Annotated in this window: 61 protein-coding genes, 4 tRNA genes and 2 pseudogenes; 44 read left to right on the top strand and 23 right to left on the bottom strand. The window is 68.1% G+C overall.

Annotation, left to right across the window (positions count from 1 at the left end; translation table 11 throughout):
- Positions 1-275 precede the first annotated feature (275 nt).
- Both ACFVJ3_RS12955 and ACFVJ3_RS12950 read left to right on the top strand, forming a co-directional pair.
- Positions 276-458, top strand: a complete 183-nt coding sequence (locus ACFVJ3_RS12955) for a hypothetical protein (protein WP_378452411.1) — start codon at positions 276-278, stop codon at positions 456-458.
- A 28-nt stretch (positions 459-486) separates the two neighbouring features.
- Positions 487-822, top strand: coding sequence for a DUF3099 domain-containing protein (locus ACFVJ3_RS12950; protein WP_378452410.1), 336 nt, complete (start codon positions 487-489; stop codon positions 820-822).
- Positions 823-864: 42 nt separating this feature from the next.
- On the opposite strand, the gene ACFVJ3_RS12945 is transcribed toward ACFVJ3_RS12950, so the two are convergent.
- The gene (locus tag ACFVJ3_RS12945; RefSeq protein WP_378452409.1) at positions 865-1368 is read right to left on the bottom strand and encodes a DUF427 domain-containing protein; all 504 of its coding nucleotides are present in this window, start codon (positions 1366-1368) and stop codon (positions 865-867) included.
- 82 nt (positions 1369-1450) lie between these two features.
- Positions 1451-2317, bottom strand: a complete 867-nt coding sequence (locus ACFVJ3_RS12940; protein WP_378452408.1) for an alpha/beta fold hydrolase — start codon at positions 2315-2317, stop codon at positions 1451-1453.
- A gap of 76 nt (positions 2318-2393) precedes the next feature.
- On the opposite strand from ACFVJ3_RS12940, the gene ACFVJ3_RS12935 reads away from it, so the two are divergent.
- Positions 2394-2852: a MarR family winged helix-turn-helix transcriptional regulator gene (locus ACFVJ3_RS12935; protein WP_378452407.1), complete on the top strand. Its 459-nt coding sequence runs from the start codon at positions 2394-2396 to the stop codon at positions 2850-2852.
- Here the strand turns inward: ACFVJ3_RS12935 and ACFVJ3_RS12930 are convergent.
- Positions 2812-3327: an Lrp/AsnC family transcriptional regulator gene (locus ACFVJ3_RS12930; protein WP_378452406.1), complete on the bottom strand. Its 516-nt coding sequence runs from the start codon at positions 3325-3327 to the stop codon at positions 2812-2814. The two genes, ACFVJ3_RS12935 and ACFVJ3_RS12930, sit on opposite strands and share 41 nt — an antisense overlap.
- 115 nt (positions 3328-3442) lie before the next feature.
- Here ACFVJ3_RS12930 and hppD point away from each other — a divergent pair, with 115 nt between their 5' ends.
- The 10 genes and pseudogenes from hppD to ACFVJ3_RS12880 all read left to right on the top strand — a co-directional run bounded on the left by hppD (position 3443) and on the right by ACFVJ3_RS12880 (position 13522).
- Positions 3443-4651, top strand: coding sequence for a 4-hydroxyphenylpyruvate dioxygenase (gene hppD, locus ACFVJ3_RS12925; protein WP_378452405.1), 1209 nt, complete (start codon positions 3443-3445; stop codon positions 4649-4651).
- Between the two features lie 33 nt (positions 4652-4684).
- Positions 4685-5449, top strand: coding sequence for an SDR family NAD(P)-dependent oxidoreductase (locus ACFVJ3_RS12920; RefSeq protein ID WP_378452404.1), 765 nt, complete (start codon positions 4685-4687; stop codon positions 5447-5449).
- The gene (locus ACFVJ3_RS12915; protein ID WP_378452403.1) at positions 5446-5958 is read left to right on the top strand and encodes a VOC family protein; all 513 of its coding nucleotides are present in this window, start codon (positions 5446-5448) and stop codon (positions 5956-5958) included. The genes ACFVJ3_RS12920 and ACFVJ3_RS12915 overlap by 4 nt, the downstream gene beginning before the upstream one ends.
- Positions 5959-6019: 61 nt before the next feature.
- A complete protein-coding gene (gene hemL / locus ACFVJ3_RS12910) occupies positions 6020-7345 on the top strand; it encodes a glutamate-1-semialdehyde 2,1-aminomutase (protein ID WP_378452402.1) in 1326 nt (441 codons plus the stop codon).
- 79 nt (positions 7346-7424) lie between these two features.
- Positions 7425-8084 carry a histidine phosphatase family protein gene (locus ACFVJ3_RS12905; protein WP_378452439.1) on the top strand — a complete coding sequence of 220 codons (660 nt, stop codon included), beginning with the start codon at positions 7425-7427 and terminating at the stop codon, positions 8082-8084.
- Complete coding sequence (locus tag ACFVJ3_RS12900) at positions 8081-8680, top strand: TlpA disulfide reductase family protein (RefSeq protein ID WP_378452401.1); 600 nt, start codon at positions 8081-8083, stop codon at positions 8678-8680. The genes ACFVJ3_RS12905 and ACFVJ3_RS12900 overlap by 4 nt, the downstream gene beginning before the upstream one ends.
- Positions 8677-9507, top strand: coding sequence for a cytochrome c biogenesis CcdA family protein (locus ACFVJ3_RS12895; protein WP_378452400.1), 831 nt, complete (start codon positions 8677-8679; stop codon positions 9505-9507). Before ACFVJ3_RS12900 ends, ACFVJ3_RS12895 begins: the two co-directional genes overlap by 4 nt.
- Positions 9504-11168 (top strand): cytochrome c biogenesis protein ResB, encoded by a 1665-nt coding sequence (locus ACFVJ3_RS12890; protein WP_378452399.1) that lies wholly within the window; start codon positions 9504-9506, stop codon positions 11166-11168. Before ACFVJ3_RS12895 ends, ACFVJ3_RS12890 begins: the two co-directional genes overlap by 4 nt.
- On the top strand, positions 11165-12142 hold the full coding sequence (ccsB, locus tag ACFVJ3_RS12885) for a c-type cytochrome biogenesis protein CcsB (protein WP_378452398.1): 978 nt from the start codon (positions 11165-11167) through the stop codon (positions 12140-12142). Before ACFVJ3_RS12890 ends, ccsB begins: the two co-directional genes overlap by 4 nt.
- A gap of 94 nt (positions 12143-12236) precedes the next feature.
- Positions 12237-13522: pseudogene (locus tag ACFVJ3_RS12880) on the top strand (MinD/ParA family protein).
- A gap of 47 nt (positions 13523-13569) precedes the next feature.
- On the opposite strand, the gene ACFVJ3_RS12875 reads toward ACFVJ3_RS12880, so the two are convergent.
- The gene (locus ACFVJ3_RS12875) at positions 13570-13773 is read right to left on the bottom strand and encodes a hypothetical protein (RefSeq protein ID WP_005252018.1); all 204 of its coding nucleotides are present in this window, start codon (positions 13771-13773) and stop codon (positions 13570-13572) included.
- 209 nt (positions 13774-13982) lie between these two features.
- A complete protein-coding gene (locus ACFVJ3_RS12870) occupies positions 13983-14210 on the bottom strand; it encodes a BldC family transcriptional regulator (RefSeq protein ID WP_005252019.1) in 228 nt (75 codons plus the stop codon).
- A gap of 188 nt (positions 14211-14398) precedes the next feature.
- Here ACFVJ3_RS12870 and ACFVJ3_RS12865 point away from each other — a divergent pair, with 188 nt between their 5' ends.
- On the top strand, positions 14399-14776 hold the full coding sequence (locus ACFVJ3_RS12865) for a DUF4229 domain-containing protein (protein WP_378452397.1): 378 nt from the start codon (positions 14399-14401) through the stop codon (positions 14774-14776).
- A complete protein-coding gene (locus ACFVJ3_RS12860) occupies positions 14773-15882 on the top strand; it encodes a PLP-dependent cysteine synthase family protein (protein ID WP_378452396.1) in 1110 nt (369 codons plus the stop codon). Before ACFVJ3_RS12865 ends, ACFVJ3_RS12860 begins: the two co-directional genes overlap by 4 nt.
- Here the strand turns inward: ACFVJ3_RS12860 and ACFVJ3_RS12855 are convergent.
- Positions 15870-16406, bottom strand: a complete 537-nt coding sequence (locus ACFVJ3_RS12855) for a GNAT family N-acetyltransferase (protein ID WP_378452395.1) — start codon at positions 16404-16406, stop codon at positions 15870-15872. The genes ACFVJ3_RS12860 and ACFVJ3_RS12855 overlap by 13 nt on opposite strands.
- A 127-nt stretch (positions 16407-16533) precedes the next feature.
- On the opposite strand from ACFVJ3_RS12855, the gene ACFVJ3_RS12850 reads away from it, so the two are divergent.
- From ACFVJ3_RS12850 to ACFVJ3_RS12835, 4 genes are all read left to right on the top strand, one after another.
- Positions 16534-17286 carry a lysophospholipid acyltransferase family protein gene (locus ACFVJ3_RS12850; protein ID WP_378452394.1) on the top strand — a complete coding sequence of 251 codons (753 nt, stop codon included), beginning with the start codon at positions 16534-16536 and terminating at the stop codon, positions 17284-17286.
- 64 nt (positions 17287-17350) lie between these two features.
- Complete coding sequence (locus ACFVJ3_RS12845; protein WP_005258323.1) at positions 17351-17566, top strand: hypothetical protein; 216 nt, start codon at positions 17351-17353, stop codon at positions 17564-17566.
- Between the two features lie 6 nt (positions 17567-17572).
- Positions 17573-18139: a Clp protease N-terminal domain-containing protein gene (locus tag ACFVJ3_RS12840; RefSeq protein ID WP_378452393.1), complete on the top strand. Its 567-nt coding sequence runs from the start codon at positions 17573-17575 to the stop codon at positions 18137-18139.
- A gap of 60 nt (positions 18140-18199) precedes the next feature.
- On the top strand, positions 18200-18580 hold the full coding sequence (locus ACFVJ3_RS12835; RefSeq protein ID WP_378452392.1) for a phage holin family protein: 381 nt from the start codon (positions 18200-18202) through the stop codon (positions 18578-18580).
- Between the two features lie 13 nt (positions 18581-18593).
- Here the strand turns inward: ACFVJ3_RS12835 and ACFVJ3_RS12830 are convergent, their stop codons facing one another.
- Positions 18594-19463, bottom strand: coding sequence for a 1,4-dihydroxy-2-naphthoate polyprenyltransferase (locus ACFVJ3_RS12830; RefSeq protein ID WP_378452391.1), 870 nt, complete (start codon positions 19461-19463; stop codon positions 18594-18596).
- Positions 19464-19539: 76 nt separating this feature from the next.
- Between ACFVJ3_RS12830 and ACFVJ3_RS12825 the strand changes: the two genes are divergently transcribed.
- Positions 19540-22791 carry a BTAD domain-containing putative transcriptional regulator gene (locus ACFVJ3_RS12825; protein ID WP_378452390.1) on the top strand — a complete coding sequence of 1084 codons (3252 nt, stop codon included), beginning with the start codon at positions 19540-19542 and terminating at the stop codon, positions 22789-22791.
- A gap of 10 nt (positions 22792-22801) precedes the next feature.
- Here the strand turns inward: ACFVJ3_RS12825 and ACFVJ3_RS12820 are convergent, their stop codons facing one another.
- Positions 22802-23545: an IclR family transcriptional regulator gene (locus ACFVJ3_RS12820; protein WP_378452389.1), complete on the bottom strand. Its 744-nt coding sequence runs from the start codon at positions 23543-23545 to the stop codon at positions 22802-22804.
- Complete coding sequence (locus ACFVJ3_RS12815) at positions 23545-25059, bottom strand: APC family permease (RefSeq protein ID WP_378452388.1); 1515 nt, start codon at positions 25057-25059, stop codon at positions 23545-23547. Before ACFVJ3_RS12815 ends, ACFVJ3_RS12820 begins: the two co-directional genes overlap by 1 nt.
- A 226-nt stretch (positions 25060-25285) precedes the next feature.
- Here ACFVJ3_RS12815 and ACFVJ3_RS12810 point away from each other — a divergent pair, with 226 nt between their 5' ends.
- Genes ACFVJ3_RS12810 through tatA form a run of 3 tightly spaced genes read left to right on the top strand, consistent with a single transcriptional unit; the run spans position 25286 to position 27737 of the window.
- On the top strand, positions 25286-26866 hold the full coding sequence (locus ACFVJ3_RS12810) for a flavin monoamine oxidase family protein (protein WP_378452438.1): 1581 nt from the start codon (positions 25286-25288) through the stop codon (positions 26864-26866).
- Between the two features lie 29 nt (positions 26867-26895).
- A complete protein-coding gene (locus ACFVJ3_RS12805; protein ID WP_072939958.1) occupies positions 26896-27570 on the top strand; it encodes a Rid family hydrolase in 675 nt (224 codons plus the stop codon).
- Complete coding sequence (gene tatA / locus ACFVJ3_RS12800; protein WP_005252050.1) at positions 27570-27737, top strand: Sec-independent protein translocase subunit TatA; 168 nt, start codon at positions 27570-27572, stop codon at positions 27735-27737. Before ACFVJ3_RS12805 ends, tatA begins: the two co-directional genes overlap by 1 nt.
- A 53-nt stretch (positions 27738-27790) precedes the next feature.
- On the opposite strand, the gene ACFVJ3_RS12795 is transcribed toward tatA, so the two are convergent.
- Positions 27791-28621 (bottom strand): ABC transporter permease, encoded by an 831-nt coding sequence (locus ACFVJ3_RS12795; protein WP_378452387.1) that lies wholly within the window; start codon positions 28619-28621, stop codon positions 27791-27793.
- Complete coding sequence (locus tag ACFVJ3_RS12790; protein ID WP_378452386.1) at positions 28618-29604, bottom strand: ATP-binding cassette domain-containing protein; 987 nt, start codon at positions 29602-29604, stop codon at positions 28618-28620. Before ACFVJ3_RS12790 ends, ACFVJ3_RS12795 begins: the two co-directional genes overlap by 4 nt.
- A gap of 237 nt (positions 29605-29841) precedes the next feature.
- Here ACFVJ3_RS12790 and ACFVJ3_RS12785 point away from each other — a divergent pair, with 237 nt between their 5' ends.
- Positions 29842-30756: a hypothetical protein gene (locus ACFVJ3_RS12785; RefSeq protein ID WP_378452385.1), complete on the top strand. Its 915-nt coding sequence runs from the start codon at positions 29842-29844 to the stop codon at positions 30754-30756.
- Positions 30757-30845: 89 nt separating this feature from the next.
- Here the strand turns inward: ACFVJ3_RS12785 and menE are convergent, their stop codons facing one another.
- The 7 genes from menE to ACFVJ3_RS12750 form a co-directional block, all read right to left on the bottom strand.
- The gene (menE, locus tag ACFVJ3_RS12780) at positions 30846-31991 is read right to left on the bottom strand and encodes an o-succinylbenzoate--CoA ligase (protein WP_378452384.1); all 1146 of its coding nucleotides are present in this window, start codon (positions 31989-31991) and stop codon (positions 30846-30848) included.
- A 28-nt stretch (positions 31992-32019) separates the two neighbouring features.
- Complete coding sequence (locus tag ACFVJ3_RS12775; protein ID WP_005252058.1) at positions 32020-32319, bottom strand: DUF3349 domain-containing protein; 300 nt, start codon at positions 32317-32319, stop codon at positions 32020-32022.
- Between the two features lie 2 nt (positions 32320-32321).
- Positions 32322-32675: a DUF3349 domain-containing protein gene (locus ACFVJ3_RS12770; RefSeq protein ID WP_378452383.1), complete on the bottom strand. Its 354-nt coding sequence runs from the start codon at positions 32673-32675 to the stop codon at positions 32322-32324.
- A 45-nt stretch (positions 32676-32720) separates the two neighbouring features.
- Entirely contained in the window at positions 32721-32987 is a 267-nt protein-coding gene (locus ACFVJ3_RS12765; protein WP_378452382.1) for a hypothetical protein, read from the bottom strand.
- A 10-nt stretch (positions 32988-32997) separates the two neighbouring features.
- Positions 32998-34206, bottom strand: a complete 1209-nt coding sequence (locus ACFVJ3_RS12760; protein WP_378452381.1) for an anion permease — start codon at positions 34204-34206, stop codon at positions 32998-33000.
- 79 nt (positions 34207-34285) lie between these two features.
- Entirely contained in the window at positions 34286-34681 is a 396-nt protein-coding gene (locus ACFVJ3_RS12755) for a VOC family protein (RefSeq protein WP_378452380.1), read from the bottom strand.
- A gap of 3 nt (positions 34682-34684) precedes the next feature.
- Positions 34685-35134 (bottom strand): hypothetical protein, encoded by a 450-nt coding sequence (locus tag ACFVJ3_RS12750; RefSeq protein WP_037233459.1) that lies wholly within the window; start codon positions 35132-35134, stop codon positions 34685-34687.
- Positions 35135-35227: 93 nt separating this feature from the next.
- Here ACFVJ3_RS12750 and ACFVJ3_RS12745 point away from each other — a divergent pair, with 93 nt between their 5' ends.
- Positions 35228-37615 (top strand): arylsulfatase, encoded by a 2388-nt coding sequence (locus tag ACFVJ3_RS12745; protein ID WP_378452379.1) that lies wholly within the window; start codon positions 35228-35230, stop codon positions 37613-37615.
- A gap of 31 nt (positions 37616-37646) precedes the next feature.
- On the opposite strand, the gene ACFVJ3_RS12740 is transcribed toward ACFVJ3_RS12745, so the two are convergent.
- Complete coding sequence (locus ACFVJ3_RS12740; RefSeq protein ID WP_378452378.1) at positions 37647-38564, bottom strand: 1,4-dihydroxy-2-naphthoyl-CoA synthase; 918 nt, start codon at positions 38562-38564, stop codon at positions 37647-37649.
- Between the two features lie 73 nt (positions 38565-38637).
- On the opposite strand from ACFVJ3_RS12740, the gene ACFVJ3_RS12735 reads away from it, so the two are divergent.
- The 3 genes from ACFVJ3_RS12735 to ACFVJ3_RS12725 are packed head-to-tail and all read left to right on the top strand — an operon-like array spanning position 38638 to position 40789.
- Positions 38638-39291: a PaaI family thioesterase gene (locus tag ACFVJ3_RS12735; protein ID WP_378452377.1), complete on the top strand. Its 654-nt coding sequence runs from the start codon at positions 38638-38640 to the stop codon at positions 39289-39291.
- 4 nt (positions 39292-39295) lie between these two features.
- On the top strand, positions 39296-40297 hold the full coding sequence (locus ACFVJ3_RS12730; protein WP_378452376.1) for an o-succinylbenzoate synthase: 1002 nt from the start codon (positions 39296-39298) through the stop codon (positions 40295-40297).
- Between the two features lie 45 nt (positions 40298-40342).
- Positions 40343-40789: a DUF6918 family protein gene (locus tag ACFVJ3_RS12725; RefSeq protein WP_378452375.1), complete on the top strand. Its 447-nt coding sequence runs from the start codon at positions 40343-40345 to the stop codon at positions 40787-40789.
- Positions 40790-40843: 54 nt separating this feature from the next.
- Here ACFVJ3_RS12725 and ACFVJ3_RS12720 read toward each other — a convergent pair whose 3' ends face one another.
- Positions 40844-41671: a siderophore-interacting protein gene (locus ACFVJ3_RS12720; RefSeq protein ID WP_378452374.1), complete on the bottom strand. Its 828-nt coding sequence runs from the start codon at positions 41669-41671 to the stop codon at positions 40844-40846.
- Between the two features lie 64 nt (positions 41672-41735).
- Positions 41736-42332 (bottom strand): flavin reductase family protein, encoded by a 597-nt coding sequence (locus ACFVJ3_RS12715; protein WP_378452373.1) that lies wholly within the window; start codon positions 42330-42332, stop codon positions 41736-41738.
- Between the two features lie 93 nt (positions 42333-42425).
- On the opposite strand from ACFVJ3_RS12715, the gene menD reads away from it, so the two are divergent.
- The 5 genes from menD (at position 42426) to ACFVJ3_RS12690 (ending at position 47900) form a co-directional block, all read left to right on the top strand.
- Entirely contained in the window at positions 42426-44051 is a 1626-nt protein-coding gene (gene menD / locus ACFVJ3_RS12710) for a 2-succinyl-5-enolpyruvyl-6-hydroxy-3-cyclohexene-1-carboxylic-acid synthase (protein WP_378452372.1), read from the top strand.
- Complete coding sequence (locus ACFVJ3_RS12705; protein ID WP_378452371.1) at positions 44048-44488, top strand: DUF3592 domain-containing protein; 441 nt, start codon at positions 44048-44050, stop codon at positions 44486-44488. Before menD ends, ACFVJ3_RS12705 begins: the two co-directional genes overlap by 4 nt.
- 72 nt (positions 44489-44560) lie before the next feature.
- Positions 44561-45706 (top strand): glycosyltransferase family 4 protein, encoded by a 1146-nt coding sequence (locus tag ACFVJ3_RS12700; RefSeq protein ID WP_378452370.1) that lies wholly within the window; start codon positions 44561-44563, stop codon positions 45704-45706.
- Between the two features lie 56 nt (positions 45707-45762).
- Positions 45763-47139 carry an NAD-dependent succinate-semialdehyde dehydrogenase gene (locus tag ACFVJ3_RS12695; protein ID WP_378452369.1) on the top strand — a complete coding sequence of 459 codons (1377 nt, stop codon included), beginning with the start codon at positions 45763-45765 and terminating at the stop codon, positions 47137-47139.
- Positions 47140-47201: 62 nt separating this feature from the next.
- Positions 47202-47900, top strand: coding sequence for a demethylmenaquinone methyltransferase (locus ACFVJ3_RS12690; RefSeq protein ID WP_378452368.1), 699 nt, complete (start codon positions 47202-47204; stop codon positions 47898-47900).
- 3 nt (positions 47901-47903) lie between these two features.
- Here ACFVJ3_RS12690 and ACFVJ3_RS12685 read toward each other — a convergent pair whose 3' ends face one another.
- Positions 47904-49166, bottom strand: coding sequence for a geranylgeranyl reductase family protein (locus ACFVJ3_RS12685; RefSeq protein WP_378452367.1), 1263 nt, complete (start codon positions 49164-49166; stop codon positions 47904-47906).
- 129 nt (positions 49167-49295) lie between these two features.
- Here ACFVJ3_RS12685 and ACFVJ3_RS12680 point away from each other — a divergent pair, with 129 nt between their 5' ends.
- Both ACFVJ3_RS12680 and htpX read left to right on the top strand, forming a co-directional pair.
- Entirely contained in the window at positions 49296-50351 is a 1056-nt protein-coding gene (locus ACFVJ3_RS12680) for a polyprenyl synthetase family protein (protein WP_378452366.1), read from the top strand.
- A gap of 142 nt (positions 50352-50493) precedes the next feature.
- On the top strand, positions 50494-51354 hold the full coding sequence (gene htpX, locus ACFVJ3_RS12675) for a zinc metalloprotease HtpX (RefSeq protein ID WP_378452365.1): 861 nt from the start codon (positions 50494-50496) through the stop codon (positions 51352-51354).
- A 68-nt stretch (positions 51355-51422) separates the two neighbouring features.
- On the opposite strand, the gene ACFVJ3_RS12670 is transcribed toward htpX, so the two are convergent.
- Positions 51423-51914, bottom strand: a complete 492-nt coding sequence (locus ACFVJ3_RS12670; protein ID WP_005252088.1) for a YajQ family cyclic di-GMP-binding protein — start codon at positions 51912-51914, stop codon at positions 51423-51425.
- A gap of 198 nt (positions 51915-52112) precedes the next feature.
- Between ACFVJ3_RS12670 and ACFVJ3_RS12665 the strand changes: the two genes are divergently transcribed.
- From ACFVJ3_RS12665 to ACFVJ3_RS12625, 9 genes and pseudogenes are all read left to right on the top strand, one after another.
- Positions 52113-52195 (top strand) — tRNA-Tyr (locus ACFVJ3_RS12665).
- A 215-nt stretch (positions 52196-52410) separates the two neighbouring features.
- Positions 52411-52483, top strand: a tRNA-Thr gene (locus ACFVJ3_RS12660).
- 45 nt (positions 52484-52528) lie between these two features.
- Positions 52529-52601, top strand: a tRNA-Met gene (locus ACFVJ3_RS12655).
- Between the two features lie 61 nt (positions 52602-52662).
- Positions 52663-52830, top strand: a complete 168-nt coding sequence (rpmG, locus tag ACFVJ3_RS12650; protein ID WP_005252089.1) for a 50S ribosomal protein L33 — start codon at positions 52663-52665, stop codon at positions 52828-52830.
- A gap of 89 nt (positions 52831-52919) precedes the next feature.
- Entirely contained in the window at positions 52920-53483 is a 564-nt protein-coding gene (gene hadA, locus ACFVJ3_RS12645; RefSeq protein WP_009474668.1) for a (3R)-hydroxyacyl-ACP dehydratase subunit HadA, read from the top strand.
- On the top strand, positions 53470-53895 hold the full coding sequence (hadB, locus tag ACFVJ3_RS12640) for a (3R)-hydroxyacyl-ACP dehydratase subunit HadB (RefSeq protein ID WP_378452364.1): 426 nt from the start codon (positions 53470-53472) through the stop codon (positions 53893-53895). The genes hadA and hadB overlap by 14 nt, the downstream gene beginning before the upstream one ends.
- A gap of 184 nt (positions 53896-54079) precedes the next feature.
- Positions 54080-54152, top strand: a tRNA-Trp gene (locus tag ACFVJ3_RS12635).
- 31 nt (positions 54153-54183) lie between these two features.
- On the top strand, positions 54184-54633 hold the full coding sequence (gene secE, locus ACFVJ3_RS12630) for a preprotein translocase subunit SecE (RefSeq protein ID WP_378452363.1): 450 nt from the start codon (positions 54184-54186) through the stop codon (positions 54631-54633).
- A gap of 58 nt (positions 54634-54691) precedes the next feature.
- Positions 54692-54872 (top strand): annotated as a pseudogene (locus tag ACFVJ3_RS12625) (transcription termination/antitermination protein NusG); the annotation flags it as partial.

The following is a 54872-nucleotide window of genomic DNA, read 5'->3' as shown; positions in this document are numbered from 1 at the left end:
GCGCCGGTGATCACAGCGACCTCGGGGCGAGGCGAGTCGGTCGAGCCGACGGGAATCGTGGCCGCGCCACTCGCTCCGGTGTACCGCCGAGAAGCATTCTTGCTCTACGCATCTGCGGTCACCTCCCTCCGGCCGACCGGAACATCGGACGTGCGAGATCTGTCGGCAGATTGCGACAAGTGTTGTCGGTACAGCCGTGTACTGTGCTCGTATGCGCAGCAGCCCGCACCAAGGCTAGCCCCGGTCCGGGGCCGCCCCGATTCAGGAGAAACCTGATGCGTGCTGCTGTCTGCAATGCCCTGTTCGCCGTGTTCGACCACCAGATCTGCTGTGGCCGGATCCCGGAATGGACCGCCCATGTCGGCCAGGAGTGGGACACCTACGATGTCGCACCCTTCAATCTGTACAACGTGATCTGGCGGATCCAGCACTGGATTCGCAGCGGCATCCGCGACTGACCGGGTCGGTATCGGGTACTCCCGTGCGGTGAGCTTTTCCCACGCACTACGGTCCGCCGTCACAGGTGCAGGCACTTGGTGGGCCTCCGCGCCGAGTGGCACCGCACGCCACCCGATCAGCATCACCACGGCGTCGGTGTCACTCGAGGAACAGCATCGGCGACGGGTGCGGAAATACGTGATCGTGGCGTCCGGCAGGACTCTCGCGTTCCTGCTGTCGGCGGTGGTCTACGGAGTCACCGGCAACCCGTGGGCGGCTGTGGCGATCATCGGTGTGTCGCTTCCGCTGCCGTGGTTCGTCGGCCTGATCGTCCACGATCTACCGCCGTGGCAGAACGAAGAGCCCCGCAGTGGTGGTGGGTGAGCCGCACGATCGGGGCGATCATTGGAAGCGCGGTCGCGTCGATCACCAGAAGAGAGTGCCGGGCCCGCCCTTGAACGGGCCGACCACCCGATCGGTGATCCACCCGCCGTAGAAACCCCCGGTCTGTGGCCGCACCCGCTCGCCCTCGACGAAACATCCGTCCATCGGTCCCGGCATCACCGCCACGTACCCGACGAGGGATTCGTACCCGGCAACCGGTCGGGGATAGTGCCACGCCGCACGCGCGGCGACGTGTCCGCCCGCGACGACGTCGAAATAGTCGGCCCGCCCCTTCCACTCGCACACGGTGCTCCCGGCAATCGGACGCAGGACCCCCTCGGCGAAGCACCTGCGCGGCAGGTAGTACGTCGGCGGGTGGCTCGTCTCGAGCAGTCGCAGCGGGTTGCGTGTGCGTGCGACGAGTTGCCCGCCGAACCACACCTCCACCAGTTCGTCGCTCCCTCGGACCGCGGGAGGGCGCGGGTAGTCCCACACCGATTCCTGCCCCGGACCGACGGGGTCCGGCACGGGGTGGCCGCTCGTCACGGAAGGTCCGCCGACGTTGTCAGAACGGCAATCCCATGAACAGTCCGCCCACGACTACCTCCCGCAGTGCGTTCGATCATGTTCAGCGGACCCTCTCGGTTCCGTCGGTGATCGTGGCGAGGTATCCCACCGGGTCGTGCCAGAAGGCGGTGAACAGGTCGGCGAGTACGGCAGGGTCGGCGATCAGTGGTGTGATGTGGCCGGCGCCGTCCACCGTGGTGGCCGCGGCGTGCGGCATCGTCGCCGCGGCGGCCCGTGCCCGCTCGATGGAGATCATCGTGTCTGCGCGGGGGACGACCATCAGCGTCGGCGCCCCGATCCGGGGGATGAGAGGGTCAAGCCCCTTGCGGTGCAGCATGATCGACTGCATCGCCTCGTGCATGCCCCGTCGCGGAGCCTGCCGGAAGGTGCGTGAGACGGCTAGGAACTGTTGCGAGTGCGTTCGTGAAAGCTCCTTGCCGAGAAGGACGTTCATCACCGCGGTTGTGAGCGGTGGAATCGGCCCGGCGATGCGGTAGGCCCACACCATCGGCACGATCCTGGCGCGCTCCCGGCGGGTGAGGGCTTCGATCGGTGTTCCGATGGTGACCACGGTGCGGCACCGGTCGGGAGTGTGGGCGGCCGCGACGAGTCCGACGTGTCCACCCCAGGCGTTGCCCACCCAGTCGACGGGCTCGGTGACGTCGAGTGCGTCGAGGACGGCGATGGCCGCCGCCGCACACTCCTCCATCGTGAACCGCCGCTGCACCGCGGTACTCGCTCCATGGCCGGGTCCGTCGATCGATATCAACTGCCGGTGCGCGACCAGATGGCTGCGCAGGGGCGCCCAGGTCGTCGAGTCGACGAACAGGCTGTGCCACAGCACGGTCGGCGGTCCGCTGCCGGTGACGTGGACGGCGAGGTTCCCGACGCTCGTCGGGATGGCCCGGGTGATCGATTGTGTGTCCATGGGATGCCCCGGGTGCGTGATGTCGAGTATTGCTTCGGAAACCGAAACTTCGGTAACCGTAGTATTCTCCTGTGTCATGGAGCCGTCAAGAGGTTTGCCGTCCGATCGGCCGGCGGTAGGACAGCTGCTGGTTCGTTTGCTTCACGAGTTCCGCCGGGAGTTGAGCGAGCCCATGGCAGAGCGCGGTTACGGCGACATCCGCCCGCCGCATCTGCAGATCTTCGGCAACATCGGCTGGGACGGGCGGCGGTTGACGGAGATCGCCTCACGCGCCGAATTGAGCCTGTCCGCCGCATCCGAACTGATCAACGATCTCGAGGACCTCGGGTATGTCGAGCGGGTTCCGGACACGCGGGACCGGCGGGCGAAACTGGTCGTCCCGACCGCGCGGGGACGGCAGGCGCTGCAGGACGCCGCGGTGCGGGTCGCCGAGATCGAGCACCACTGGGGCGGCATCGTCGGCCACGACCGGTTCGACGACGCCTGCTACCTGCTCAGTTCACTGCTGGACGAGCTGAGTCCCGAGGACCGTTGACAGTTGGCGGCGGGACCGCGGCGCGGACGAGTTGCTCGTGACGCAGGGCGATCTGGGTCTGCGTCGCGATGACCGTCGACGAGCGAAGGACGTTGTGCCCGTCGACGATCGAGTTGATCACCCGCTGCAGGTCGGCGTGGGTGCGCGCCACCACGCGGACCAGGACGTCGCCGGCTCCGGTGATCGTGTGTGCCTCGAGTACTTCGGGGATAGCGGTGAGGTGCTCGACGACCGCGGAGTGCCCGTTGCCCTGGGCTATCTCGAGGGTGGCGAACGCGACCACCGGAAACCCCAGAGCCTCCGCGTCGAGGGTCGGCGCCGAACTGGCGATCACGCCGGTGCGTTCGAGTCGATCGAGCCGGGCCTGAACGGTGCCGCGCGCCACCCCCAGGCGTCTCGACGCCTCGAGCACCCCGACCTTCGGCTCGGCATGCAGCAGGTCGAGCAGTGCGGCGTCGAGCTGATCGATACTCATGGCGTCCCTGGTCAATATGTAGGGTCGATCCGTATTTGTATCCAGCATTCTGTACAGATTGAACAGCGTCAAGAAGCACCGTTGCGCAGTGATGTGTGCTGGATCACAGTGAGGTATGACTACCGCCGACATTCGCCTGACGCCCCGCGAGGTGGCCGCACACCTGGAGACCGACGAGCTCCGGCAGTTGGTCGGGCTCGTCGAACACGACGACGCGTCGGACCCGTTTCCCGTGGTCGCGATGGATGCCGTGGTCTTCGTGTGCGGCAACGCGACGCAGAGCGTGCAGTACTTCGTCTCCACGTGGGGCATGACCCTCGTCGCCTACGCCGGGCCGGAAACCGGTCAGCGCTCGCACAAGTCGTTCGTCCTCGAGTCCGGTTCGGCACGGTTCGTGCTGCACGGCGCCGTGGATCCGAAGAGCCCGCTCGCGGACCATCACCGGGCCCACGGCGACGGCGTGGTGGACCTGGCGATGGAAGTTCTCGACGTCGACCGCTGCATCGCGCACGCACGCTCGCAGGGGGCCACCATTCTCGAGGAGCCGCGCGACGCCACCGATCAGTTCGGCACCGTGCGGCTCGCGGCGATCGCCACGTATGGCAGCACCCGGCACACCATCGTCGACCGCAGCCGGTACGACGGCCCCTACCTACCCGGATTTGTTCCGCGCACCAGCGGTTTCGCGGCGCGACCGGGTAAACCCACGCGGTTGTTCCAGGCGCTCGACCACGCCGTCGGCAATGTCGAGATGGGCCGGATGGATCACTGGGTCCGGTTCTACAACCGGGTCATGGGGTTCACGAACATGGCCGAATTCGTCGGCGACGACATCGCCACGGAGTACTCGGCACTCATGTCGAAGGTCGTGGCGAACGGCAACCACCGGGTGAAGTTCCCGCTCAACGAACCCGCGGTGGGCAAGAAGAAGTCGCAGATCGACGAATATCTCGAGTTCTACGGTGAGCCGGGCTGCCAGCATCTGGCCCTCGCGACCGGAGACATCCTCGCGACGGTGGACGCGCTGCGGGCCGAGGGCGTCGAGTTCCTGAACACACCCGATGCGTATTACGAGGACCCGCAGTTGCGTGCCCGGATCGGGAAGGTGCGGGTGCCGGTGGAGGAACTGCAGAAGCGCGGAATCCTCGTCGACCGCGACGAGGACGGATACCTCCTGCAGATCTTCACCAAACCGCTCGGCGACCGGCCGACCGTGTTCTTCGAGCTGATCGAACGGCACGGTTCGCTCGGGTTCGGGGCGGGCAACTTCCAGGCCCTGTTCGAATCCATCGAGCGCGAGCAGGCGGCGCGGGGCAATCTGTGAACCTCCGATCGGCACGCAGTGCATCATCGACTGATGGATGACACGGATCGGGGAACGTTCGCAGGGAAAGTCGCTCTCGTCACCGGGGCCTCCTCGGGGCTCGGGCGGGCCGTCGCCCGGCTCCTCACCGACCGCGGAGCGCGGGTCTTCGGGGTCGCGCGGGACGGGGATGCGCTGCGGCAGACCATGATCGAGATCGCCGGACCGGAGGCCGCGGGGCACTGTGCGCCCGCGGACGTGGCGTCGCCGGAAGCATGCGGCGCGGCCGTGGCAGCCTGCGTCTCCGGGCTCGGCGGGCTCGACGTCCTGATCAACGTCGCCGGTTCGCACACCCTCCGGCACACCGCGGACGTCACGGACGAAGACTGGGCACGCGATCTCGCCGTGAACCTGAACGGGCCGTTCTACCTGTCGCGGGCAGCGCTGCCGCATCTGCTCGAACGCGGAGGCAACATCGTCAACGTCGCGTCCGTCGCCGGACTGGAGGGGCAGGCGTACTCGGCCGGCTACTGCGCCGCCAAGCACGGACTGGTGGGTCTCACCCGCGCGATGGCACTCGAGTTCACCGGCACGCCGCTGCGGATCAACGCCGTCTGCCCGGGCGGGATGATGACGCCCCAGGTCACCAATTTCGCGTTCCCCGACGGTGTCGATTTCGAGCTCGTCATGAAGTCGGCCTCCCCGAGAGGGCTGATGGAACCCGAGGACGTGGCGAAGACGGTGGCCTTCCTCGCGTCCGGCGACGCGTCCGCCATTCACGGAGCCGTGTACTCGGTGGACAACGGGAAAATGGCATGAGCCTCGTCGAAGGCCCGATCTTCCAGATCTGCTGGGTCGTCGACGACATCGAGTCGGCGGAGCGGTACTTCACGGAACAGCTGGGCGTCGCGCGATGGTTGCGGCTCCCGGACGTGCACTTCGGCCCCGAGCACTGCACATACCGCGGGCGGCCCGCCGACTACGTGGTCCACGTGTCGCTCGGATACGCCGGCGGACAGCAGCTCGAGCTGATCCAGCCGGTGTCGGGACGCAACCTCTACACAGAACAGCTGGAGACCAGCGGTCCCGGCGTCCATCACGTGGCCTGGGTTCCCGAAGACTTCGAGGCCACCCTCGGCGAAGCCGGGCGCCGGGGACTGCCGGTGGTGCAGCGGGGCCGGTTCGAGGGCGTCGGGATGGAGTTCGCCTACCTCGAGGGCGGCCCACTCGGCGGCTACGTGGAACTGATGAAAATGTCCGAGGAGATGCGGGCGATGTTCGCCTCGCTCGTCCCGGAATCATCCGGCACGACGGATCGGGCAGAGTGATCCTGGCCACCCACTACACCCTGTCGTTGGCAAATTCGACAGAACTGGGACACTGGAGGCCGTGACTGTTTCCTCCGGTGACCCCGACGTGCACGCATCCCGCTCCGCTCAGCTCTTCGAGAGGGCTGATCTGGTCATCCCCGGCGGCGTCAACTCCCCGGTGCGGGCCTTCCACTCGGTCGGCGGCACCCCGCGGTTCATCAAGGAAGCGTCCGGCTACACCCTCACCGACGTCGACGGCAACGACTACGTCGACCTCATCTGTTCCTGGGGACCGATGATCCTCGGGCACGCGCACCCCGCCGTCGTCGAGGCTGTCCAGAAGGCGGCCGCCACCGGACTGTCGTTCGGGGCGCCCACCGAGGGCGAGATCGAACTGGCCGAGGAGATCGTCGGCCGTGTCGCGCCGGTGGAGAAGGTGCGCCTGGTCAACTCCGGCACCGAAGCCACCATGAGCGCAGTCCGCCTCGCCCGCGGATTCACCGGCCGAACCAAGATCCTCAAGTTCTCCGGCTGCTACCACGGACACGTCGACGCGCTGCTGGCCGACGCCGGCTCGGGGCTCGCCACGTTCGGCCTCCCGACGTCGCCCGGCGTGACGGGTGCGCAGGCCGAGGACACCATCGTCGTTCCCTACAACGATCTCGACGCCGTCGCCCAGGCCTTCGCCGCGAACGAGGGCCGGATCGCGTGCGTCATCACCGAGGCCGCCGCGGGCAACATGGGCGCGGTGGCGCCGCAGCCCGGATTCAACAAGGGCCTGCGGAAGCTGACCAGCGACAACGGCGCGCTGCTCATCATGGACGAGGTGATGACCGGATTCCGCGTCAGCTCCGCCGGCTGGTTCGGACTCGACGGCGTCGCCGGTGACCTGTACACGTTCGGCAAGGTGATGAGCGGTGGTCTGCCCGCCGCCGCATTCGGTGGCCGCGCCGACGTCATGGCGCATCTCGCCCCGGCCGGACCCGTCTACCAGGCGGGCACCCTGTCCGGGAACCCCGTCGCCGTCGCCGCCGGGCTCGCCAGCCTGCGGGCCGCGGATCAGGGCGTGTACGACGCACTCGAGCGCAACAGTGCCACCCTGCGGACCCTGCTGTCCGACGCGCTGGCCGCCGAGAGCGTGCCGCACCGGGTGCAGACCGCAGGCACGATGCTCAGCGTGTTCTTCAGTGAGGACCCGGTGACCAATTACGCCGAGGCCAAGGCCGCTCAGACCTGGCGTTTCCCGGCGTTCTTCCACGGGCTGCTCTCGCGCGGGGTGTACCCGCCGCCGAGCGCGTTCGAGGCGTGGTTCGTCTCCGCCGCCATGGACGACAGAGCCTTCTCGATCATCGCCGACGCCCTGCCGCACGCCGCGAAGGCCGCCGCCGCGGCCGTCCAGCCCTGACGTGACGTCCCCCCTCGCGGCCGGCACCCCGGCCGCCGACACCCACCCGCCCTCCCGTCCCGACCCGAGGAACCGCAACGTGACCGAAGCCGATCATCCCGACCACACACAGACCCGCACCATCGTGCACGTGCTCCGGCACGGCGAGGTGCACAACCCGCGCGGAATCCTCTACGGCAGGCTCCCCGGGTTCCGGCTGTCGGTGACGGGTGAGGCGCAGGCCCGCGCGGTGGCGTCGGTACTGGCCAAGCACGACATCACGCACGTTGTGTCCTCACCGCTGCAGCGGGCGCAGGAGACGGCGGTTCCGATCGCCGACGCGCACGGCGTCGACATCGCGACCGACGAGAACCTCATCGAGGCGGGCAACGAATTCGAGGGCCTCAAGGTGTCCGTCGGCGACGGCGCGCTGTCCCGTCCCCGGCACTGGTGGAAACTGCGCGACCCGTTCACGCCCTCGTGGGGCGAGCCGTACCTGCAGATCGCGCACCGCATGCTGGCCGCCGTCAACAGCGCCCGCGTCTCTGCGGTGGGCCACGAGGCCGTCGTCGTCAGCCACCAGCTCCCCGTCTGGACCCTCCGCCGGTTCCTGCAGGGGGAGCGGCTGTGGCACGACCCTCGGCACCGTCAGTGCGGTCTCGCGTCGCTGACGTCCCTCGTCTACGAGGGCGACACCCTCATCGACATCGTGTACTCGGAGCCCGCGGGCGCGTCGGATCCGAGGGTGACCGGGGCATGAGTCGGGGGCGCTTCGCCGGGCTTCTCGCGGTGATCTGTACGGCCGCGGTGTCGCTGTCGGCGTGTGCGTCCGGCGACGACGCCGTGGCCCAGGGCGGCACGTTCGACTTCGTGTCGCCGGGCGGGCAGACGGAGATCTTCTACGACCCGCCTGCCGACCGCGGCACCATCGGCACGGTGTCCGGACCCGATCTGATGACCGACGGGAAGACCACCTCGCTCGACGATTTCGAGGGGCAGGTCGTGGTCCTCAACGTGTGGGGGCAGTGGTGCGGCCCGTGCCGGGGTGAGGCGAACGACCTCGAGCAGGTGTACGAGGAGACCAAGGATCAGGGAGTGTCGTTCCTCGGGATCAACGTGCGGGACAACCAGCAGGACAAGGCGCAGGACTTCGTGATCGACAACAAGGTGTCGTACCCGTCGATCTACGACCCCGCCATGCGGACGATGATCGCGCTGGGGCAGAACTACCCCACGAGCGTCATCCCCACCACGATCGTGCTCGACCGGGAACACCGCGTGGCCGCCGTGTTCCTGAAGGAACTGCTCGCCGAGGACCTGAAGCCGGTGGTCGAACGGGTGGCGCAGGAATCGTGAGCACTAGCACTACCCTTCTCGCCGGCGGCGTCGGCGACGCCTTCCAGTCCACCGCGGCATCCGGGCCGCTGCTGCTCGCGCTCGGCGCGTGCGTCCTCGCCGGCCTGGTGTCGTTCGCGTCACCGTGCGTCGTGCCCCTCGTTCCCGGATACCTGTCCTACCTCGCGGGTGTGGTCGGCGCCGACTCCCCGGCCGTCACCGCGGAGGAGGCGGCCACCCGCACGAAGACGGTCGCCGACGGACGGCTGCGGGTCGCGGGCGCCGCAGCCCTGTTCGTCGCCGGTTTCACCGTGGTGTTCGTGCTGGCCACCGCGTCCGTGTTCGGCGCCATCTCGGCGCTCGCGATCAACCGCGACATCCTGATGCGGGTCGGCGGGGTGGTCACCATCGCCATGGGCCTGGTGTTCATCGGCCTGATCCCGGCCCTGCAGCGCGACACGAGGCTCGAGCCGCGCCGCATCTCCAGCCTGGCCGGGGCCCCGCTGCTCGGTGCCGTGTTCGCGCTGGGCTGGACCCCGTGCCTCGGCCCCACCCTGGCGGGTGTCATCTCCCTGGCCGCAGGCACCGACGGTGCCACTGCCGCCCGCGGAGTGGCCCTCATCGTCGCGTACTGCCTCGGCCTCGGGTTGCCGTTCGTGATCCTGGCGCTCGGCTCGTCCCGCGCGCTGCGCGGTGTCGGCTGGCTGCGCCGCAACGCGCGCGCGATTCAAATCTTCGGCGGAATCATGCTGGTGGCCGTGGGCATCGCCCTCGTCACCGGCGCGTGGGACCAGTTCGTCGGCTGGGTTCGCGACGCCTTTATCTCGGAAGTGACCCTCCCTATATGAGCGACACCCAGACTCCCGAGGCCCCGGAAGCCGCACCCGTGCCCCGTCAATCGCTCCCGGGCCGCGCGTTCGCGGTCGTCCGCAACACCTGGCGTGGCCTCACATCCATGCGCACTGCGCTGGTGCTGCTGTTCCTGCTGGCCCTCGCGGCCATCCCCGGCGCCCTGCTCCCGCAGCGCAGCCTCAACGCGGGCAAGGTCGACGAGTACATCTCGAACCGGCCGACCCTCGGTCCGTGGATGGACAAACTCGAGCTGTTCGACGTGTTCGGCAGCTTCTGGTTCACCGCGATCTACGTCCTGCTCTTCATCTCCCTCGTCGGCTGCATCCTGCCGCGCTGCGTCGACCACGCCAAGGCGCTGCGCACCCGTCCGGTGCCTGCCCCGCGGAATCTCGCGCGACTGCCGCACCACCACGAGGACCGGGTCGACGAGACACCGGAGGAACTCGCCACCCGCATCCGCACTCACCTGAAGGGGTGGCGGGTCGAGACCCGAGAGGGCGGGGAACGCGCCGCACACGACGGCGAGATCACCATCTCCGCGGAGAAGGGCTACTTCCGCGAGCTCGGCAACCTCGTCTTCCACCTGTCGCTCGTGGCGTTGCTCGTCGCGATTGCCGTCGGCAAGCTGTTCGGCTACGAGGGCAACGTCATCGTGGTCGCCAACAACGGTCCCGGCTTCTGCACCACGTCGCCCGCGGTCTTCGATTCCTTCAAGGCCGGCAACACGCAGGACGGCACCGGTATGACGCCGCTGTGCGTCAAGGTCAAGGACTTCGCGGCCGACTACCTCGACAGCGGTCAGGCCGAGATGTTCACGTCCAACATCGCCTACCAGGCCGGCGACGACCTCGAGACGAACACGTGGCGGGACGGCCAGTTGCAGGTCAACCACCCGCTCCGCGTCGAGGGTGACCGCGTCTATCTGCAGGGGCACGGGTACGCGCCGACGTTCACCGTCACGTTCCCGAACGGGGAAACCCGCACCGAGACGCTGCAGTGGCGGCCGGCCGACGCGACGACGTTCCTCAGCAGCGGTGCGATGCGGTTCGACCCGCCCGGCGGCATGTACACCGACACCGACGAGCGCCGGAAGAACCAGATCGCGATCGAGGGACTGTTCGCCCCGACCGCGCTGTTCCACGGCAATCTGCTGGCGTCGAGCTACCCGGCGATGAACGACCCGGCCGTCGCCATCGACATCTACAAGGGCGACACCGGTCTCGATACGGGCAACCCGCAGTCGCTGTTCTCGCTGAACACCGAATTGATCAACCAGGGCCGGCTCGTGAAGCAGGACCGGGTGAATCTGAAACCGGGGGAGAGTTCGACGCTGGCCGACGGCACCCAGGTGCGGTTCGACGGTGCCGTGGACTTCGTGAACCTGCAGGTGTCGCACGACCCGGCGCAGCAGTGGGTGCTGGTGTCGGCGCTGACGATGATGGCCGGACTGCTCGTCTCGCTGCTGGTCAAGCGCCGCCGCGTGTGGGCCCGCATCTACCCCGCGGACGCTTCCGATCTTGACCCACGACGTACTGTAGTAGAGCTTGGTGGACTCGCCCGGACCGATCAGGCCGGCTGGGGCGACGAGTTCGGCCGACTCTGCACCCGTCTGCTCACGGACGACACGAAGCCTGACGCGCAGGAGAGCCAACGATGACGACCAACGAGACACTGGCGCAGTACAGCGACTGGGCCTTCCGATCAGCCTTCACCGTGCTGGTGCTGGCACTCGTGCTGCTCATCGTGCAGTACGCGTCCACCCGGGCGCAGGCCGTGCAGGATCGGGAACTCGTGTCGGCAGGCTCCGGCGCTCGCCCGGCCGAAGCGCCCTCGGTTCCCGGCCGACTGGTCGAGCAGCCGAAGAAGCCCATGTCCGAGCGCTTCGGCGGCATGGGCGCGGCCGTGCTCGTCGTCGGCACGGTGCTGATCTTCGCGTCGATCGTGCTGCGCGGATTCGCCACCGAGCGATTCCCGCTCGGCAACATGTACGAGTTCGTGACCATGGCCTGCGCGGCCGCACTCGTTGTCGGTCTCGCTCTCCTGTCGAAGCCGGCGTACCGGTCGATGTGGGTGTTCCTGCTCGTCCCCGTCCTGATCCTGATGTTCCTCGCCGCCACCGTGCTGTACGCGGACGCGGCGCCCGTGGTGCCCGCGCTGCGGTCGTACTGGCTGCCCATCCACGTCACCATCGTGAGCGTCGGTTCCGGCGTGTTCCTGGTGTCGGGCATCGCGAGCCTGCTGTTCCTGCTGCGCATGCGGTACCCGCGCGGCGAGGAGGGAACGGGCGTGTTCGCGCGGATAGCGGAGCGACTGCCCGACGCGCAGACTCTGGACCGGCTGGCGTACAAGACCACCATCATCGGGTTCCCGCTGTTCGGCGCGGGAGTCATCCTCGGCGCCATCTGGGCCGAGGCCGCCTGGGGCCGATTCTGGGGCTGGGACCCCAAGGAGACGGTGTCGTTCATCGCCTGGGTGATCTACGCCGCCTACCTCCACGCCCGCGCGACGTCGGGATGGCGCGACACCAAGGCCGCATGGATCAACGTGGCGGGCTTCGTCGCGATGCTGTTCAACCTGTTCATCATCAACATGGTGGTGTCGGGATTGCACTCGTACGCGGGCCTCAACTGACGGTAGTCACCGACTGATATCCTTCCGCCGCGACGTCTCCGACCGGTGTGATCCGGTGGGGACGATGGAGACTTCACGAGGGGGATGTTCAGCCATGTCCGAAAACAACGCCGGCATGTGGGAGCCGGTACGGCCTGCATCGAATCCGCCCGGGGACGACCACGCATCGGCCGCCGCATGGAACGCCGCGCGGCAGGCCCCGTACGTTCAGCCGCAGGGTCCCAACCCGTTCGCGCAGCCCGGTGTCCAGGCCCCCTCCGCCGCACCCGCCCCGCAGCAGGCCCCCGCCCCGCAGCAGGCTTCCGGGCAGGGAACGTTCACGCCGCCGCAGCAGGCGCCGCCCGTGCAGCACGCACCCCAGCCGCAACCCGGCGCGTTCGCGCCCAGCAACCCGCCGGTCGCCCGCACGACACGACTGCCGATCAGCAGTACGCGGTGTCGGCGCGCGACCTGTCGACGTCGCTGCTCCTCAAGCAGGTCAAGCCGGCCCCCACCACGGGGTGGCGCAAGGCGCTGTACCAACTGTCCGGCCGCTACGTCAACGTCGGCAACAGCCCGAAAGAACAGCGTCGGATCGAGCTGACCAAGCAGGTCAACCATCCGCTGCAGGGTTGCTACAAGATCGCGCTGCTGAGCCTCAAAGGCGGTGTGGGCAAGACCACCACCACCGCGACCCTCGGCTCCACGTTCGCGTCGCTGCGCGGCGACCGCGTCATCGCCGTCGACGCCAACCCCGACCGGGGCACGCTCAGTCAGAAGATTCCCCTCGAGACCCCGGCCACGGTGCGCAACCTGCTGCGCGACGAGCAGAGCATCGAAAAATACAGCGACGTCCGCAGTTACACGTCGCAAAGCAGGCACCGGCTCGAGGTGCTCGCGTCCGACAGCGACCCGGCGGTCTCGGAGGCGTTCAGCGCGGACGACTACTCGCGGACCGTCACGATGCTCGAGAAGTTCTACAGCATCGTCCTCACCGACTGCGGCACCGGACTGATGCATTCCGCCATGCAGACCATCCTCGAAGAGGCCGACGCGCTCGTGGTGGTCAGCTCGGGCTCCGTCGACGGTGCCCGCAGCGCCTCCGCGACACTCGACTGGCTCGACGCCCACGGATACCGCGAACTGGTGTCCCGGTCGGTGGCCGTCGTCAACGCGGTGCGCCCGCGGTCGGGCAAGGTGGACCTGCCGAAGGTCGTCGAGCATTTCGAGCAGCGGTGCCGGCTGGTTCGGCTGATTCCGTTCGATCCGCACCTCGAAGAGGGCGCCGAGATCGAACTCGAGCGGCTGCGTCCCAAGACGCGCAACGCTCTTCTCGAACTGGCCGCCGCGGTGGCGTCGGACTTCCCGGCGTCCAGTTTCGCGCTACAGGATCGTCGCTGAGGCAACGACAGCGAGGGTGCCGGATCGACCGGCACCCCGGCTTCGGCTCACCCGGCGGGATCCGCCGGACCGGCGTCGGGTTCGTCGGACTTCTTCCGACGGGTCTCCCGATCGACCTTCCACAGGAAATCCGGATCGTCGTCGGGTCCCTGCACCCGGTTGCTGAGCACGGGCCTCGTGTTCGGACCGAACGCCTTCCAGAGCAGGACCGCCACTGTCACGAGCCCGATGAGTGCCAACAGATAGATCACCGCGCACCTCCTTACACCGCTCGAGGGTAGCCGGTATCCCTGAGCGTAGCCGCGTCGGCGGCAGAGGGCACCCACCCGGCCGCAAGGCGTCCGGGCAGTGCGGTCGCGGTCAGAGCCCTACGGTCGGCCCGCCTCCGAATCTACGGTCGGCCCGCCTCCGAATCTACGGTCGGCCCGCCTCCGAATCTACGGTCGGCCCGCCTCCGAATCTACGGTCGGCCCGCCTCCGTCGTCAGGGAGCGGAGCAACTGCATGACCTCGGCCTCGCGGAAGCGGCGATGCCCGCCGGGGGTGCGCAGCGATCCGAGCCGGCCCGCGTGCGCCCATCGCGTCACGGTCTTCGGGTCGACATGGAACAGGGCAGCCACCTGGCCCGGGGTCATGAGGGCTTCGTTGGATCCGCTGAATCCGGGTCCGTTGTAGGTGGGTGCGCTCATCGACGGTCCTCCACTGCTTTCGACTGGTCTGTGCTGAAGCCGGCCGCTGTTGCGACTGATCTCGGGTCATCGTGGCATCTGGCACCCCGGGTACTCGAACGATCTAATGTTGGTAAAGGGGAGGTAATAGACAAATCGGATAAGTCGGACGTGTGAGGAGCGGCCTCGGCGATGGGTAACCTGGGAGCGTGAGTGAGTCATCCGAGAAGCCAGAAGACCAGGTCGAGCGCCCCGGTGCAGCCGATTCGAGCGCACCGGCCAAGCAGGGCGGGCGGGTGACCAAGGGGCAGCTGGCGCGCGACGTCGCGATCTATTCGATCGCCCGGCTGCTGCTGGTCGTCGTGATCGGCGCCATCATCCTCGGGGTGGCCGCACTCGTCGGAGTCGCCGTGCCGCTGCTCGTCGCGGCCATCTTCGCGGTCCTCATCGCACTCCCGCTGTCGCTGCTGCTGTTCGCGAAACTCCGCCGGCGGGTCAACGAGGGGATCGCCGCGTTCGACGCGCAGCGTCGCGCCGACCAGGCCGATCTGCGTGCCAGGCTCCGCGGTGAGGGCACGTCCCGGTGACGGACGGCGATTGCGTCGTCATCGACCGGAGTTTTCCGCGTGACTGGGTGGACAACGCCGTCCGCCTCATCGACGCCGACGCGCAGCGCAGCGCGGACACGCATCTGCTGCGCTACCCGCTGCCCGTCGAATGGGGTGTGCAGCTCTATCTGAAGGACGAGTCGACCCACATCACGGGCAGCCTCAAACATCGGCTGGCCCGGTCGCTGTTCCTTTACGCGATCTGCAACGGATGGGTCACCGAGGGGACGACGGTGATCGAGGCGTCCTCGGGATCCACGGCCGTCAGCGAGGCGTACTTCGCGAAGATGCTCGGCCTCGACTTCGTCGCAGTCATGCCGCGCAGCACGAGCGGCGCGAAGATTGCCCTCATCGAGGCGCAGGGCGGTCGCTGCCACTTCATCGACCGGCCGCCGGAGATCTACAGCGAGGCCCGGCGGCTCGCCGCGGAGACGAACGGTCACTTCATGGACCAGTTCACGCACGCGGAGCGGGCCACCGACTGGCGGGGCAACAACAACATCGCCGAGTCGATCTACCACCAGATGATTCGTGAAGAACACCCCGTGCCGGAGTGGCTCGTCATGAGCGCCGGCACCGGCGGCACCAGCGCGACGCTGGGCCGGTACATCCGCTACCGCAGGCACGCGACCCGTCTGCTCGTGGTGGATCCGGAGAACTCGGCGTTCTTCGGCGGCTACGACACCAACTCCTGCGACTTCGCGACAGGGATGCCCTCGCGCATCGAGGGCATCGGCAGGCCGCGGGTGGAGCCGTCGTTCGTCGGGCAGGTCATCGACCGGATGATGCGGGTGCCCGACGCCGCGTCCATCGCGACGGCTCGGCACGCCAGTTCGGTGCTGGGTCGCCGGGTCGGCGGCTCCACGGGCACGAACCTGTGGGGTGCGTTCACGGTCGTCGCGGAGATGCTCGCGGCCGGACGGTCCGGCAGTGTGGTCACGATCCTGTGCGACGGCGGCGAACGCTACGCGGACACCTACTTCGACGACGACTGGGTGGCCGGGGAGGGCATCGACCTCACGGGTTCGGCGGCGGTGCTCGATCGCTTCGCGGCGACCGGGGAGTGGCCCGTTCAGCCCGGCTGAGGCGCGGTACGCACCGGCGCCGTCACCGGGCGGGACATCGTGACCCGCGGCCACGCGGCGAGGCCGTGCCGGGCCTCGTCGGCGCGGATGCGGGACAGGCCCGGGGTCAGGGCGTCTTCCAGTAGCGGGCGGAAACCCAGCCGCTCGTAGTAGGGGGCGTTCCACGGGACGTCGACGAACGTGGTGAGGGTGAGGGCGGGCAGTCCGCGGACGGCCGCCCACGACGAGATCTCGTCGAGGAGCAGGGCGCCGAGCCCCTGGCGGGCGTGGCCGGGGTGGACCGACACCTGCTCGATGTGCGCGCCCCCGTCGACCATGGCGACGAGCGCATAGGCGACCGGGGCATCGTCTGGGTCGACCGCGACCCAAATGCACTCCAGCTGGAGGTATTCGGTCAGCTCGTCGAGTGTGAACGGGGGATCGTCGGCTACGGCGTCCATTCCGATGTCACGGAACGGCGCACCCGCCGCGATTTCGATGTCTTGCAGAGCGGGCAGGTCGGTGGAAATGGCCGTGCGGATCACAGGTCTTTTGTACCCGAAATCGTGCTGTTCGCACAGTCTCCCTGCACTTTCCCAAAACTTACTCCACCGTAGGCTACGCAACCGTAGGTTGGTAGCCTGGCGTTAGGACGACGGAGCGGGGACGAGCATGGAGAAGCCCGAGGTAACTCTCGAGAACTACGAAGCGGTGTACGCGTACTACCGCGACCATCAGCAGAATCGGGTGCTCGCCAAGCTGGCGTACGCGTCGCTGTATGCCAAGTACCGGCCGCGGGTCGTGTACGCGGACGACGCGAAGGCGCAGCTGGCCGGGCTGGTGAAGTCCGGCAGGGTGTTGATCGTCGCCGCCAATCACATCACCCACAGCGATCAGTACACGCTTGCGGCCACGGCCTGGAAGACGCCGCTGCGCCGCGCGATCGGACGCACCCGGGTGCTCGCGAAGGACGAACTGTTCGTCGACCCCGACCTGCACAAGAAGGTCGACATGATGGGCGGTATCCCGGTGTTCCGCAGCAAGAACTACGGTCTCCGGGCGGTCGCCGACGCGGGCCGGCTCATGATGGACATCTCCGCCGAACGCCTGTGCCGCGGTGACAACCTGGCGATCTTCCCCGAGGGCACGTGCAACGAGGACGACCCGACCCGTCTGCAGCACATCAACAGCGGCGTCGGTCACATCGCGAAACGTGCGGCAGATCGCGGAGTCTCACCCGTGCTGCTGTCCATCGGCATCAGTTACGGACCGGACGCCGACGGGCCCGATACCGAGAACGTGAAGTCGGCCAGCGTCTTCGTCGGAGAGCCGTTGTTCGACCTCCCGGCGAAACCGATGGATATCGCCCACGTCGTGCAGAAGGATCTGCAGATCGCCGTCGACGGGGCGGTGGCGGCGTACTGACGGCCGCTCCGAGATTTGTCAAGAAGGGTTGACACCTGGGTCGGTGTCAACCTAAATTGACAACATGACCGAAGCAACCACGCTCGCCGCAGCAGCGGGCAGCCCCGACCCCGCCGAGGGGTTGCGGGCCGTGCGTGCGCTGCGGCGTCTCCTCGAACGGCTCGAGGCCATCCAGGTCGCCAACGCCCGCGCGCAGGGCTGGTCCTGGCAGGCGATCGCCGACTCCCTCGAGGTGAGCAGGCAGGCCGTCCATCAGAAGCACAATCGGAGAGGGAGGTAACGGCGGATGTTCGAACGATTCTCGACGGACGCTCGGGCTGTGGTGATCGGCGCGCAACAGGAAGCGCGCGCACTGAAGTCGCCACAGATCGGGCCCGAACACCTCGTGCTCGCGCTGCTGTCCGTGCAAACCGAACCCGTCCACGGCATCCTCGCCGACGCCGGTATCGAGGAGGAGAAGTCGCGATCGACCGTCGCGACGCACGGCACGGCCTTGAGCGACGCCGACGCGGAAGCGCTCGAATCGATCGGGATCGACCTCGACGCGGTGCGCCAGAGCCTCGAGCAGAACTTCGGCAAGGGCGTCCTCGATCCCGAGGAGCCGTCGGAGAAGCGCGGCTGGTTCGGCCGGAAGTCGGGGCACATCGGGTTCACCCGCGACGCCAAGAAGGCAATCGAACTGTCACTGCGGGAGGCGCTGGCGCGCAAGGACGATCACATCGGCGCCGAGCACATCTTCCTCGGAGTGCTGCGGGTGGCCGACGGCACGACGCGGGAGATCCTCGAGGTCCAGGTCGGTGTCGGCGAACTCCGCCGTCGCGTACACGCGGCCCTCGACGACCGCGCCGCCTGACCCTGCGGGTCCCGGGTTATCCGGTTCCCGTTTGTCCGAACGATGTGCCAGCATGCACCCATGACCTTCTTGGTACGCCTCGTCATCAACGCGTTCGCGATCTGGCTGGCGGCAGCTTGGGTGTCGGGCATCGACATCTCCAGTTCGGGCAACGGAACCGGATGGGACATCGTGGTGCTGCTCGGCATCGCGCTGGTGTTCACCGTCGTCAACATCTTCGTCAAACCACTGGTGAAGCTGCTGTCGCTGCCGTTGCTGATCCTGACGCTCGGCCTGTTCACCCTGGTGATCAATGCCCTGATGCTGCTGCTCACCGCATGGCTGAGCTCCCAGACCGATTACGGCCTGACCGTCGACGGCTTCTGGACCGCACTGTGGGGAGGCCTGATCATCTCGATCGTCAACTTCCTCCTCGGCATCCTTCTCCCGGACGGCGACTGACGCGGCGGGCCGCTCAGGCGGCCGACAGGGCCACGGCGGTGGCGGCGCCCCAGATCAGCATCGCCAGCCCCGAATCCCGAAGCGCGGGAATCAGTGCGAGGCCCAGGCCGCCGGAGCGGACCGGCGCGTTCGCCCGGACCGCGAGAGGTAGCGCGAGCAGTCCGACGAGCGCCCAGGGGGTGCGCAGCACCAGGACGAGAGTCACCACGAACGGGACCGTCAGCGTGACGAGATGCAGAATGCGGGTCCGCGAGTCGCCGAGCCGGACGGCGAGCGTGCGCTTGCCGGATTCGGTGTCGGTGGGAATGTCCCGCAGATTGTTGGCGACGAGAACCGCGCTCGAGAACGAACCGACGGCGATCGCGGACACGAGACCGGCCCAATCCACCGTCTCGGCCTGCACGTACTGGGTGCCCAGCACGGCGACGAGACCGAAGAACACGAAGACGGCGACCTCGCCGAAGCCGCTGTAGCCGTACGGCTTCTTGCCGCCCGTGTAGAACCAGGCGCCCACGATGCACAGGGCGCCGATCAGTACGAGCCACCAGGCGGTGGTCGCGGCGAGGACCAGGCCGGCCACCGCGGCGACGCCGAAGCAGGCGATGGCCGCAGCCTTCACCGCCGACGGTGTCACCAGCTTCGACCCGACGAGCCGTAGCGGCCCCACCCGCTCGTCGTCGGTGCCGCGGATCCCGTCCGAGTAGTCGTTGGCGAAATTGACGCCCACGATCAACGCGAGAGAGACCACCAGTGCCAGCACTGCCTTCCACCAGACCGCGCCGCCGAGCGACGCCGCGGCGCCGGTGCCAACGAGCACCGGGGCGATCGCGTTCGGGAGGGTGCGCGGACGAGCGCCTTCGATCCATTGAGCAGCCGTTGCCATGTACCGATCTTTGCACCGAGCGAGAAGACGCCCGCACCCACGCCGTGCAATACCATCGAACGCGGTGGACCAGCACATGAGCGTGGACGAGAGGGTGGCACCGGCAAGCACACCGATTCAGGTCGCCTTGTTGGGTGAGGTATCGACGTGGCGATCGGGCGTGCTCGCACCGCTGCCGGGCACCCGCGCGCGCAGCCTGCTGGTTGCTCTCGCCCGCGATCCCGGCCGGAGCCGGTCGGCGCAGGCGCTCATCGACGAGGTGTGGGGCGAGGATCCACCGCGGTCCCCGATGAATGCGCTGCACACGCAGGTCTCCCGTCTGCGCGCGGCGTTGCCGGACGGGGCGCTGGAGATCGGCCCGGCCGGTTACCGGCTGGCGGTACCCAGGGACGCCGTCGATCTGACGCGCGCGGAGGACGTGGCACGCCGGCTGAGGGGCCGGGGGAACGGACGCAGCGTCGGGCCGGACGAGATCCGCGACGCCCTCGCGTTGTGGCGGGGAGACCCGGGCGCCGACCTTCCCGGCGGTGCCACCGCAACGGAACTCGCCGCCGACGCCGCCGTGATCCGGAGGCAGCTCGAGGCCGCGGAACTGGCGGCGCTGGTTGCGGTCGAAGACTGGGACGGCGTCCTCCCGAAGGCGCTGGGCCACGTCGCCGCCGAACCTCTGGACGAGCAGGCGCACGCGCACCTGATGCGGGCGCTCGCCGGGCTCGGGCGGGACAACGAGGCGCTGGACGTGTTCGCGACCTTCCGCAAGCGGATGGTGTCCCGGCTGGGGGCCGATCCGTCGCCGGCGCTCGTCGCCCTGCACACCGAGATCCTGCGCGGCGGACGTCCCGATGAGGTGGCGGCTCCGCACCTCGCGTCGCCGGATCGGACGGCGATCGGGCTCCGCGCGGCACCCAATGCCCTCCTGGGGCGCGACTCGGACATCGCGGAGATCGAGAGGTTGCTCACGTCCTCGCGGGTGGTGACCATCCTCGGGCCCGGCGGTGCCGGCAAGACGCGACTCGCGCACGAACTGGGTGCGCGGGCCGCCGTGGGGACGTCCGTGGCTCTGGTGGAACTCGCGTCGCTGCGCAGCAGCGAGGACGTCGTGGCGGCGATCAGCAGCACGCTCGGGCTCAGCGAGGTCGACATCGCGCCGGGCCGGCTCACCGTCAGCCGCGTCCATTCGGCGCGGGAGCGGCTTCGGGAAGCGTTGTCGGCGGGGCCGATGCTCCTGATCCTCGACAACTGTGAGCACGTCATCGGCGCCTGCTCCGAGGTCGTGGCCGACCTGGTGGCGGCGGGCGACCAGCTGACCGTCCTCGCCACCAGCCGGTCACCCCTCATGCTCGCGTCCGAGACCGTGTACCCGCTGCCGCCGCTCGCGATCGACGACGACGAGGCGCCGGCCGTGCAACTGTTCACGGCGCGCGCCCGCGCCGTGCGGCCCACGGCGCGCCTCGACCCGGAGACCGTGCGCAGTGTCTGCCGCACCCTCGACGGTCTCCCGCTCGCGATCGAACTGGCCGCCGCGCGGGTACGCAGCATGAGTGTCGAGGACATCGGCCGACGGCTCGAGCACCGGTTCGCGCTGCTGCGGTCGCACGACCCGACGTCGCCCGCGCGGCACCGCACCCTGCACGCCGTCATCGACTGGAGCTGGCAGCTGCTGGGCGAGCAACAGCAGATCGCGCTGCGCAGACTCTGCCGGTTCCCGGCGGGGTTCACCCTCGACGCCGCCCGGACGATCGCGGAGTGGGACGGCGTCGACGACGTCGTGGACGCCGTCGAGGGCCTCGTGAATCAATCCCTGCTGTCCGTGTCGGAGACATCGGACACGCTGCGCTACTACATGCTCGAGACGGTGCGCGAATACGGTGAGGAACAGCTCGCGGCGGTCGGCGAGGAATCGGAAGTTTTTGCCCGCCAAGGGGTTTGGGTAAGTCAGTTCGCGTCCGAGGCGCTCCGCCGGTGCCGCACCGACCAGGTCGCGCTCGCGGACGACATCGACGCCGATCACGACAACCTGCTCGCGGTCCTCAGGTGGGCGGTCGAGCGCGACGACGCCGAGACGGTGGCGACCGTGTTCCCGGTGCTGGGCGGCCTGTGGGCCATTCGGGGCGCGCACTCGGAGGTGATGAACTGGACGCCGCGCATTCTCGGGTCGACGGCGGACGCGGACCTGGCGGACGTCGGTTCGGAATTGGTGGCGTACACGTTCCTGCTCGCGGCGATGCACCTGGTGTTCGGCGGCCAGACGCGCACGCTCGCCCGCACCCGGATCCGGCTGCGTCACCTGCTCCGGGAGCGCCCCGACGTTCCATCGATCACCGGGTTCGCGGTGCGGCTCATCCTGTCGCTGGGTTCGGGACGGCGCCTGGCCAGGATCGTCGCGGAAGGCGTGCGCTCCGACGATCCGGAGACCCGCGCGGCCGCGATGTCCGCGCGGGCAAGCATGCGTGAGAACCTCGGCGACTTCCGCGGCGCGATGAAGGATGCCGCGACCGTGTCCGAACTGTGCGGGGCGATCGGTGACGTGTGGGGCACAGCGATGGCGTCGCAGTTCCTCGGTTCACTGCACAGCCAGTCCGGCGAGTACCGGGACGCGGTGCGGCACTATCAGGACGCTGTCGAGGGCATGCGGAAGCTGGGTGCGCAGGAGGAGGCGGATCAGCTGTGGGGCTTCCAGGCCTCTGCGCTGATCGCCGACGGTGACGTGGAGGCCGGCCGGAAAGTGCTGGCCGAGACGGTACTCGAGCATCGCGGTGCGGGCACGGGGACGGACGACCACCGGCCGGACGAATGGCGGGCCGCCGCCACCGGCAGTCTCGCGGAAATCGATCTCGCGGACGGCGACGTCGAACGCGGGCTAGCCCTCTATCGTGAGGCGCTGGACATGGTGTATCCCCGGATGCTGTCCGAGCCGTTCGCCGATCCGTTCGGAATGATGCTGGCGGCGTCGGTGGTGTGCGCTCACGTGCTGCACGGCCGGTCCGAGATGATGGTGGAGTTCGTGCCGAAGCTCGCGGAGGCAGCGCTGTCCAGGTTGGGACAGGGTGCCTACCAGGATCTGCCGGTCACCGGAGCCGTCGCGGCCGGTGTCGGTTGCTTCGAGCTCGCTGCCGGTGATCCGGATCGGGGCCTCGCCTTGCTGGCGTTGTCGGTCCGGGCCCGTGCCCGGCAGGACATCGCCTCGCTGCGACACCCCCGGCACCTCGCGTTCGCACTCGAGCGGGTGGGCGCGGACCGTTGGGAGTCGGCGCAGAAGCGGTTCGGCAACTGGTCGCGTCGCGCGGTGCGCGCCGAAATCCTGGACCTGCTCGCCAGTTCGAAATGAGTGCCCGGCCTCAGGCGGGGACCCGGCCGCTCACCCGGGCCGCGCACGAGCGCAGGAGGTCGGTGAGTTCCGGATCGTCGACGGCCAGGCGTCCGGTCTTGCCGATCGCCGCGAGGCAACCGACCACCGTGTTCTGCGCGTCGTGCACCGGGACGGCGACGGCGCTGCGGCCCACCCGCACCTCGTCGACCTCTCGGGCCGAACCCGTGTGACGGACGGTGTCGAGTTCGCCCTGCAGCGCGCCGATGTCGATGATGGTCCGCGACGTGACCCGGCGCAGACTCGGCGGCACCAGGTCCGGACGGGACGCGAGGAGGATCTTGCCGATGGCGGACGCGTGCAGGTGCGTGGCGATCGTTTTCTCGCCGCTGAGTTCGTGGTCGGGGTCCCGGTCGATCAGTCTCACCCGGCCGCCCGCGAACGACGTCAGATGGACCCCGAAACGCACCTGCTCCCGCAGCTCTTCGAGTACAGCGTGGTGGTCGACCGGGTCCGGCGCCGCATCCGCCCCCGCGAGCTGCCTGGTCCTGCGGCCCAGCGCGAACCCGGACAGATCGGCGATCCGCACCAGATAGCCGTCGGCGGTCAGGAGATTGAGCAGCCGGTACGCCGTGGCCTGGGGGATCCCCGCGTGTGCGGCGATGTCTCGCGCGGTCGCCCCGGACCCGAGCTGAGCTACGGCCTCGAGCAAAGCGAGTGCCTTCTGCACGGCGCGTGGTTCGTGGCCCGCGATCTCCCCGGCTCGGGCGCCCATCACCGGGACCCGGGGGTACGTCCAGCCGCCGTCAACGCGAGGTTTCCGGCGGCGTCCGTGGCGAACACCCCGGCTCCCGGCAGCACATCGTCCGTTTCCGCGGTGTCGAACACACCCATCGACCGCACAGTCGCCGGGTGGCGCCATCGCAGGTACAGCTGCCACACCGAACCCGACAGCAACAGGGTCAGCACCACGGTGGGGACCATCGAAAAGCCGTGGGCCACGTTCACGAACAGCATGTAGGCCAGGACGATTCCGCCGGCGGCGCTGCCCGCGACTCCCGCTGCCAGGACGAGAGGGGTGTGCTCCCCGATCCGGTTGAGGAACCGCACCGACGCCACGGCCACCAGGACGTACGCCGCGACCACCGCAGTCCTGGCGATCAGCTGCACGTGACCGAATCCGGTCGATTTCCCGACGATGCCGAACGTTGCGGCACCGGCGCACACGGCGCACACGATGACGGCCAGCGCCGCGTACGGAGTGCGATAGCTGCGGTGTACCCGGGCGAACAGACGCGGGACGACCCGTTCGATCCCCATCGAATACAGCAGCCGCGACGCGGCATTCGACGACGCCATCGCCGACGCCAGCCACGACGTGCCCAACCCGAGGTTCAGGGCGATCACCACGGCCGGGTCGACCCCGGTGCCGGTGCCGTGCAGATAAGCGTTGACCAGGGTGTCCGTGCGACCGGACCAGGCGGCCCACGCCGAGAAGATGAACAGGCCGCCGCAGATCATCGGCGTGAGCATCACGGTGCGGGTGACGGTGGCGAGCGGGCGCTTGGCCTCCGGACCGAAGAACGTGGCGCTCTCGAAGCCGGCCAGGGCGAACACCGCGGCCAGCGTCATGAGCAGCGGCCCGTACGCGGACTCGGACGGCGGCACCGCGGCGTGCTGGCCGCCCGCGCCGGTCACGATCATCAGACCGACGATGAACAGCAACGAGCACGATTCGACGGCGAGGATGGCGAGGGCCGCGAACCGCACCCCCCGGACCAGGCAGCCGAGGATCACGATCGCGATCCCGGCATAGACGAGGAGACGCTCGGCGGGGTCACGCAATTCCAGACCGAAGAAGCCGAGCATCGCGATCACGGCCTGGCCACCGTGGTACAGCGTCATCACCGCACTGCCCACGTACTTGGTGAGCATGGCGACCCCGGCGGTCAGCGCGGCTCGCGTGCCGAGGCCCTGGAACACGAAACTGTAGAGGCCGCCCGCGGCCGCCATGCGGCGCGTGAACTGCGAGACACACACCGCGATCAGGGAGACCACCACCGTCGCGACGACGATCGTGATCAGACCGCTCAGCAGCATCTGGTGGGTGAACATGGTGACGGGCAGGACCACCATCGACACCGCCGGAGCCGTCGTGGCCACCGACTGCGCGAGAACCTCGAAGCCGGACAACTGCCGCCGGCCCAGCGCGCGCAACGGCGACAGGGCCTGACGTTCGGGCTCGCGGGTGGCGAACGAACGCGCGATCGCGTCGGAAAGGGCTGACATGCGCGTGAAACTAGCCGGGTCGTGTTGCCGAAAAGTTTCGGTTTCGGGTCGAACTCCGACTCGGGAGTGAGAACGGCACGCGCCCGTTCTCGCTCGCCGGCCTCAGACTGTTTCGCCGCCGACAACTGCCCGACTCGCCTCCCTCCCAGGATGAATCCGGACAAGTTACCCGGGTCGCCGGGCGCAAGAATGGGAGCGCGAATTGGCATTCACACGTAGATCTTTCATGAAGGGCCTCGGGGCCACCGGGGGCGCGGGCCTCGCGTACGGGGCGATGTCGACGCTCGGGCTCGCACCGTCGACCGCCGCGCCCGCCCGCGCCTTCCAGCCGCTCGCGGCCGGCGATCTGATCGGGAAGGTGAAGGGCAATCACTCCGTGGTGGTGCTCGGCGGCGGCCCGGCCGGTCTGTGTTCGGCGTTCGAACTGCAGAAGGCCGGATACACGGTGACGGTCCTCGAGGCGCGCACCCGGCCCGGTGGCCGGGTCTGGACCGCCCGGGGCGGCACCGAGGAGACGGACCTGGGCGGCGAGACGCAGAAGTGCACGTTCTCGGAGGGCCACTTCTACAACGTCGGCGCCACCCGCATCCCGCAGAGCCACATCACGCTCGACTACTGCCGCGAACTCGGCGTCGAGATCCAGGGCTTCGGGAACCAGAACGCCAACACGTTCGTGAACTACGAGAGCGACACGTCGCTGTCGGGGCAGTCCGTCACCTACCGGGCCGCGAAGGCCGACACGTTCGGCTACATGTCGGAGCTGTTGAAGAAGGCCACCGATCAGGGCGCCCTGGACCAGGTGCTGAGCCGGGAGGACAAGGACGCGCTGTCGGAGTTCCTCAGTGACTTCGGTGACCTGTCGGACGACGGCCGCTACCTCGGATCCTCGCGTCGCGGTTACGATTCCGAGCCCGGAGCCGGCCTGAACTTCGGCACCGAGAAGAAGCCGTTCGCGATGCAGGAAGTGATCCGCAGCGGCATCGGCCGCAACTTCAGCTTCGACTTCGGCTACGACCAGGCGATGATGATGTTCTCTCCGGTCGGCGGCATGGACCGGATCTACTACGCGTTCCAGGACAGGATCGGCACCGACAACATCGTCTTCGGAGCCGAGGTCACGTCGATGAAGAACGTGTCCGAAGGCGTCACCGTCGAATACACCGCCGGCGGCTCGAAGAAGTCGATCACCGCCGACTACGCGATCTGCACGATCCCGCCGCACCTCGTCGGACGACTCCAGAACAATCTGCCCGCCGACGTGCTCACCGCGCTGAAGGCGGCCAAGCCGTCGTCGTCCGGGAAGCTCGGCATCGAGTACTCGCGCCGGTGGTGGGAGACGGAGGACCGCATCTACGGCGGCGCATCCAACACCGACAAGGACATCTCGCAGATCATGTTCCCGTACGACCACTACAACTCCGACCGGGGCGTGGTCGTCGCCTACTACAGCAGCGGCAAGCGGCAGGAGGCGTTCGAGTCCCTCACGCACCGCCAGCGGCTCGCCAAGGCGATCGCGGAGGGCTCGGAGATCCACGGCGACAAGTACACCCGCGACATCTCGTCGTCGTTCTCGGGCAGCTGGCGGCGCACCAAATATTCCGAGAGCGCCTGGGCCAACTGGGCGGGCAGTGGCGGCTCGCACGGCGGGGCGGCCACTCCCGAGTACGAGAAGCTGCTCGAACCCGTCGACAAGATCTACTTCGCCGGCGACCACCTGTCCAACGCCATCGCCTGGCAGCACGGCGCCCTGACGTCCGCCCGCGACGTCGTCACCCACATCCACGAGCGCGTGGCCCAGGAAGCCTGACCTTCCCCTCGAACAAGGAGTTGTGCACTGTGAAGTCTTTTCGTACCAAGGCCGTCACCGCGGCGCTTGCCGCATCCGCTCTGATCGCCGGGGCGACGTCGTGCTCCTCCGAGGAGGCTGCAGCGGAAGCGCCCGGCAGCACCTTCGTCTCCAAGTCCGTTCTCGAAGCCGGCGAGGCGAATCCGATGATCGCGCAGGGTGTGGCCATCGGTGGCGGCACCGCCGTCTACAAGTCGAGCGGCATCGGCCCGGGCGCGTCCAACAAGGCCGCACCCGAGGGAACCCCCGAGTCGTACATCGACACCGACGTATTCTCGGGCGGCGCACTCCCGGCCGGAGTCACGATCACCGAAGCGCAGGGCATCAACGCGCTGAAGCGGATTCGCGACAATCTCGAGGCGCAGGGCCTCACGCTCGAGGACGTCGTGACCATGCGGGTGTTCCTCGACAACGCCCCCGGCACAGACCGCGCCGACTACGCCGGCTGGAACCGCGCCTACCGGCAGTTCTTCGCGAACACCAACCTCGACACCGGTGACACCGAACTGGTCCCGCTCGGCACCGCGGAACCGGCCGCCCCGATGGAACGGAACTCCGCGCGTCCCAGCCGGTTCGCGCTCGAGGTCGCGAGCCTGCCTGCGGCGGGCTGGCTCGTCGAGGTCGAGGTGGACGCCGTGTACCCCGACGGTGAGGAGCCCCAGTAGTGGGGGCGCTGAGCCCGAGCCACTGGGCGATCATCGCGGTGGTGCTCGTGGTGCTGTTCGGGTCGAAGAAGCTTCCGGACGCCGCCCGCGGCCTGGGACGGTCGATGCGGATCCTCAAGACCGAGGTGGGGGAGTTGCAGGCGGACGCCCCCGAACTGGAGAAATAGGCGAAGCGAGCCGGTGGACCCCGCGTCCACCGGCTCGCTTCGTTCTTCGGGTGTCAGGCCTTACGCATGTAGGTCCGGACCGTCAGTGGAGCCATGATCGCGACGATCACGGCGGCGCCGAGCAGCGCCCACACGACGTGGACACCGAAGTGGCCGTCGTTGACGAGTTCACGCACCGCGGTCACGACGTGCGACACGGGGTTGACGTTGACGAACGCCTGCATCCAGCCCGGCATCGTGTCGGCGGGCACGAATGCGTTGGACATGAACGTCAGCGGAAACAGGATGAGCATCGAAATGCCCTGCACCGACGACGCTTTGCTCATCAGGACGCCCATCAGGGCGAAGATCCAGCTGATCGAGAAGGCGCAGACGATGACGAGCGCGCCTGCCGACACGACCCCGACGACACCGCCGCCGGGCCGGTAACCCATCGCGATACCGACGGCGAACGTGATGGTCGTGGCGATGCCGTACCGCACGACGTCGGCGAGGAGCGCACCGGACAGCGGCGCGATGCGGGCGATCGGCAGGGACTTGAAGCGGTCGAAGACGCCCTTGTCCATGTCTTCCCGCAGTTGGGTCCCCGTCACTATCGACGTGGTGATCACCGTCTGGACCAGGATGCCCGGGATGATGATCGGCAGATACGACGCCACGTCGCCGGAGATGGCGCCACCGAAGATGTACGTGAACATCAACGTGAAGATGATCGGCTGGACGACGACGTCGAACAGTTGTTCCGGGTTGTGCTTGATCTTGAGCAGTCCCCGGTACGCCATGGTCAGCGTGTTGGCGACGGACTGCTCGAGGCTGATTCGGTTCCGGGCCTCCGGAATCGGTCGGGGGCCCGCGGAAGTGCGGGATTCGAGGGTGGTGGTCATGCGACGCTCCGTTCGGTGTCGGCCTCAGTGGCGTCTGCGCCGTGGCCGGTGATGGTGAGGAAGACCTCGTCGAGACTCGGCTTCTGGACGGTGATCTCGTCGACGGCGATCCCGTGGTCGCGCAGTCGGATCAGGAGGTCCACGGTGAGCGACGGATCGGTCATCGGCGCGGTGAGGCGGCCGATCTCCGGCGTGATCGCCACGTCCACACCGAGGGTGTGTGCGATCACCGAACGCGCGTCGTCGGTCTGTCCGCGGTCGGCCAGGGTCAACTGCAGCGAGGAGATGCCCACGGACGCCTTCAGCTCGTCGGCCGTGCCGTCCGCGATCACCTTTCCGTGGTCGATGACGGCGATCCGGTCGGCCAGCTGATCCGCTTCGTCGAGGTACTGCGTGGTGAGCAGCACCGTCGACCCTTCCGCGACCAGCCTGCGGATGGTGTCCCACATCTGGGCGCGCGTCCGAGGGTCCAGACCCGTCGTCGGCTCGTCGAGGAACAACAGCGGGGGATGGGCAATCAGGCTGGCCGCCAGGTCCAGACGTCGGCGCATGCCGCCCGAGAAGTTCTTCAGCGGCTTCGTCGCCGCCTCGATGAGGTCGAACTCCTCGAGCAGTTCCGCGCACTTGCGGCGGGCATCACCCCGGCTGAGCCCGAGCAGCCGGGCGAAGATCACCAGATTCTCGACCGCCGACAGGTCCTCGTCGACGGACGCGTACTGGCCCGTGACACCGACCAGCGAGCGCACCGCGTTCGGTTCGCGCACCACGTCGTGGCCGAAGACGCGAGCCTCGCCGCCGTCCGGACGCAACAGCGTCGCAAGCATTCGCACCGTGGTGGTCTTGCCGGCGCCGTTCGGGCCGAGCACTCCGTACACCGACCCGGTCGGAACGGACAGGCTCACGCCGTCGACGGCGCGCTGACGGCCGAAGAGCTTCACGAGCCCGTCGGCCTCGATGGCTGGGGGAGTTGCAGTGAGGTTCATGCCGTAGACGATGCAGCCCACCCCTTGCAGCGGGCTTGCACGCCTCTTGCACGGCCTTGCGGACGCCGTTGTCCTGCGGATTCACAGACATTGGCCGGAATCGGGGGCAATTGCGTCGGAATCTGACGAATCGGTGTGCGGATGTGGTTTTCCACAACCAGTCGGTTATCCACAGGTGGACTGTTTTCCCCGGTCGGAGAGGGCGGCCGGCGTCGAGCAGGGTGCAGGATGCTCGATATGAGAGCAGAGGACCTGATCTTTCGCCGCCATGCATTGGCCGACGGAATCACCGACCCGGACCTGCGTCGCGCGAGGACGTCGGGACAACTGGTCGCCGTGGCTGCGGGTGCCTACCTCCACTGCGACAGCGCGGCATCACTGGATGCGGTTGAGATGCACCGAGCCCGGGTCGCTGCGGCCGTCGTGGCGCACGGGGGTGAGGTCGTGGTCAGCCACGCGTCCGCCGCCGTCCTTCACGGACTCGATGTCGGTGCGGTGAACCTCGATCGGGTGCACCTGAGCCGGGAGCGTCGATCGGGCGGCCGACGGACCGCGACACTGCACTTTCACATCGCTCCACTCGACCGTGACGATGTGACGGAGATCGACGGCGTGGCAGTGACCTCGCTCGCCCGGACCGTGGTGGACGTGGCGCGATCGGAATCGTTGGACCAGGCCGTCGTGATCGGCGATTGCGCGTTGCATCGAGGCGGTCTGTCGATCGGCGACGTCCAGGCTGTGGTGGAGCGTCACGGGCGTCGCAAAGGCATCGGTGCCGCGCGCCGCGCAGTGGCTCTGTTGGACGGAGGCAGTGAGAGTCCTGGTGAGTCGCTCAGTCGAATCAGGATGCGCGAGTGTGGGATGCCGGAGCCCGAGCTGCAACACGAAGTGCGCACCGACGTAGGTGCGTTCGTCGGCCGCGTCGACTTCTTCTGGGAGCGCTGGGGAGTTGTCGGCGAGTTCGACGGGACGGGCAAGTACAGATTCGGCTCCGGGCAATCGGCCGACATCGTGGCGAAGGAGAAGTTGCGGGAGGATGCGATACGCGACACGGGCCTCGAGGTGATCCGGTGGGTGTGGGCGGACCTCGGGCGGTTCGACGCCGTGAAGGCGCGATTCGAGCGCGCGTGTGCCCGCTCGCGGCGCCGGTGACCCATTCCCGCCCACCGAATGGCTGGAATCACACGCAATTGCACGGGAATCTGGCGAATCGGTGTGCAACTACGCAGACGGGCGAACCGCTAGCCGAACCGCGATTCCAGCGCTCGCCGGTCGATCTTCCCCGGACCTCTGAGGGGGAGGGCGTCGACGAGGTGCAGTTCGCGTGGGGCGGCGGTGGGGTCGAGGGTGCGTTCGACGAAGGAGCGGAGTTCGGCGAGTGTCGGTTCGGTGCCGGGCTCGGCGACGACGACGGCGGTGACGCGGCGCCCCAGTCGCTCGTCGGGGAGGCCGATCACCGCGCATTCCCGGACCGCGGGGTGCGCGACGAGGGCCGCCTCGACCACTTGCGGGACGACGGTGAGACCGCCGGTGGAGATGGCCTCGTCGAGCCTGCCGGAGATGCTGAGGACGCCGTCGGTGACGGCGCCCGCGTCGTCGGTGCGGAACCAGCCGGGTTCGGCGAACGCCGGATGGTCGGGGAGGCCGCGGTAACCGGACGCGAGCATGGGCCCACCGAGGAGGACGCGGCCGTCACCGTCGATCCGCACCCGGACGCCGTCGAGGGGCACCCCGTCGTACACGCATCCACCGCACGTCTCGCTCATTCCATACGTGCGGACGACGGTGATGCCGGCGTCGACGGCGCGCCGCAGGACCGGGGCGGGGGTCGCGGCGCCGCCGAGGAGGACGGCGTCGAGTGCGGCCAGTGCCGCCACCGCGTCGGGGTGGTCGAGGGCCTTGACCAGCTGGGTCGGAACGAGCGAGGTGTAGCGGCGGGGACCGCTCATCGACGCGACTGCGGCGGGCAGCGCACCGGGGTCGAAGCCGTCGGTCACGTCGATCACCACCGGCTCGGTGCCCGCGAGGACACTGCGCAGCAACACCTGCATGCCTGCGATGTGGTGGGCGGGAAGCGTCAGCAGCCAGGCGCCCGGACCGCCGAGGCGCGCGTGTGTCGCGTCACCGCTGGCACGGAGGGCGGCCGCGGAGAGCATGGCCCCCTTCGGCACTCCGGTCGTGCCGGACGTCGCGACCACGAGTGCGACACCCTCGTCGATCGGCTCCCCGGGGCGCAGTGCGTCCGTCAGTCGGCGGGTCTCCCGCTCGTCAGCGGCGGGGACGGGGAGCGCGGCGGGGGCGGTTCCGTCGAGGATCGCCGACAGCTGCGGCAGGATGTCGAGAACCCCGGCGCCCGACGGGACGGGCAGGACCTGCAGTTCGCTCACTGGGCCGGCCCGGCAAGCGGCCATCGCATCACTGGGCTGGCCCGGCAAGCGGCCAGCCGCCTGCGGCGAGGTTGCTGCGCACCCGGTCGACGTCCGACTCGAGCGGCAACTCGTCGGTGACCTTGGTGATGAGCACCTGGATGTCGGTCTTCTCGATGGGAAGGTCGCCCTCCTCGACGAGGGCGTCGGCGACGGCGTCCACCTCGTCTTCCGACAGACGGCGGGTGAGCAGCGCGAACAACGGAATGTAGTCCTGCTCGGGCACGCCGTTCGGGTAGCCGGCTCGCAGCCAGCCGATGATGGAGGAGAGAAACGGTGGAAGGCTCATGGCTAGCCTGCGTCGCGGATTTCTTCCGTGTCGCCGGAACCTTCGCCGCATTCGGCGTCGGGTCCGACCGGCCACCCTCCGGCCTCGAGGTTCTCCGTCACCCGGGCGACGTCGTCCTCGGAGGGTTCCTCGTGGGTGATCTCGCTGATGAGGCGGCGGATGTTGTCGTAGTCGACGTGGCGTTCGGGTGTCTCGTGGGCCATCTCGATGGACAGCGCGACGACCTGTTCGATCTCGTCGTCGGTGAGACGGCGACGCAGCACGGCCAGCAGCGCGAAATGGTCCTTAGCCGGGATTCCCTCGGGGTACCCGGCGCGTAGCCAGTCGAGCACGGAGCGAAGTGAATTCGTGGGCACGCGTTCGGCCTCTTTCGTCGATGGAACGGGACTCGTGGTCGCCGCTCAGAAGATGTGGATACCGAAGCTGCCGGCCAAAAAGCCCTGCATCAAGAGAAGTATCCCAGTGATGATCGCGATCAGCACCACGGCGAAGCAGGCCCAGGCGCCGATCCGGCCGGCGACGGTCGGCTGCGAGACTCCCTCACCGGTGTCCGTGCCGCCGAGCGACCGCAGGCCGAGCGCGAAAATCGCGGGTAGGCCGGCACCGAACAGCAGACCGACGAGGATGACCTGCCAGAGCGAGTGGATGGTGGTGGTCAGCAATGTCATGGCGAGCCCCTCAGCGGTTCGTGGCGGGACCGGCGGAGTCCGCGGTCTCGGCCACTCCCGGCTCGGTGGGTTCGGCGGGAACGTGGGCCTCGCCCGACTCCCACTCGGCGTTCACGTTGCCGGACGTCACCGGCTGCAGGCGGGAGCGCAGGTACATGAACCCGGCGAGCACGATCAGGGCGGCGAACACGACGAGAACACCGGGCAGACCGCCGATCACGTGCGCGATGACCCAGCACACGGCTCCCACGATCGCCGCGGACGGCAGTGTGACCAGCCATGCGACTGCCATGCGTCCGGCGATGCCCCAGCGAACCTCGGCGCCCTTGCGGCCGAGCCCGGTGCCGAGGATGGAACCGGTCGCGACGTGTGTCGTGGACAGCGGCAGTCCCAGGTGGCTGGACGTCAGGATGATGGCGGCGGACGAAGACTCCGCGGCCATGCCCTGGGGAGCGGCGATCTCGACGAGTCCCTTGCCGAGCGTGCGGATGATGCGCCAGCCGCCGAGATAGGTGCCGAGCGCGATGGCGATCGCACAACTGAGCTTCACCCAGAACGGCATTTCGTCGTCGGCGGACAGGGATCCGTGTGCGACGAGTGCGAGGAAGATCACGCCCATCGTCTTCTGGGCGTCGTTCGTTCCGTGGGCCAGCGACACCAGGGACGCGGAACCGATCTGACCGATGCGGAATCCGTGTTCCTTGGTGTCCTCCGGCACGCCGGAGGTGATCCGGTAGACCAGCTTGGTGCCCGCGGTGGCGACCAGTGCTGCGACCACGGGGGCGAGGACGGCGGGAACGACGACCTTGCTGAGCACGCCACCCCACTCGACACCGCTCATGCCGATGGACGCGATGGCGGCACCGATCAGTCCGCCGAACAGTGCGTGGGAAGAGCTCGACGGCAGGCCGAGCAGCCACGTCGCCAGATTCCAGATGATGCCGCCGACCAGGCCGGCGAACACGATGAGCAGCAGATCCTCGCCGCCCACTTCTCCCAGGTTCACCACGCCCTTGGCGACAGTCGCCGCAACCTCCACGGACAGGAACGCGCCGACCAGATTCAACGATGCGGAGAGCGCGACAGCGGCCTTGGGTCGCAGAGCTCCCGTCGCGATCGAGGTGGCCATTGCATTGCCGGTGTCGTGAAAGCCGTTCGTGAAGTCGAATGCGAGGGCGGTGACGACTACCACCAGGAGAACTACGAGCTCTGCGGTCACACCCAGATTGTGCGGATTTCAACCGAAAATGTACAGCTGACGTCCGGTGTACAGAATCACTCCTGCGTATGGCCTCCCGTCAGTTCTCACCCTTCGGCCGGAGGTCGCGGCGGATGGGGTGATCCTCCGGGATCTGCACCAGAACGATCGGGATTCCGTCGGGGTCCGCGATCCACATCTCGAACAGCCCCCACGGTTCCTGCCGGGCCTCGCGGTCGATCTTCACCCCGGCGAGAACCAGCTCGGTCTGGACTGCGGTGAGATCGCGAACCTGCAGCCACAGGGCGCCGTCGAAGGAGGACGACTCGCCGGTTCCACCGTGCGCGGCAACCTCGATCAGGCCCTGACCGGCGAAGAACACCGTGCCCCCGGGGTATTCGCGAGCGGTGGCGAGCCCGAGGATGTCGCGGTAGAAGCTCAGCGTCGTCGTGTAGTCGCGCGGCCGCAGAATCGTCCTGCTGCTGAGGATCTCCACCCGTCACCCTCCTTCGCCGGGCCGGGCTTCGTGTCCCGTCCGGCCGTGTGTGCGTCGATCTTCCTTCATCTCCGCCTCGAACAGGTGCCGCCGTCCGTCGGCGAGTTCGTGACGTGCGCCACGTTCGTGCTCGCGCAGCGGCGACCAGTAGTGGTCGTCGAACTCCTCGACGAGCTGGAACGTCCACCGGCCCTCGACGACGTTGCGGCCCACGAGCTCGGACTGCACCCGGTCCGCGACGGCCGCGTGTCCGGCGTCCCGCAGCGCGTCGACGGCTTCACCGAGCTGAAGATCGGCGTGTCCGATCAGCTGATGGAACGAGTAGAGGTGCCCGCGGGCACGCTCGACCGTTTCGAGGGCCTCCGACAACTTTCCGAGCGCGGCGACGGTGTCGTCACTCACTCCGGGCGGACGACGATGTTCCGGTGCGGGGAGCTCGCGGTCGATGCTCATGTGGGTCAGTGTGCCCGAATCGGAGACGCCGCGTGCCCTCTCCTGCCGAGGCGACGAATCCGCCCGCGTATTTCACCCTCCGAGGGTCTACTCGTGCGTGACCGCCCGGTGCTGGACTGGATCGACAGCGTCGGACGACGAGGGGACTGGGCCATGAGTTCGAGCGTGACAGGCGAGCCGATGCCGGGCGGCGAATCGTTACCATTTCCGCCGACGCCGTCGGGAAGCATCGCCGGCCGGACGATGCAGGAGTCGGTGTACAGCCCCCATCCGAAGAAGCGGAGGCTCCCCGACGACGCCCCGAACGTTCTGATCGTCCTCATCGACGACGCCGGGCCGGGTCTGCCGAGCGGCCTCGGCGGTGAGGTGAACACCCCGACGCTCGACGCGATGTTGCAGGACGGTGTCGGGTACAACCGATTCCATACGACCGCAATGTGTTCGCCGACCCGGGCGTCGCTGCTGACCGGCCGCAACCACCATCGCGTGGGGAACGGGCAGATCGCCGAGCTGGCCAACGACTGGGACGGCTACTCCGGCCACATCCCCCGGTCGAGTGCGACGGGGCCCGAGGTCCTGCGCCAGTACGGGTACAGCACTGCCGCATTCGGGAAATGGCACAACACGCCGGCCGAGGAGACCACCGCCGCCGGTCCGTTCGACAACTGGCCGACGGGTCTCGGGTTCGAGTACTTCTACGGATTCCTCGCCGGCGAGGCGTCGCAGTACGAGCCGAACCTGGTGCGTAACACGACGGTGGTGCTGCCCCCGAAGACCCCGGAGCAGGGGTACCACCTCAGTGAGGATCTCGCGGACGACGCCATCGGCTGGCTGCGCAGGCACAAGGCGTTCGACGCCGACAAGCCGTTCTTCATGTACTGGGCCAGCGGTTGCCTGCACGGACCGCACCACATCATGAAACCGTGGGCCGACAAGTACGCCCGGAAGTTCGACGACGGCTGGGATGCCTACCGGGAGCGGGTCTTCGCGAGGGCGAAGGAGAAGGGCTGGATTCCCCCCGAAGCGGAGCTGACCGACCGCGATCCGACGATGGCCGCGTGGGACGACATTCCCGAGGACGAGAAGCCCTTCCAGCGTCGGCTGATGGAGGTCGCGGCCGGGTACGCCGAGCACTGTGACGTCCAGGTGGGCAGGCTGTTCGACGAGCTGGACCGTTTGGGGTACCGGGACGACACGCTGATCCTGTACATCTGGGGCGACAACGGCTCGTCCGGTGAGGGGCAGAACGGCACGATCAGTGAACTGTTGGCGCAGAACGGCATTCCCACGACACCGGCGCAGCACATCGCGGCCCTCGAACAACTCGGTGGTCTCGACGTCCTGGGGTCGCCGAAGACCGACAACATGTATCACGCGGGCTGGGCGTGGGCGGGCAGCGCGCCGTACAAGGGAATGAAGCTATTGGCGTCCCATCTCGGTGGCACCCGCAACCCGATGGTCGTGCGGTGGCCGGCGAAGGTGACCCCCGACCCGACACCCCGCACGCATTTTCTGCACTGCAACGACGTGATGCCGACGCTGTACGACATCGTCGGGATCACCCCGCCGCGGACGGTGAACGGTGTTCCGCAGGACCCGGTAGACGGCGCCAGCTTCGCGCAGACGCTCGTCGAACCCGGCGCGACAGGGGGAAAGCTCACCCAGTACTTCGAGATCATGGGCAGCCGGGCGATCTACCACGACGGCTGGATGGCGTCCGCGTTCGGGCCACGCGCACCCTGGGCGGCGGGTGTGCCCGGTGGCATCCGCGACTGGAGCCCGGACGACGACGTGTGGGAGCTCTACAACCTGGACGAGGACTGGACCCAGAACCGGGACCTCGCCGAGCAGCATCCGCAGAAGCTGGCGCAACTGCGGGAACTGTTCGCGATCGAGGCCGCGAAGAACAATGCGCTCCCGGTCGGCGGCGGGCTGTGGGTCATCGCACTGCATCCCGAACAGCGGATCACGACGCCGTACACGAGCTGGGAGTTCTCCGGCGACACGATCCGCATGCCCGAGTTCTGCGCTCCCGCGCTGGGCAACAAGAACAACCGGGTCACCCTCGACCTCTCGGCGCCGGAGAATCCGAGCGGAGTGCTCTACGCACTGGGAAGCAACGCCGGCGGACTCACGTGCTTCGTCGACGACGGCTACCTCTGTTTCGAGTACAACCTGTTCATCCTGATGCGCACCAAGATTCGTTCGACCGTGCCGATCCCGCCGGGCACCCGCACGGTGCAGGTGGTCACGGAGTTCGTCGAGGCGCGGCCCGGCGGCCCGCTGAACGTGAAGCTCTGTGTCGACGGCAGTGTCGTCGGGGAGGGGCAGGTGCCGGTGAGCGTGCCGTTGCTGTTCACAGCCAACGACTGTCTCGACGTCGGCACCTGCCTCGGTTCCCCGGTGTCGCTGGACTACTACGACCGGGCGCCGTTCCCGTTCAACGGCACCATCGACCGCATGGCGGTCGAGTACACGTAGGGGACCTCAGAAGTACGGGATGCGGGCCGCGTCAGAAATACCAGGGGTACGGCGTCCAGTCGGGTTCGCGCTTCTCGAGGAAGGAATCGCGGCCCTCGACGGCTTCGTCCGTCATGTACGCCATGCGGGTTGCCTCGCCGGCGAACAGCTGCTGACCGACGAGACCGTCGTCCTGCAGGTTGAACGCGTACTTGAGCATGCGCTGCGCCTGCGGGGACTTGCCGTTGATCTTGGTGGCCCAGTCGATCGCGACGTCCTCGAGTTCGGCGTGGTCGACGACCTTGTTGACGGCGCCCATCTGGTGCATCTCCTCCGCGGTGTACGTCTCACCGAGGAAGAAGATCTCGCGGGCGAACTTCTGGCCGACCATCTTGGCGAGGTAGGCGCTGCCGTATCCGCCGTCGAAGCTGCCGACGTCGGCGTCGGTCTGCTTGAAACGGGCGTGTTCGCGGCTGGCGAGCGTCAGGTCGCACACCACGTGCAGGCTGTGACCGCCGCCCGCGGCCCAGCCGTTGACGAGGCAGATGACGACCTTCGGCATGAACCGGATCAGCCGCTGGACCTCGAGAATGTGGAGACGTCCGGCGCGGGCCTTGTCGACGGTGTCCGCGGTTTCGCCGGCGCGGCCGGTGGTCGCATCCTGCTCGGTGTACTGGTATCCGCTGCGTCCGCGGATGCGCTGGTCGCCGCCGGAGCAGAACGCCCAGCCCTCGTCCTTGGGGCTCGGACCGTTGCCGGTGAGCAGCACGGCGCCCACGTCGGACGTCATCCGGGCGTGGTCGAGCGCCTGGTACAACTCGTCGACGGTGTGCGGGCGGAAGGCGTTGCGCACTTCGGGACGGTCGAACGCCACCCGGACGATTCCCTGGGTGACATGCCGGTGGTAGGTGATGTCGGTCAGGTTCTCGAAACCGGGAACCGGTCGCCAGTGCTGCGGGTTGAAAGTCACGGCTCCGAGGTTATCGGGTGCCGTCGGCGGGTGTCCGCGCGCGCACGGGTTTGCCCGGGTTTACCGTGCAGGTATGAGCGAACAGGCTGCCGACGTCACCCGTCTCGACGGCAAGGGCGACGACGAGTACGAGCACCACGGCGGGTTCCCCAAGTACGAGCCGGTGACACCCGGTCCGGACTGGGCGCGGTTCGTCGAGGGAATGCGCACGTTGCAGGACCTCGCGGTGTCGGTCGACGCCCCGGACGACGTGCTCACGCAGGCCGCGGACCAGGTGGAGAAGCTGGCCGAACTGCTCGGACCGCACGTCGTTCCCGAGGGGCGGTCGCCGGCGGGCCGCACGATCGAGTTGCCGGGCCGGGGGAGTCTCCTCATGCCGCCGTGGACCATCGAGAAGTTCGGGCCTGACGGGGTGCGCAGCGTGGGCATGTTCCGGCGCTACCACCTCGGTGGCAACGGCGCCGCGCACGGCGGCACGCTGCCGCTGCTGTTCGACGACCTGATGGGCATGATCGTCCACGCGTACGGTCGGCCCATCAGTCGCACCGCCTACCTGCACGTGAACTATCGCGCGATCACCCCGCTCGACACGCGTCTGACCGTCGAGGGCAGCGTCGACCGCGTGGAGGGGCGCAAGACGTTCATCACCGCACGGTTGATGCAGGACGACACGTTGCTCGCCGACTGCGAGGCCCTCATGCTCCAGTTGCTGCCCGGGCAGCCCTGACCCCGTGACATCCCTGCCCTCCGTGGAGGAGGTCCTGGCCGACGCCGTCGTGGTGAGTCTGCCCATGCGCATGCGGTTCCGCGGCATCACGACGCGAGAAGCGTTGCTGCTGCGCGGTCCCGCAGGGTGGGGCGAGTTCGCGCCGTTCCCCGAGTACGCGGACGACGAGGCGGCGCACTGGTTGCAGTCGGCGATCGAGGACGCCTGGCTGGGGCCGCCGCCCGCGGTGCGCACGCAGGTGCCGATCAACGCCACCGTCCCTGCCGTCGACGCCGCCCGGGTGCCCGCCGTGCTCGACCGTTACCCCGGGGCGCGGACCGCGAAAGTGAAAGTGGCCGAACGTGGTCAGACCCTCGACGACGACGTCGCGCGGGTGCGGGCGGTCCGCGCACTCGTTCCGAACGTGCGCGTCGACGCGAACGGGGGATGGTCGGTCGACGAGGCCGAGACCGCGCTGCGGGCACTGACCGCGGACGGTCCGCTCGAATACGCCGAGCAGCCGTGCGCGAGTGTGCCCGAATTGGTGGAGGTCCGCAGGCGGATGCCCGACGTGCGCGTGGCCGCCGACGAAAGCATCCGGCGCGCCGAGGATCCGCTGAAGGTCGTGCGGGCAGGCGGTGCCGATGTGGCCGTCGTGAAGGTCGCCCCGCTCGGGGGGATGCGGCGGCTGCTGTCGCTCGCGGACGAGTTGTCGTCGTACGGTGTGCCGGTGGTCGTGTCGAGCGCCTTGGACACCGCTGTCGGCATCGCCGCCGGTGTCGCCGCTGCCGCAGCCCTCACCGAATTGCAGTTCGCGTGCGGCCTGGGTACCGGGGGACTCTTCGAGGCGGACGTGGCCCGTGCCCGCGAACCCGTCGACGGCGAGCTCACCGTCGAAGCGGTGGTACCCGACGTCGAACGCGTCGCGGCTCTCGCCGCGTCCGCGGAGCGTTCACGCTGGTGGATCGAGCGGACGCGCCGGTGCCATGGCCTGCTCGAACAACGCGGAGTCCGGTTTTTCGTATAGTGTCTGGCCGGACCTGATCGCTCAGTCAATACGGAGGCATTGAAAGTGGTTGCAGCTCTGAACGAAACCCTGCTCGACGAGTCGCGCGTTCCTGCGGTCATCGCAGACGTCCAGGCTCTCATCGACGCGGAGGTTTCGGACAAGTCGGGGGCCTCGGGACTGGCACTCAAGGGTGGATACGGCGCCGTCAAGAAGGTGGGACCGTCGATCGTGCCGGACGCCATCGAGGGCCTGCTGCCGGCATTCGTCGCCAAGCTCGAGCCGTACTGGCAGGCCTTCACCGTCAGTGGTGAGGCCGGATTCTCCGAGTACCTGGTCGCGCGTAGCGACGAGGTCTCGGACTCGCTCCTCGGTGTGACCGACGAGCGTATCGAGGGCAGCGACCGCGGTGCTGTCAAGAAGGTGTACTCGTCGCTGCGTCCGTCGGCGAAGAAGAATGTGATCGAGGCACTTCCGCGTCTGGGCGCCCTCGTTCAGAAGCACGCCAACTGAGAACCCAGGTGAGTGGCACGGCGCGCCCAGGCGTGCCGTGCCACTCACCTGTGGTCAGTTGGCAGCGTGGCCGTGGCGCCAGTACCCGGTGAACGAGATGTTCGACTTCGGGATGCTGCGCTCGTTCACGAGGTGGCGGCGCAACGCCGTCGTCAACTCGCTCTCGCCGGCGACGAACGTATAGGACGGCCCGGTCGGCAGTTCCGCCTGTTTCACCGTGTTCAACGCGAGCACTCCCGGACGGGCATCGGCGTCCTCGCGCACCAGCCAGTGCACGTTCACGCCGTCACCCACCGAAACATCTTGCGCGTCTTCGGCATCGGGAATCTCGACGAACACTTCGGCCCGCAGGTCCCGCGGTGCCGATCGCAGGATCCCGACGATTGCGGGAAGGGCGCTCTCGTCACCGACCAGCAGCTGCCACTCGGCGTCCGGCGTCGGGTTGTAGATCAGGCCCTCGTCGAGGATCGCCACCTCGTCACCGGCCGCAGCCGCGTCCGCCCACGCCGATGCGGGACCGAGGTCACCGTGCGAGGCGAAGTCGATGTCGATCTCGGTGGTGTCGCCGAACGTTCCCGATCCCGCCACGCGGATCTCGCGGATCGTGTAGTTGCGCACGACCGGCCGGGTGTCCTTGGACATCAGCTTGTACTGGGCGTACCAGAGGTTGCTCGCGCTGGTCGGAAGCCGCAGCGTGCTCTGTCCCCGCTGGGGGATGAACATCCGGAACCACTGGTCGAACCCCATCGGGCTGACGGAGTCGAGTTCTTCGCCCGCGATCGTGACGCGGACGAAGTTCGGGCTGATCTGCTTGCCCGCGACGACTCGAGCGGACGCGATCCGGCGACTCTGAGGTTTGACGAACTTGCTGCGTTGAGCCATGGCGTTTGGTTACTCCCCCGGGTAGCGGTGCGATTTTGTCAGGTAAGCCTAACCAATCGATCTGTTATTCGGGGCGACGAGGGCGGTCGCGCATCACGACCTTCGGCGGCAGGCCCCACTCGTTGCGGCCGAGGCGGCTGAGCGGGGCGAGTTCCGCGAAGTCCGGAAGTCCGTCGTCGGCGAGCGCCTCGGGCCGCACCGCGACCGTGACGACGTCGCCCATCACCACGAACGAGTCACCGACAGGTATCACCTGGTGCAGGGTGCATTCGATGGCGACCGGCGAACCCGCGACCCGGACGGGACGGACCCGCTCGCTGGGTTCGGTGTCGATGCCCAGCGCGGCGAACTCGTCGACGTCGCTGTCGTACGTGGCGGAACTGGCGTTGACCGTCGACATCAGCGGCTCCGTCGCCAGGTTGATCACGAACTCTCCCGTCGCCTCGATGTTGCGGAGACTGTCCTTGCGGGTGACCGAGGTGAACTGCACCACCGGCGGGTGGGTGCTGGACACCGAGAAGAAGCTGTACGGGGCCAGGTTGGCCACCCCGTCCGCCGAGACGGTGGACACCCACGCGATCGGCCGGGGCACGATCGAAGCGGTCAGCACCTGATACATGCGGTGTGGGGGAAGCTCGGCGGGATCGAAGAGAGTGCGCATGCGTTCATGGTGTCAGCGCCCGCGATGTGGCCGTGAACTCACCCGGCGAGGTCGCCGGACAGGGTTGCCGGAGTATCTGACACTCTTGATGTCGTGAACCCGTCCACTGCACAAGCCACCGCGGTCGTCGACGAACTGGTCCGCGGGGGAGTACGCGAGGTCGTGCTCTGCCCGGGTTCGCGCAACGCGCCGCTGGCGTTCGCCCTGCAGGCCGCCGATCTCGAGGGCCGGCTGCGTCTACACATGCGCATCGACGAACGCACCGCGGGATTCCTCGCGCTCGGCCTGGCCGTGGCCGGCAAGCGCCCCGTCCCGATCGTCATGACGTCCGGCACCGCGGTCGCCAATCTCGGACCCGCGGTCCTCGAGGCGAACTACGCCCGGGTGCCGCTCGTGGTGCTCAGCGCCAACCGTCCGTACGAGATGCTCGGCACGGGCGCCAACCAGACCATCGAGCAACTCGGACTGTTCGGCAGCCAGGTGCGCGCGACCATCAGCCTGGGCCTGGCCGAGGACGACGCCCGGCAGAACAGCCAGTGGCGTTCGGCCGTGTGCCGGGTCCTCGCCGCGGCGCGCGGCACGAGGTCGGGCAACGCCGGTCCCGTGCACTTCGACATCCCGCTCCGGGAACCGCTCGTTCCCGACGTCCACGCGCAGGGTCCGGTCCCGCAGGGACGGCCGGGTGGGGCGGCGTGGACCACCACCCAGCACGCGACGCTCGACGTGCCGATGGACCTCGACATCACCCCCGACACCATCGTGATCTCCGGGCACGGGTCTGCGCTCCGGTCGGAACTCGCCGGACTGCCGACGGTCGCCGAGCCGACCGCGCCACTGCACGGCATTCCGGTGCATCCGATGGCGCTGCCGCAGCTCAAACCGCGGCAGGCCGTCATCACCGGACGCCCCACGCTCCACCGGTCCGTGTCGAAGGTCCTCGCCGATCCGGCGGTGGCCGTCTACGCGCTTACCACCGGCCCCCGCTGGCCCGACGTGTCCGGCAACGTGCTGGCCACCGGCACCCGCGCCGTCGTGTCCGGTGAGCCCGACCGGGCGTGGATCAACCGGTGCCGCACGCTGTCCGAACACACCGACAAGGCGGTGCGCGCGCAACTCGCCGCCCACCCGAAGTCGACGGGGCTGCACGTGGCGGCCGCCGTCATGGACGCCCTCACCGACGGTGACCAGTTGCTGCTCGGGGCGTCCAACCCCGTGCGTGACGCGGCACTCGTCAGCTATCCCGCACCGAAGATCCGGGTGCTGTCCAACCGGGGTGTCGCCGGCATCGACGGCACCGTGTCCGCGGCCGTCGGGGCGGCCCTGGCCTACGAGGAGGGGCGGACGGTGGCCCTGCTCGGCGACCTCACGTTCCTGCACGACGCGTCCGGGTTGCTCATCGGCTCGGGCGAACCGCGGCCCCGGGACCTGACGATCGTGGTCGCCAACGACGACGGTGGCGGCATCTTCGAATTGCTCGAGCAGGGCGATCCGCAGTACGCGGGGGTGTTCGAGCGGGTCTTCGGTACTCCGCACGGTATGGATCTCGCCGCACTGTGCGCCGCCTACCGGGTGGAGCATCATCTGGTGGGTCTGGGTGAGCTGTCGACGCGGCTGAGCGCGCCCGAAGCGCCCGGCGACCGCGGAATCCGGGTGCTCGAGGTGACCACCGAACGTTCCGGGCTGCGCGAACTGCACGCCGCGGTGCGGGCACAACTGTGAATGCGAAAGTGACGCGGCGTGTCCGGCGCGGGGTGTTGGTGACGGCGATCGGCATCTCGATCCTGGCCGTGCTCCTCGTCCTGGCCGCCTGGCGCAACGACCACACGATCCAATCCGACCGGGGCGTGGCTACCGCAGAGGTGCTGTCGGCGGGGTCGCTGCGGTCGGCCATCAGCTTCGTCACGCCGGACGGGGTGACGCACAACCCCGAACTCGGCGTGCTGTACCCGACCAAGCTCACGGTGGGGCAGCGGATCGACGTCGAGTACGCGCGCAGCGACCCCGACCTGGTGCGGGTGTCCGGCCGCGACGCCAGCGTGGCCGTCGTCCCCGCTGGTTCGCTGATCGTCGTGACCTGGCTGATCGCGGGACCGGTGATCTGGTACCTGCGGCGGCGGGAGAATTCGGCAGAGCCCTCGCCGGCAGTGTCATCCTGAGTTTCCCGGAACTTCGCGCGACCGTCACGTCGATCTCGCTGCTGTGACTACGAGCACTGCCACGCTGAGCGCGTGAGAGTAGCCATCGTCGCGGAATCGTTTCTTCCCAACATGAACGGTGTGACCAACTCGGTGCTGCGGGTCCTCGACCACCTCCAGCGCACCGGACACCAGGCGATGGTCGTCGCCCCGGACACGGTGGGATCGCAGACGTCCGCGCCGACCGAACACGACGGCGTGCCCGTCCACCGGGTGCCCGCGGTGATGGTGCCGAAGGTCAGCTCGCTCCCGGTGGGTCTGCCGCAGCCCGGACTCACCGCCGCGCTGCGGGCGTTCGACCCCGACGTCGTGCATCTGGCGTCACCGTTCCTCCTCGGTGCCGGCGGGCTCGGTGCGGCCCACCGGCTCGACGTCCCCACGGTCGCGGTGTACCAGACGGACGTGGCGGGTTTCGCCGAGAGCTACGGCCTCGGCATCACCAGCCGCGCGGCGTGGGCCTGGACGCGTCGCATCCACAGAGGCTGCACCCGCACCCTCGCGCCGTCCACGTCGGCGGTCGAGGCACTCGCCGAGCAGAGGATTCCGAGGGTCCACCGCTGGGCCCGCGGCGTGGAGACCACCCGATTCGCGCCGTCCCGCCGCAGCACCGCTTTGCGGGACTCCTGGCTGGGCGGCTCGGACCGGCTGGTCGTCGGATTCGTGGGCAGGCTCGCACCCGAGAAGCACGTCGAGCGGCTGGCCGCACTCGCAGACGACCAGCGGGTCCGGCTGGTGATCGTCGGCGACGGCCCGGAGCGCGCCCGCCTGCACCGGTTGATGCCCGATGCGGTGTTCACCGGCCAACTCGGCGGTGTGGAGCTCGCGGAGGCCTACGCGAGCCTGGACGTCTTCGTCCACCCGGGCGAGCACGAGACGTTCTGCCAGGCGGTACAGGAGGCGCTGTCCAGCGGGGTGCCGGTGATCGGACCGGATGCCGGCGGACCGCGCGATCTGGTCGCGCACTGCCGCAACGGCTACCTGCTCCCGGTCGACCGGTTCGGCGAACTGCTGCCGAGCGCCGTCGACGCACTGCGCGACCGCCGCATGCGGGCCCGCTTCGGGGAGGCAGCCCGGCAGTCGGTGCTGCACCGCACGTGGCCCGCGATCTGCGACGAGCTGCTGGGCCACTACGCGGCGGTTGTGGGCGGGCAGGACTTTCGCGAGTCCCGAGCGGCCTGACCACCGGATCGATACCGGTGGGGAATTCGAGAGGCCGTCTCGTGGTTGCCCGGAGTATGGCGAAGTACAAGACTGTCAATCCCGCGACCGGTGAAACCGTCCGGGAATTCACGACCTTGGACGATGCAGGTGTGGAGTCGGCGCTCTCCCGCGCCCACAGCGGATATCTCGACTGGCGGACGACCCCCGCCGAGGAACGCGCCCGGATTCTGGGCCGAACCGCCGATCTCTACGCGGAGCGTGAAGACGAACTGGCGCGGATGATCGCCCTCGAGATGGGCAAACCCGTCCGGGAGGCCAAAGGCGAAGTCAAGCTTTCCTCGGCGATCTACCGCTACTACGCGGACAACGGCCCCGCACTGCTCGAGGCGGAACGACTCGACGTGCCGGGCGCGGACGAATCCGTGGTCTACCGCAGGCCGATCGGTGCGCTCGTCGGCGTGATGCCGTGGAACTACCCGTACTACCAGGTCGCCCGTTTCGCGGCGCCGAACCTCATGCTCGGCAACACCGTGCTGCTCAAGCACGCCCCGAACTGTCCGCAGTCGGCGCTGCTGATGGAGGAGATCTTCCGGCAGGCCGGTCTCCCCGAGGATGCGTACATCAACGTGTTCGCCACCAACGAGCAGATCGCCGACATGATCGCGGATCCGCGTGTCCAGGGTGTCTCCCTCACCGGCAGCGAGCGGGCCGGGACCAGCGTCGCCGAGACGGCGGGCCGCAACCTCAAGAAGGTGGTGCTCGAACTCGGCGGGTCCGACGTGTTCGTCGTCCTCGACACCAACGATATGGACGCCACGGTCAAGACCGCGACCCGTGCCCGCCTGTCCAACGCGGGCCAGGCTTGCAACTCGCCCAAGCGATTCATCGTGACCGAGCCGAACTACGACGAGTTCGTCTCGAAGCTCGCCGAGTCGTTCAAGGCCACCCCGACCGGCGATCCGCTCGACGCGAAGACCGTCCTCGGGCCGCTGTCCTCGCAGAGCGCCGCGGATTCGCTGATCGAGCAGATCGAGGACGCCATCGCCAAGGGCGCGACGCTCCTCGCCGGCGGGAAGAAGATCGACGGCCCCGGCTCGTACGTCGAACCGACTCTGCTCGTCGACGTGACCCCCGAGATGCGGGCGTACAGCGAGGAACTGTTCGGCCCGGTCGGCGTCGTCTACAAGGTCGCCACCGCCGACGAAGCCGTGGAACTCGCCAACTCCTCCTCCTACGGTCTCAGCGGTTCGGTGTGGAGCACCGACCTCGACGGGGCACGTGAGGTCGCCGACCGGCTCGACGTCGGCATGGCCTTCGTCAACGAACACGGCACGACGCTTCCCGGGTTGCCGTTCGGTGGCGTCAAGCGCTCCGGCGTGGGCCGCGAACTCGGTCCGTGGGGGATGGACGAATTTGTCAACAAGAAGCTGGTGCGGGTCTCCAAGAAGTGACCGCCACGCCACCGCGCCCGGCGCCGACATCGGCGGCGGGCGCGGTTGGTAGCGTTTCGGGCGTGGCAACTACACACGGTTCGCGGGCGTCGCTCGAAAAGGATCCGCACGAGGTCGCGTCGATGTTCGACGGCGTCGCGAAGCGCTACGACCTCACCAACACGGTCCTGTCGTTCGGTCAGGACCGCAGTTGGCGCAAGGCGACGCGCTCGGCCCTGGCACTGAAGCCGGGGGAGCGCGTTCTCGACCTCGCGGCGGGAACCGGCGTGTCGACCGTCGAACTCGGACGGTCGGGTGCGTGGTGTGTGGCCACCGACTTCTCCAAGGGGATGCTGCAGGCCGGCAGTGGACGCCACGTCCCGATGGTCGCGGGCGACGCGATGCACCTGCCCTACGCCGACGCCGCGTTCGACGCCGCGACCATCTCCTTCGGACTGCGCAACGTCTCCGACTTCGACGCCGGTCTCCGCGAGATCGCCCGCGTCACCAAGCCCGGCGGCCGCCTCGTCGTGAGCGAGTTCTCGACCCCGGTGTTCGGGCCGTTCCGCACGGTTTACATGGAGTACCTGATGAAGGCGCTGCCGCGGGTCGCGCGCGCCGTCAGCAGTAACCCCGACGCCTACGTGTACCTCGCGGAGTCGATCCGCGCCTGGCCGACCCAGCAGGAACTCGCGCTGCGCATCGAGGCCGCCGGGTGGCGGAACGTGCAGTGGCGCAACCTCACCGGCGGTGTGGTGGCCCTGCACCGCGCCACCCGCTGAACGTCAGCCGAACAGCGGTCGCGAGTCGACCTTCTGCGACAGCAGCCCGGATGCCCGCCACGCGCGGGCGGTGAGGTCGCTGTCTTCCTCGGTGACGAGGTTGCCCATGACCCGGACCGCGACGGTCATCAGCGCCCGGGACCGCATCGCCACCGGACCGGAGGTGGGCAGAACCCGGGGGACGGTCAGCAGTCCGGCGAGTCGCCGCGCCACGGAGAACGCCCGGCCGTACCGCTCCCGGAGAATCGAGGGCCACAGCTCCGTCAGGTCGTCGGCGTCGAGGATCTCCGCGATCAGGCGTCCGCCTTCGAGCCCGTAGTCGATGCCCTCGCCGTTCAGCGGATTCACGCACGCCGCCGCGTCGCCGATGATCGCCCAGTTCCGGCCTGCGATGTGGGACACCGCACCGCCCATCGGCAGCAACGCCGACGCCACCGCGCGCAGCTCGCCGTCCCAGTTCCACTCGTCGCGGCGCTGTGCCGTGTACAGGTCGAGCAGCGGTCGCAGCGCACCCGGGGCCGGACGTTTGGCGGTGGCGAGGGTGCCGACGCCGATGTTCACCTCTCCGGTGCCGAGGGGGAACACCCAGCCGTAGCCCGACTGCAGCGTCCCCGCATCGTCCCGCAGTTCGAGGTGCGAGGTGATCCACGGGTCGGCGCTGCGATCGGTGGCGATGTAGGCGCGGGCGGCCACACCGTAGGCCGTGTCCCGGTGCCATTCGCGACCCAGCTGCTTGCCCAGCGTGGACCGGACGCCGTCGGCGACGATCAGCGTCCGGCAGCCGATGGTATGGGTTCCGTCGGAGGTCTTCAGGGTCACCGCCGTCACCCGGTCGCCGTCCCGTTCGACCCCGATCGCCTTGGCACCCTGCACCATGACGGCTCCGGCGTCGACGGCGGTGGCGCGGATCCTGTCGTCCAGTTCGGTGCGGGCCACCGCGCTGCCGACGGCCGGGAACGACCTGCCCGGCCACTCGAGTTCGAGCTCGTGGCCGAACCCGCTGAGCCTCAGCCCGCGGTTGGTCCCCTTCGACCGCACCCAGTCGCCGAGACCGAGATGGTCGAGTTCGGCGACGGCACGCGGGGTGAGTCCGTCGCCACACGTCTTGTCGCGGGGGAACACCGCCGCGTCGGCGAGGACCACGTCACGTCCCGCGCGCGCCGCCCACGCGGCAGCCGAGGAACCGGCCGGACCAGCACCGATGACCAGGACATCGGTGGCGGTGGGATGCGGGGATCCCGCGGGGGACTGTTCTGCTGCGACCACACCTACATCCTGTCAGGCTTCGCTATGCGACCGCGGCGAGGCCGACGGGCGGTGGAACCGCTAGGTTCACTACCGTGGTAGCCGAGCCGCCACCGACGGCGCGGGAACCGAGCCGTCACTGACGACAGGATGGGTACTGAGAACGTGAGCACCGAGGGCGCAGCACACACCGCTGCCGACGCTGTAGTGGGCACTACGGTCGCCGGGATCGATCTCGGCGACCCGCAGCTCGCTGCCACGGTCCGTGAAGGACTGAAGCAAGTAGAGGAACTGCTGGTCAGTGAGCTCTCCGACGGGGAGGATTTCCTCACGGAGGCCGCATTGCATCTCGCGAAGGCGGGAGGCAAGCGTTTCCGTCCGCTGTTCACGGTGCTCACCGCCCAGCTCGGACCGAAGGCCTCCGACCCGTCGGTGGTCACGGCGGCCACCGTCGTCGAGCTGGTCCACCTCGCCACGCTCTACCACGACGACGTGATGGACGAGGCGTCGATGCGCCGCGGTGCACCCAGTGCGAACTCGCGGTGGGGCAACAGCGTTGCGATCCTCGCCGGCGACTATCTGTTCGCGCACGCGTCCCGTCTCGTCTCGACCCTCGGTCCCGAGGCGGTGCGCATCATCGCCGAGACGTTCGCCGAACTCGTCACCGGCCAGATGCGCGAGACGATCGGACTTCGCGGCGAACAGGATCCGGTCGAGCACTATCTCAAGGTCGTGTGGGAGAAGACGGGCTCGCTCATCGCGGCGTGCGGGCGCTTCGGCGGCACCTTCTCCGGCGCGGACGCCGACCACGTGAAGCGGCTCGAACGACTCGGCGACGCCGTGGGCACCGCCTTCCAGATCTCCGACGACATCATCGACATCTCCTCGGTGTCCGCGCAGTCCGGCAAGACCCCCGGAACCGACCTGCGCGAGGGTGTCCACACGCTGCCCGTCCTGTACGCGCTGCGCGACGACGGACCCGACGCCGATCGCCTCCGGGTGCTCCTCGACGGACCCGTCACCAACGACGACGACGTCGCGGAGGCGCTCGCGCTCCTCGAACGGTCACCCGGCATGGCCGCCGCCAAGGCCAAGCTGGAGGAGTTCGCGGTCCAGGCACGCGCGCAGCTCGCCGAGCTGCCGCAGGGCCCCGCCAACGACGCCCTCGTGAAGCTCGTCGATTACACGATCGAGCGCGTCGGCTGAGCCGTATCGTCAGTACCTGACTCGTCTTCACCCGATTCTCGTTGTCCGACCGGGAACCGTCCCGCCACCGTGTTTCGTTGAATGATCAAGATCCCGAAACTCGGGCGACCTGATCGGGTGACAACGGCAAGGAAGGCGTGACGTGCGCTACGCAAACGGGGCGAAGACTCTGGTTCTGTTGGTCGGCATGTCGGCGCTGATCGTGTTCATCGGCGCGTTGTTCCGCAACCCCACCATCCTGCTGCTGGCGATCGTGTTCGCGGTGGGAATGAACGCGTACGTGTACTTCAACAGCGACAAGATGGCACTCAAGGCCATGCACGCCCAGCCGATCACCGAGGTGCAGGCGCCGGTCATCTACCGCATCGTCCGGGAACTGGCCACCACCGCGCACCAGCCGATGCCGCGGCTCTACATCAGCCCCACCTCCGCGCCCAACGCTTTCGCCACCGGGCGCAGTCCGCGCCACGCCGCGGTGTGCGTCACGAGCGGCATCCTGCAGATTCTCAACGAACGAGAGTTGCGGGCCGTGCTCGGACACGAGCTGTCGCACGTCTACAACCGCGACATCCTGATTTCCTCCGTCGCCGGCGCCATGGCCGCCGTCGTGTCGGGACTCGCGAACTTCGCCATGTTCGCCAACATGTTCGGCGGGCGCGGCGGGGGACAGGGCGCCAACCCGATCGCGCTGCTCCTGGTGGCGCTGCTCGGGCCCATCGCCGCGACCGTCGTCAAACTCGCGGTGTCGCGGTCCCGGGAGTACCAGGCCGACCAGTCGGGTGCAGAACTCACCGGCGACCCCCTGGCGCTGGCGTCCGCGCTACGGAAGCTGGAGCAGGGCACTCAGGCTGCACCGCTGCCGCCGGAGCCTCAGCTCGCCGCGCAGTCGCATCTGATGATCGCCAACCCGTTCCGCACCGGCGAGAAGATGAGCCGGATGTTCTCCACCCACCCGCCGATGGCCGAGCGGATCGAGCGTCTCGAGCGCATGGCGGGCATGTAGGCGGCTTCGCCGCCCGTGCGCCTTTCTGGTCGTTCCTGCAACCAGAAAGGCGCACGGGTGCGGAGCGCCTACCGGTAGTTCACGAACTGCAGCGCGATCCCGAAGTCCTCGCCCTTCAGCAGGGAGATGACGGCCTGCAGGTCGTCACGCTTCTTGCTGCTCACCCGCAGTTCCTCACCCTGGATCTGCGCCTTGACGCCCTTGGGGCCCTCGTCGCGGATCTTCTTGGTGATCTTCTTGGCGTTCTCCGTGGTGATGCCCTGGACGAGGCTGCCCGACAGCTTGTAGATCTTTCCGGACTGCGCCGGCTCGCCTGCGTCGAACGCCTTCAGGGAGATGTCACGCCGGATCAGTTTCTCCTTGAAGACGTCCAGGGCGGCGAGCAGTCGCTCCTCGGTGTCGGCCGTCAGGGTGATGGTTTCCTCGCCGGACCATTCGATCGATGCTCCCGTGTTCCGGAAGTCGAACCGGGTCGACAGCTCCTTGCCGGCCTGATGCAGGGCGTTGTCCACCTCTTGACGCTCCACCTTGCTCACCACATCGAAGGACGAATCAGCCACTTCACACTCCCGGTTTCGTCTAGTTCTCCCCGCCGCGACCCGGCCGGGCGCCCGCCGAATGCCGGCGAGCAGATTCGACGCTATCGGTTCGCAACCGCCCGTATCCACCCGGTTTGCAAAACGGGGGGCCGTTCGTTGTATTCTTCTTTCCGCAGCGGAGAGCGATTTCGCACAGATTTCGCGCTCCTCGTGCAACCCGGCAGATTGCCCGAGCGGCCAATGGGAGCGGACTGTAAATCCGTCGGCTTATGCCTACGTAGGTTCGAATCCTACATCTGCCACACACAGAACCCCGGTGAGCGACAGCTCACCGGGGTTCTGTCGTTCGGGGACGAGACCGGGTGCCTGGCCGGCGCCCCGACCTTCGTGGGCTGCCCACCCGAACTGTCGGTTGCAGCGACATGCGAAAGCCGGTGACCAGGCAATTTGGTTCTGGACGCGAACTCTGTGTAATCTCGTCAAGGCTTCAGCGCGCAGCGATGTGCGAGCGAAGCACGCCCCCTTAGCTCAGTCGGCAGAGCGTTTCCATGGTAAGGAAAAGGTCAACGGTTCGATTCCGTTAGGGGGCTCGCTGGATTGAAGTGGAGCGCCGAGTGCGCGACACTCGACACCGAGGCGGTGTAGCTCAGTTGGTAGAGCAAACGACTCATAATCGTTGCGTCGCCGGTTCAAGTCCGGTCACCGCTACACAATATGCATGATCCACCCTGATTGCTCGTAATCAGATTCACCCGAAAGAAGGCATCCCGTGGCCTCCTCGACTGACGTTCGGCCCAAGATCACTTTGGCCTGCGAGGTATGCAAGCACCGCAACTACATCACCAAGAAGAATCGGCGCAACGACCCCGATCGCCTGGAGATCAAGAAGTTCTGCCCGAACTGCGGAACTCACCAGTCGCATCGCGAGTCCAAGTAACACGGTCCGGAACTAGGACTGCGCTCGCGAAGGGAGTCCTCTAGGCTGCCCTCACGCGCTGACGTCAAGGGTAGAAGAGGTTCTTTCGCGTGACTGACACTGTGACGGAGACAGAGGCATACGTGCCCGAGGCTGTTCCTGCTGATCCTGCCGCGCACGCACTGGCGATGGTCGGGCACCACTACCGCGTCGACGACTTCTACGAGGTCGGACGCGAGAAGGTGCGCGAGTACGCGCGTGCCGTGCAGGACTGGCATCCCGCTCACCACGACGAGGAAGCTGCGAAAGGCCTCGGCTACGACGGACTCCTCGCTCCTCTGACGTTCATCTCGCTCGTCGGCATCATCGCCCAGGGACGTCTCTTCAAGGAGATCGTCACTGGCTACGATCCGAGTCAGATTCTCCAGACCGACCAGCGGCTCGAGTTCCACAAGCCGATCAAGGTCGGCGACCGTCTGGTCTGTGACGTGTACCTGGAGTCGTTCCGTCAGATGGGCGGCAGCGACATCATCGTCACCAAGAACATCGTCACCGACCAGTACGACGAGCTCGTTCAGACCACATGGACGACGCTCGTCGCGCGCACCGGTGGCGAGGTCGACGAGAACATCGCTCACGCAGTCAAGGACGTGATCATGCATGGCGCTTCGTAAGTTCGAGGACGTCTCGGTGGGGGAAGAACTCCCCGAGCGCATCGTGAAGCTCACGCGTGGCGACCTGGTCAACTACGCGGGCGTGTCCGGCGATCCCAACCCGATCCACTGGAGCGACGGGGTCGTCAAGCTCGCCGGTCTGGACAATGTGATCGCGCACGGAATGCTCACCATGGGTCTCGGCGGCGGCTTCGTCACGTCGTGGCTCGGCGATCCGGGTGCGGTCAAGGAATACAACGTTCGTTTCACGAGCTCGGTCTACGTCCGTGAGGACGAGGCCGCGCAGGTCGAGTACACCGGTAAGGTGAAGTCGCTCGACGAGGAAAGCAAGACAGCAGTAGTCGCGATCGTGGCGCGTTCCGAGGGAAAGAAGATCTTCGGCCGCGCCACCGCAACGGTCCGTCTGGCCTGACAGCCGGGTGGATTGGGTTTGTTCCGGGGCTTTGAAGTACACTGAGATTTCTGGGATTACTCAGCGCTGCGCGCTGCCCTACGGTGCTGTACGGCCGGCAAGGGTGGCGCGCGTGTCATGTAATCACAGAGAGGTCGGTCAAGAATTGGTCCGAGGCTAGTTTCGGACCAGGTCTCCCGACCAAAGGGGCGTAGCTCAACTGGCAGAGCAGCGGTCTCCAAAACCGCAGGTTGCAGGTTCAAGTCCTGTCGCCCCTGCCCCCGGATGCCAGCGACTGAGAGGAACGACGTGAGCGAGGAGCGCGCCAAGCGCGACGGCGACACTTCAGGGTCGACGCGCCCGGACGGTGCCGACGACACCGCGGCCGACGCCACCACGCGTTCCGCCACTCCCTCGGGCAAGCCCAGCGGTAAGCGCCAGGGCCGTCGTTCGCCGGCAGCTGCCGAGGTCGCCGCGAGTTCCGTGAAGTCACCGGAACTGTCGAAGTCGGACACGACCACCAAGGTCAAGCCGGCGAAGAAGGATCGCGCCGACAAACCGCGCAAGGAAAACATCTTCAAGCGCCTGCGCCGGTTCCTCCGCGAGGTCATCGCCGAGCTGCGCAAGGTCATCTGGCCCAATCGCAAGCAGATGATCACCTACACCAGCGTCGTCCTGGTATTCGTGGTGTTCATGGTGACGTTCATCGGCGTGTTGGATCTGGCGGTCATCAAAGGCGTCACCTGGTTGTTCGGTTGACGGAATCCGCCCCGGTGGATCCGAAGTATGTGAGTGACGAGAGGAAGCGAGTGCCCCAGTGAGCACCCCCGAGAACGACACGAATGAGGCTTTGGCCGAAGAGCGTGTTTCTGCCGAGGCGGCAGCCGAAGTGGATGTCGAGGCTGCCGACGAGGGCACCGAAGCCGCGGAAACCGTCGGTGACGACGTTGCCGAGGACTCCCAGGCCGACGAGATAGTCGAGGACGAGACCGCCGACG

Origin of the sequence: Rhodococcus sp. NPDC127593, from assembly GCF_042671975.1 — a bacterium.
Classification (GTDB): Bacteria; Actinomycetota; Actinomycetes; order Mycobacteriales; family Mycobacteriaceae; genus Rhodococcus_F.
This window is presented reverse-complemented; position numbering and strand designations above follow the sequence as displayed.

What these genes read in the sequence shown, in the direction of transcription:
- ACFVJ3_RS12775 (WP_005252058.1), bottom strand. Translation starts at nt 32,319, where the DNA reads ATGAGCCTTCCACCGTTTCTCTCCTCCATCATCGGCTGGCTGCGAGCC.
- ACFVJ3_RS12720 (WP_378452374.1), bottom strand. Translation starts at nt 41,671, where the DNA reads ATGGCTCAACGCAGCAAGTTCGTCAAACCTCAGAGTCGCCGGATCGCG.
- ACFVJ3_RS12790 (WP_378452386.1), bottom strand. Translation starts at nt 29,604, where the DNA reads ATGAACCTCACTGCAACTCCCCCAGCCATCGAGGCCGACGGGCTCGTG.
- ACFVJ3_RS12795 (WP_378452387.1), bottom strand. Translation starts at nt 28,621, where the DNA reads ATGACCACCACCCTCGAATCCCGCACTTCCGCGGGCCCCCGACCGATT.
- ACFVJ3_RS12915 (WP_378452403.1), top strand. Translation starts at nt 5,446, where the DNA reads ATGAGCCTCGTCGAAGGCCCGATCTTCCAGATCTGCTGGGTCGTCGAC.
- ACFVJ3_RS12840 (WP_378452393.1), top strand. Translation starts at nt 17,573, where the DNA reads ATGTTCGAACGATTCTCGACGGACGCTCGGGCTGTGGTGATCGGCGCG.
- hppD (WP_378452405.1), top strand. Translation starts at nt 3,443, where the DNA reads ATGACTACCGCCGACATTCGCCTGACGCCCCGCGAGGTGGCCGCACAC.
- ACFVJ3_RS12920 (WP_378452404.1), top strand. Translation starts at nt 4,685, where the DNA reads ATGGATGACACGGATCGGGGAACGTTCGCAGGGAAAGTCGCTCTCGTC.
- ACFVJ3_RS12825 (WP_378452390.1), top strand. Translation starts at nt 19,540, where the DNA reads ATGAGCGTGGACGAGAGGGTGGCACCGGCAAGCACACCGATTCAGGTC.
- ACFVJ3_RS12850 (WP_378452394.1), top strand. Translation starts at nt 16,534, where the DNA reads ATGGAGAAGCCCGAGGTAACTCTCGAGAACTACGAAGCGGTGTACGCG.
- ACFVJ3_RS12890 (WP_378452399.1), top strand. Translation starts at nt 9,504, where the DNA reads ATGAGCGACACCCAGACTCCCGAGGCCCCGGAAGCCGCACCCGTGCCC.
- ACFVJ3_RS12680 (WP_378452366.1), top strand. Translation starts at nt 49,296, where the DNA reads ATGGGTACTGAGAACGTGAGCACCGAGGGCGCAGCACACACCGCTGCC.
- ACFVJ3_RS12820 (WP_378452389.1), bottom strand. Translation starts at nt 23,545, where the DNA reads ATGGGCGCCCGAGCCGGGGAGATCGCGGGCCACGAACCACGCGCCGTG.
- ACFVJ3_RS12940 (WP_378452408.1), bottom strand. Translation starts at nt 2,317, where the DNA reads ATGGACACACAATCGATCACCCGGGCCATCCCGACGAGCGTCGGGAAC.
- ACFVJ3_RS12900 (WP_378452401.1), top strand. Translation starts at nt 8,081, where the DNA reads ATGAGTCGGGGGCGCTTCGCCGGGCTTCTCGCGGTGATCTGTACGGCC.
- ACFVJ3_RS12930 (WP_378452406.1), bottom strand. Translation starts at nt 3,327, where the DNA reads ATGAGTATCGATCAGCTCGACGCCGCACTGCTCGACCTGCTGCATGCC.
- ACFVJ3_RS12870 (WP_005252019.1), bottom strand. Translation starts at nt 14,210, where the DNA reads ATGAGCGCACCCACCTACAACGGACCCGGATTCAGCGGATCCAACGAA.
- ccsB (WP_378452398.1), top strand. Translation starts at nt 11,165, where the DNA reads ATGACGACCAACGAGACACTGGCGCAGTACAGCGACTGGGCCTTCCGA.
- ACFVJ3_RS12785 (WP_378452385.1), top strand. Translation starts at nt 29,842, where the DNA reads ATGAGAGCAGAGGACCTGATCTTTCGCCGCCATGCATTGGCCGACGGA.
- ACFVJ3_RS12835 (WP_378452392.1), top strand. Translation starts at nt 18,200, where the DNA reads ATGACCTTCTTGGTACGCCTCGTCATCAACGCGTTCGCGATCTGGCTG.
- ACFVJ3_RS12715 (WP_378452373.1), bottom strand. Translation starts at nt 42,332, where the DNA reads ATGCGCACTCTCTTCGATCCCGCCGAGCTTCCCCCACACCGCATGTAT.
- hadB (WP_378452364.1), top strand. Translation starts at nt 53,470, where the DNA reads ATGGCGCTTCGTAAGTTCGAGGACGTCTCGGTGGGGGAAGAACTCCCC.
- ACFVJ3_RS12830 (WP_378452391.1), bottom strand. Translation starts at nt 19,463, where the DNA reads ATGGCAACGGCTGCTCAATGGATCGAAGGCGCTCGTCCGCGCACCCTC.
- ACFVJ3_RS12765 (WP_378452382.1), bottom strand. Translation starts at nt 32,987, where the DNA reads ATGACATTGCTGACCACCACCATCCACTCGCTCTGGCAGGTCATCCTC.
- ACFVJ3_RS12815 (WP_378452388.1), bottom strand. Translation starts at nt 25,059, where the DNA reads ATGTCAGCCCTTTCCGACGCGATCGCGCGTTCGTTCGCCACCCGCGAG.
- ACFVJ3_RS12695 (WP_378452369.1), top strand. Translation starts at nt 45,763, where the DNA reads ATGGCGAAGTACAAGACTGTCAATCCCGCGACCGGTGAAACCGTCCGG.
- ACFVJ3_RS12955 (WP_378452411.1), top strand. Translation starts at nt 276, where the DNA reads ATGCGTGCTGCTGTCTGCAATGCCCTGTTCGCCGTGTTCGACCACCAG.
- ACFVJ3_RS12750 (WP_037233459.1), bottom strand. Translation starts at nt 35,134, where the DNA reads ATGAGCATCGACCGCGAGCTCCCCGCACCGGAACATCGTCGTCCGCCC.
- ACFVJ3_RS12845 (WP_005258323.1), top strand. Translation starts at nt 17,351, where the DNA reads ATGACCGAAGCAACCACGCTCGCCGCAGCAGCGGGCAGCCCCGACCCC.
- ACFVJ3_RS12735 (WP_378452377.1), top strand. Translation starts at nt 38,638, where the DNA reads ATGAGCGAACAGGCTGCCGACGTCACCCGTCTCGACGGCAAGGGCGAC.
- ACFVJ3_RS12935 (WP_378452407.1), top strand. Translation starts at nt 2,394, where the DNA reads ATGGAGCCGTCAAGAGGTTTGCCGTCCGATCGGCCGGCGGTAGGACAG.
- ACFVJ3_RS12810 (WP_378452438.1), top strand. Translation starts at nt 25,286, where the DNA reads ATGAAGGGCCTCGGGGCCACCGGGGGCGCGGGCCTCGCGTACGGGGCG.